40 protein-coding genes are annotated in these 42,730 nt (G+C 72.4%); 13 read left to right on the top strand and 27 right to left on the bottom strand.

Translation table 11 applies throughout. The features are described 5' to 3' along the window. The first annotated feature begins 415 nt into the window (after nt 1–415). Nucleotides 416–3,103: a bifunctional acetate--CoA ligase family protein/GNAT family N-acetyltransferase gene (locus AC1DP1_RS21595; protein WP_477508578.1), complete on the top strand. Its 2,688-nt coding sequence runs from the start codon at nt 416–418 to the stop codon at nt 3,101–3,103. Here AC1DP1_RS21595 and AC1DP1_RS21590 read toward each other — a convergent pair. The 4 genes from AC1DP1_RS21590 to AC1DP1_RS21575 all read right to left on the bottom strand — a co-directional run bounded on the left by AC1DP1_RS21590 (nt 3,100) and on the right by AC1DP1_RS21575 (nt 6,240). Continuing rightward, nucleotides 3,100–3,510 carry an NUDIX domain-containing protein gene (locus AC1DP1_RS21590; protein ID WP_477508577.1) on the bottom strand — a complete coding sequence of 137 codons (411 nt, stop codon included), beginning with the start codon at nt 3,508–3,510 and terminating at the stop codon, nt 3,100–3,102. The genes AC1DP1_RS21595 and AC1DP1_RS21590 overlap by 4 nt on opposite strands. 71 nt (nt 3,511–3,581) lie before the next feature. After that, nucleotides 3,582–4,337 carry a lysostaphin resistance A-like protein gene (locus AC1DP1_RS21585; protein WP_477508576.1) on the bottom strand — a complete coding sequence of 252 codons (756 nt, stop codon included), beginning with the start codon at nt 4,335–4,337 and terminating at the stop codon, nt 3,582–3,584. Then, nucleotides 4,334–5,533, bottom strand: coding sequence for a PrsW family intramembrane metalloprotease (locus tag AC1DP1_RS21580; RefSeq protein ID WP_457191841.1), 1,200 nt, complete (start codon nt 5,531–5,533; stop codon nt 4,334–4,336). The genes AC1DP1_RS21585 and AC1DP1_RS21580 overlap by 4 nt, the downstream gene beginning before the upstream one ends. Then, nucleotides 5,530–6,240 (bottom strand): hypothetical protein, encoded by a 711-nt coding sequence (locus AC1DP1_RS21575; RefSeq protein ID WP_477508575.1) that lies wholly within the window; start codon nt 6,238–6,240, stop codon nt 5,530–5,532. Before AC1DP1_RS21575 ends, AC1DP1_RS21580 begins: the two co-directional genes overlap by 4 nt. Nucleotides 6,241–6,462: 222 nt before the next feature. Here AC1DP1_RS21575 and AC1DP1_RS21570 point away from each other — a divergent pair, with 222 nt between their 5' ends. Then, the gene (locus AC1DP1_RS21570; RefSeq protein ID WP_299931514.1) at nt 6,463–6,738 is read left to right on the top strand and encodes an HU family DNA-binding protein; all 276 of its coding nucleotides are present in this window, start codon (nt 6,463–6,465) and stop codon (nt 6,736–6,738) included. A 138-nt stretch (nt 6,739–6,876) separates the two neighbouring features. On the opposite strand, the gene AC1DP1_RS21565 is transcribed toward AC1DP1_RS21570, so the two are convergent. Further along, complete coding sequence (locus AC1DP1_RS21565; RefSeq protein WP_477508574.1) at nt 6,877–8,076, bottom strand: acetate/propionate family kinase; 1,200 nt, start codon at nt 8,074–8,076, stop codon at nt 6,877–6,879. Next, a complete protein-coding gene (gene pta / locus AC1DP1_RS21560; protein ID WP_477508573.1) occupies nt 8,073–10,148 on the bottom strand; it encodes a phosphate acetyltransferase in 2,076 nt (691 codons plus the stop codon). Before pta ends, AC1DP1_RS21565 begins: the two co-directional genes overlap by 4 nt. Before the next feature lie 192 nt (nt 10,149–10,340). Here pta and AC1DP1_RS21555 point away from each other — a divergent pair, with 192 nt between their 5' ends. From AC1DP1_RS21555 to AC1DP1_RS21535, 5 genes are all read left to right on the top strand, one after another. Beyond that, nucleotides 10,341–11,168, top strand: a complete 828-nt coding sequence (locus AC1DP1_RS21555; RefSeq protein WP_477508572.1) for a sigma-70 family RNA polymerase sigma factor — start codon at nt 10,341–10,343, stop codon at nt 11,166–11,168. A gap of 114 nt (nt 11,169–11,282) precedes the next feature. Then, a complete protein-coding gene (locus AC1DP1_RS21550; protein WP_477508571.1) occupies nt 11,283–11,423 on the top strand; it encodes a hypothetical protein in 141 nt (46 codons plus the stop codon). Nucleotides 11,424–11,661: 238 nt separating this feature from the next. Next, a complete protein-coding gene (locus AC1DP1_RS21545) occupies nt 11,662–12,681 on the top strand; it encodes a zinc-dependent alcohol dehydrogenase family protein (protein ID WP_477508570.1) in 1,020 nt (339 codons plus the stop codon). Nucleotides 12,682–12,788: 107 nt separating this feature from the next. Then, nucleotides 12,789–14,108, top strand: coding sequence for an MFS transporter (locus AC1DP1_RS21540; RefSeq protein WP_477508569.1), 1,320 nt, complete (start codon nt 12,789–12,791; stop codon nt 14,106–14,108). Nucleotides 14,109–14,344: 236 nt separating this feature from the next. Continuing rightward, nucleotides 14,345–15,718 carry an FAD-binding oxidoreductase gene (locus AC1DP1_RS21535; RefSeq protein ID WP_477508568.1) on the top strand — a complete coding sequence of 458 codons (1,374 nt, stop codon included), beginning with the start codon at nt 14,345–14,347 and terminating at the stop codon, nt 15,716–15,718. Nucleotides 15,719–15,734: 16 nt separating this feature from the next. Here AC1DP1_RS21535 and AC1DP1_RS21530 read toward each other — a convergent pair whose 3' ends face one another. The 11 genes from AC1DP1_RS21530 to AC1DP1_RS21480 all read right to left on the bottom strand — a co-directional run bounded on the left by AC1DP1_RS21530 (nt 15,735) and on the right by AC1DP1_RS21480 (nt 30,701). Next, nucleotides 15,735–19,220, bottom strand: coding sequence for an ATP-binding protein (locus tag AC1DP1_RS21530; protein WP_477508567.1), 3,486 nt, complete (start codon nt 19,218–19,220; stop codon nt 15,735–15,737). Between the two features lie 2 nt (nt 19,221–19,222). Continuing rightward, nucleotides 19,223–20,044: a DUF4194 domain-containing protein gene (locus AC1DP1_RS21525; protein ID WP_477508566.1), complete on the bottom strand. Its 822-nt coding sequence runs from the start codon at nt 20,042–20,044 to the stop codon at nt 19,223–19,225. After that, nucleotides 20,041–21,549: a DUF3375 domain-containing protein gene (locus AC1DP1_RS21520; RefSeq protein ID WP_457191818.1), complete on the bottom strand. Its 1,509-nt coding sequence runs from the start codon at nt 21,547–21,549 to the stop codon at nt 20,041–20,043. The genes AC1DP1_RS21525 and AC1DP1_RS21520 overlap by 4 nt, the downstream gene beginning before the upstream one ends. A gap of 87 nt (nt 21,550–21,636) precedes the next feature. After that, a complete protein-coding gene (locus AC1DP1_RS21515) occupies nt 21,637–21,921 on the bottom strand; it encodes a DUF2218 domain-containing protein (protein ID WP_457191816.1) in 285 nt (94 codons plus the stop codon). A gap of 18 nt (nt 21,922–21,939) precedes the next feature. Beyond that, complete coding sequence (locus AC1DP1_RS21510; RefSeq protein WP_477508565.1) at nt 21,940–24,021, bottom strand: elongation factor G-like protein EF-G2; 2,082 nt, start codon at nt 24,019–24,021, stop codon at nt 21,940–21,942. Nucleotides 24,022–24,134: 113 nt separating this feature from the next. After that, entirely contained in the window at nt 24,135–25,910 is a 1,776-nt protein-coding gene (locus AC1DP1_RS21505) for a bifunctional sugar phosphate isomerase/epimerase/4-hydroxyphenylpyruvate dioxygenase family protein (protein WP_477508564.1), read from the bottom strand. After that, entirely contained in the window at nt 25,910–26,899 is a 990-nt protein-coding gene (locus AC1DP1_RS21500; RefSeq protein WP_477508563.1) for a phosphotriesterase family protein, read from the bottom strand. The genes AC1DP1_RS21505 and AC1DP1_RS21500 overlap by 1 nt, the downstream gene beginning before the upstream one ends. A gap of 19 nt (nt 26,900–26,918) precedes the next feature. Further along, complete coding sequence (locus tag AC1DP1_RS21495) at nt 26,919–27,956, bottom strand: DctP family TRAP transporter solute-binding subunit (protein WP_457191808.1); 1,038 nt, start codon at nt 27,954–27,956, stop codon at nt 26,919–26,921. Next, on the bottom strand, nt 27,956–28,867 hold the full coding sequence (locus AC1DP1_RS21490) for a shikimate dehydrogenase (protein ID WP_457191806.1): 912 nt from the start codon (nt 28,865–28,867) through the stop codon (nt 27,956–27,958). Before AC1DP1_RS21490 ends, AC1DP1_RS21495 begins: the two co-directional genes overlap by 1 nt. Next, complete coding sequence (locus tag AC1DP1_RS21485; protein ID WP_477508562.1) at nt 28,864–30,138, bottom strand: TRAP transporter large permease; 1,275 nt, start codon at nt 30,136–30,138, stop codon at nt 28,864–28,866. The genes AC1DP1_RS21490 and AC1DP1_RS21485 overlap by 4 nt, the downstream gene beginning before the upstream one ends. Then, a complete protein-coding gene (locus AC1DP1_RS21480; protein ID WP_477508561.1) occupies nt 30,135–30,701 on the bottom strand; it encodes a TRAP transporter small permease in 567 nt (188 codons plus the stop codon). The genes AC1DP1_RS21485 and AC1DP1_RS21480 overlap by 4 nt, the downstream gene beginning before the upstream one ends. Nucleotides 30,702–30,778: 77 nt before the next feature. On the opposite strand from AC1DP1_RS21480, the gene AC1DP1_RS21475 reads away from it, so the two are divergent. Beyond that, nucleotides 30,779–31,759 carry a LacI family DNA-binding transcriptional regulator gene (locus AC1DP1_RS21475; protein WP_477508560.1) on the top strand — a complete coding sequence of 327 codons (981 nt, stop codon included), beginning with the start codon at nt 30,779–30,781 and terminating at the stop codon, nt 31,757–31,759. A 22-nt stretch (nt 31,760–31,781) separates the two neighbouring features. Here the strand turns inward: AC1DP1_RS21475 and pcaC are convergent, their stop codons facing one another. Genes pcaC through AC1DP1_RS21450 form a run of 5 tightly spaced genes read right to left on the bottom strand, consistent with a single transcriptional unit; the run spans nt 31,782 to nt 35,636 of the window. Continuing rightward, nucleotides 31,782–32,159, bottom strand: coding sequence for a 4-carboxymuconolactone decarboxylase (gene pcaC, locus AC1DP1_RS21470; protein WP_457191798.1), 378 nt, complete (start codon nt 32,157–32,159; stop codon nt 31,782–31,784). 28 nt (nt 32,160–32,187) lie between these two features. Then, nucleotides 32,188–33,150 carry a lyase family protein gene (locus AC1DP1_RS21465; protein ID WP_477508559.1) on the bottom strand — a complete coding sequence of 321 codons (963 nt, stop codon included), beginning with the start codon at nt 33,148–33,150 and terminating at the stop codon, nt 32,188–32,190. Next, entirely contained in the window at nt 33,143–33,670 is a 528-nt protein-coding gene (pcaG, locus tag AC1DP1_RS21460; protein WP_477508558.1) for a protocatechuate 3,4-dioxygenase subunit alpha, read from the bottom strand. Before pcaG ends, AC1DP1_RS21465 begins: the two co-directional genes overlap by 8 nt. Next, nucleotides 33,667–34,452 carry a protocatechuate 3,4-dioxygenase subunit beta gene (gene pcaH, locus AC1DP1_RS21455; protein ID WP_477508557.1) on the bottom strand — a complete coding sequence of 262 codons (786 nt, stop codon included), beginning with the start codon at nt 34,450–34,452 and terminating at the stop codon, nt 33,667–33,669. The genes pcaG and pcaH overlap by 4 nt, the downstream gene beginning before the upstream one ends. Beyond that, the gene (locus AC1DP1_RS21450; RefSeq protein WP_477508556.1) at nt 34,437–35,636 is read right to left on the bottom strand and encodes a 4-hydroxybenzoate 3-monooxygenase; all 1,200 of its coding nucleotides are present in this window, start codon (nt 35,634–35,636) and stop codon (nt 34,437–34,439) included. Before AC1DP1_RS21450 ends, pcaH begins: the two co-directional genes overlap by 16 nt. Before the next feature lie 72 nt (nt 35,637–35,708). On the opposite strand from AC1DP1_RS21450, the gene AC1DP1_RS21445 reads away from it, so the two are divergent. Further along, the gene (locus AC1DP1_RS21445; RefSeq protein ID WP_477508555.1) at nt 35,709–36,455 is read left to right on the top strand and encodes an IclR family transcriptional regulator; all 747 of its coding nucleotides are present in this window, start codon (nt 35,709–35,711) and stop codon (nt 36,453–36,455) included. A 27-nt stretch (nt 36,456–36,482) separates the two neighbouring features. Here the strand turns inward: AC1DP1_RS21445 and AC1DP1_RS21440 are convergent, their stop codons facing one another. The 5 genes from AC1DP1_RS21440 to AC1DP1_RS21420 form a co-directional block, all read right to left on the bottom strand. After that, nucleotides 36,483–37,298 (bottom strand): DNA/RNA non-specific endonuclease, encoded by an 816-nt coding sequence (locus AC1DP1_RS21440; protein WP_477508554.1) that lies wholly within the window; start codon nt 37,296–37,298, stop codon nt 36,483–36,485. A 44-nt stretch (nt 37,299–37,342) separates the two neighbouring features. Next, complete coding sequence (locus AC1DP1_RS21435; RefSeq protein WP_477508553.1) at nt 37,343–37,873, bottom strand: TetR/AcrR family transcriptional regulator; 531 nt, start codon at nt 37,871–37,873, stop codon at nt 37,343–37,345. A gap of 40 nt (nt 37,874–37,913) precedes the next feature. Next, nucleotides 37,914–38,075 (bottom strand): hypothetical protein, encoded by a 162-nt coding sequence (locus AC1DP1_RS21430; protein WP_477508552.1) that lies wholly within the window; start codon nt 38,073–38,075, stop codon nt 37,914–37,916. 15 nt (nt 38,076–38,090) lie between these two features. After that, nucleotides 38,091–38,273, bottom strand: a complete 183-nt coding sequence (locus AC1DP1_RS21425) for a hypothetical protein (RefSeq protein ID WP_457191780.1) — start codon at nt 38,271–38,273, stop codon at nt 38,091–38,093. A gap of 73 nt (nt 38,274–38,346) precedes the next feature. Beyond that, on the bottom strand, nt 38,347–39,231 hold the full coding sequence (locus AC1DP1_RS21420; RefSeq protein WP_457191778.1) for a LysR substrate-binding domain-containing protein: 885 nt from the start codon (nt 39,229–39,231) through the stop codon (nt 38,347–38,349). Between the two features lie 79 nt (nt 39,232–39,310). Between AC1DP1_RS21420 and AC1DP1_RS21415 the strand changes: the two genes are divergently transcribed. From AC1DP1_RS21415 to AC1DP1_RS21400, 4 genes are all read left to right on the top strand, one after another. Next, on the top strand, nt 39,311–40,180 hold the full coding sequence (locus AC1DP1_RS21415; RefSeq protein WP_477508551.1) for an HpcH/HpaI aldolase/citrate lyase family protein: 870 nt from the start codon (nt 39,311–39,313) through the stop codon (nt 40,178–40,180). Then, nucleotides 40,177–41,163 carry a MaoC family dehydratase gene (locus tag AC1DP1_RS21410; protein WP_477508550.1) on the top strand — a complete coding sequence of 329 codons (987 nt, stop codon included), beginning with the start codon at nt 40,177–40,179 and terminating at the stop codon, nt 41,161–41,163. Before AC1DP1_RS21415 ends, AC1DP1_RS21410 begins: the two co-directional genes overlap by 4 nt. Further along, complete coding sequence (locus AC1DP1_RS21405) at nt 41,163–42,398, top strand: CoA transferase (protein ID WP_477508549.1); 1,236 nt, start codon at nt 41,163–41,165, stop codon at nt 42,396–42,398. Before AC1DP1_RS21410 ends, AC1DP1_RS21405 begins: the two co-directional genes overlap by 1 nt. Next, nucleotides 42,398–42,730: acyl-CoA dehydrogenase family protein (locus AC1DP1_RS21400; RefSeq protein WP_477508548.1), on the top strand; the 333-nt coding region annotated here is incomplete at its 3' end. The genes AC1DP1_RS21405 and AC1DP1_RS21400, both read left to right, overlap by 1 nt.

Below are 42,730 nucleotides of genomic sequence, written 5' to 3'. Positions count from 1 at the left end.
GGGAGCGGCTGCCGCGGCGGGGACCGTGGCCATGCCGCCGACGGCGACGGCCGCGGCCGCCACCCCCGCAACGGCTGTCCTGACGTGTGCCGAGGGTGAACGGAACCTGCTCATGCTGTCCTGCCTTCTCGAGACCAAGCGGGGATGGAGCGACCCGTCGACGGAGCGTCGCGCGCCAGGGCGTCGGCCTTCTCCCACGAGCAGGTGGCCGGGGGCCACCGTGATGTTCGTCACAGTAGGTAGCAGGATTCGACGGCGTCAACACACAAGGTGGGGCACTTTTCTCAATGTTTTGACAGAAGAGCGCTGTGCGCGTCGCAGAAGGGCCCGTGCATGCGATCAGCGCGGTCCAGCGCCTGGCCGGACGCCTCCCGGGGCGGTGGCACGGGGCGGCTCGCTCTGGCACGTTGGGGACGTGACCGACCAGGCGGCTCCGACCCTCGCCCCCCGGGACTGGAGCGCGGAGCCCGCGGACGTGCTGCTCGCCGACGGGACGGTCGCGGTGATCCGGTCGTTGCGCGAGGACGACCGCGACGCGGTGCTCGGGCTGCACGAGTCGGTGTCCGTGGACACGCTGCGCCTGCGCTTCTTCTCCCCCAGCCGGGAGGCTGGTCGGCTCTACGTCGACCACCTCTTCGCTCCCGACAACACCGCGTCGGCGGCCCTGGTGGCGCTCGTGCGTGGCCGGGTCGCCGGCCTGGCGACCGCCGAGCTGCTCTCCCCCGGCACCGCCGAGGTCGCGTTCCTGGTCGCCGACGAGGACCGCGGCCGGGGCCTGGGCAGCCTGCTCCTCGAGCACCTCGCCGCGCTCGGCCGGCGGCACGGGGTCAGCCGCTTCGAGGCGGAGGTCCTCGGCGACAACTACGGGATGCTGCGCGTCTTCCGCGCGGCCGGGTTCGGCGCCACCCGCCGGACGATCCAGGGCGAGGTGGAGGTGGAGCTGCGCACCGACGCCTCTCGTGAGGCGGTCGAGGCGGCCGACCAGCGGGAGTGGCGCGCCGCCGCCCGGTCGCTCCGCCCGTTGCTGCACCCGGCGAGCGTCGCCGTGGTCGGCGTACGCCGATCGGCGGGCGGTTTCGGGCACGGCGTGCTCGACGCGATCCGCAGCTCGGCCTACACCGGCGACGTGCACGTCGTGCACCCGGAGGCCGACGTCATCGACGGGCTGCCGACCGTCCGCAGCCTGGCCGACGTCGACGGTCCGGTCGACCTGGTCGTCGTCGCGGTGCCGGCCGACGGGGTCGCGGACGTGCTGCGCGACGCCGCCGCCAACGGAGCCGGGGCGGCGGTCGTCATCTCGTCGGGCTTCTCGGGCAACGGGAGCGACGAGCGTCGCCACGAGCTGCTCACCCTGGCCCGCGCGCACAGCCTCCGGCTGGTCGGCCCCAACTCGCAGGGCGTGCTGGCCAACGGCGCCAGCCTCAACGCGACCCTCCTCCACGACGTGCCCGAGGTGGGCGGCCTGGCCGTCGCGTCCCAGTCGGGAGGGATGGGCTTCGCGCTGCTCGACCTCGCCCGCGACGTCGGGCTCGGGGTGCAGGCCTTCGTCTCCCTCGGCGACAAGGTCGACGTGTCGAGCAACGACCTCCTCGCGGCCTGGATGGACGACGAGTCGGTCGCGGCGGGCGCGCTCTACCTCGAGTCGTTCGGCAACGCGCTCAAGTTCGCCCGCACGGCTCGCCGCTTCGCCGAGCAGAAGCCGCTGCTGGCCGTGGTGGGCGGCCGCTCGCGGGCCCGGCAGGACCCGTCCGCCTCCTCGACCGTCGGCGTCGGCGTCGACGCGCTGCTCGACCAGTCGGGGGTGATCGCCTGCCGCACCGGCGCCGAGCTGACCGAGACCGCGCTGCTCCTCGTGCAGCAGCCGCTGCCGGCCGGGCTCCGGGTGTGCATCGTCTCCAACACCGGCGGCGTGGGCGCCCTCACGACCGACCGGGCCGACGGCCAGGGCATGGTCGTCGCGCCGTCGTCGTACGACCTGAGCGGCGCCCTGCGCGCGGCCGTGCCGGGCGCGGTCGACGTCCGCAACCCGGTGGACCTCGGAGCCGACCTCACGCCCGCCGAGCTCACGGCCGCGCTCCGCGCCGTGCTCGACGCGGGCGAGGCCGACGCCGTCCTGGTGGTGCTGGTGGCCAACCGGCTGGCCGACCGCGAGGCGCTGTTCGACGCCGTCGCCCGGGCACGGCCGGCAGGCGCCGACGTACCTCTGCTGCTGGTCACCCCGGGCGCCGCCTTCGACGCCGCCCGCGGGCTCCCCGGTGTCACCGTCTACCGCACGACCGATGCGGCGATCGGGGCGCTCGGCCGGGCCATGCGCTACGCCGCGTGGCGACGGGTGCCGGCCGACCAGCCGGAGGTCGAGCTCGGCACCCGGGGCGTGCACGCCCGCGCCTGGGCGCGGTCGCGGCTGGCTGCCCGGCGCGGGGAGCCGGAGTGGTTGGCGCCCTCTGCCCAGGCCGAGCTGCTGGCGCCCTACGGCATCCACCTCGTCGGCCGTATCGCTGCCGGGCCGGACGAGGCGGAGGCGGCCGCGGCGGAGATCGGCTACCCGGTGGCCGTCAAGGTGTCCGACCCGACGGTGCTGCACAAGTCCGACCGCGGCCTGGTGCGGATCGACCTGCGCACCAGCAGCGACGTCGCCGACGCCGTACGACGCTTCGCCGAGGAGCTCGGCCACGACCGGGTCGACGTGCTGGTCCAGCCGCTGGTGCTCGGCCACCTCGCGTCCGTCGGCCTGGTCCGCGACCCGCAGCTCGGCCCGCTCGTCCGGGTCGCCGGCGGAGCTGCGGGACCGGTCGGCAGCTGGGCCGACGAGGTGCTGCTGCTGCCGCCCGTCGGGGCCGCCGACGCCGCCCGCGCGGTGCGGGCACTACGGCTGTGGCCCCAGCTGGTCGGCGACCACGGCCTGGAGGAGGTCGACCTCGCCCCGCTCGAGGCGCTGGTGGCATCCGTGGGTCGACTCGCCGCGGACGTGCCCCACGTCTCCGACCTCACCCTCGAGCCCGTGGTCGTCAACGCGCACGGCCTCTTCTGCGTCGACGTGAAGCTCCGCATCGCCGAGCCGCCCGAGCTCGACACCGGCATCCCGCGTCGCCTGCGCTCCTAGTCGTGCGGTGCGGCCGACCGCGCCGCGCGGAGCAGGCTCTCGCGCACGAGGTGGTGCGCGAGGGGAGGCAGCTCCGTCAGGCCGAACCATGCGATGTCGAGGTGTTCGTCGGGTGCGAGGTTGGCCGGCGTCCCCTGCCAGCTGGTCACCAACCACGCGCTCAGCAGCACCGGCTCCCCTGCAGGTCCGGCGACGACCCGGCACAGGTGGCACGTCGACCCGGTCGCGATCCGCACCCCGAGCTCCTCGTGCAGCTCGCGGGTCAGCGCCTCCGTCTCCGACTCGCCGTCCTCGACGACACCACCGGGCAGGTCCCACACGTCCGGATACGCACGCTTGCTCGGGCTCCGGTGCCCGAGCAGCACCCGATCGTCCCGGACCAGCGCGCCGACGACGACTCTGAGCATCTCCGGATCACATCACGGGCGTACGACAGCGGGTGGTCGCGCACCAGGTGGGGCCCAGTGGGTCACGCGGGTCAGGTCGCTGCGAGCAGGGCGAGGGTGAAGGTCACCCAGTCGTTGAGGACGTGCGCGCCGAAGCTGACCCAGAGGTTCTTCGTGCGGATGTAGGCCAGGGTGAGCACGAGGCGCGCGGCGCCGATGACGATGATCGCCTGGCCGACGTTCCAGTCGTACGTCGACAGGTGCGCGGCCCCGAACCAGACGGCCGTGACCACCCAGGCGACGAGGATGGCCGTCCTGCGGGACGTGCCGCGTCGCGTCAGGAACCACAGGATGGCCAGGAAGGGCAGGATCGTGAAGACCTCCTCGCCCATCAGCTGGACGCCGGTGCCGACGTAGAAGGCGGCGATCTGGGCGGCCCCGGCGTCGGCGAGGTCGTCGGTGGCGGTGTTGGCGCTGAGGTGGTCGAAGCTCCCGCCCGAGACGAGCAGGGCGGCGAATGCGCTGACCGCGAGGTTCAGCAGCCAGAAGACGACCATGGCGCCGACGTCGGCTGCCCGAACGGGCTTGAACAGGGCACGCCACTGGCCCTGTGAGGCCCAGACGAACGCGGCTGCCGGGACGGCGAGGAACAGGATCCGGGGCAGCAGCTCGGCGCGCTGGTCCGCGAACCCGATGCTGATCAGGATCGCGAACCCGAGCGCGCAGGCCGCGACCACCACCAGCCACCGTCGCCCGTCGATGGCGACCGGGGTCGAGTCGTAGAACGGGAAGTCGCGTCCGTCGTCCCGCTCGACCAGTCGCCCGAAGCGCTGCGCGTCGGCGCTCATGCGGGCACCGAGCCGCCGCGCAGGCGCGCGATCTCGTCCCGTGACCGCGCGACGTCGTCCTCACCGGAGGGTCCACCGTCGCTGCGGGCGAGGTCGGCGCACAGGTCGACCGCGGCGGCGAGGACGTGCTTGCGGCGACGACGCTCCCGCCGGTCGGGTGCCGCCTTGAGGAACGCGCGCCGCTGACGGTGACCCGTGAGCGCGGTCAGCTCGTCCTGCGACAGGACGCCCTGCACCACCTCGGGGGCGAGGATGTCACGTGCCAGCTCGCGCTCCCGGTGGTCCGTCAGCCGGAACGCGTACCAGAGCAGGCCGAGGCTCACGACCATCGCGAAGACCAGCACGACGAGCGTCGGCACGTCCAGCTCGGCGCTGAGGACCAGCATGGAGTCCCAGAACAGGTGGATGCCCACACCCGCCGCGACGAGCGCGAGTCCTCTCCCGACACGACGTGGCTGGGCCGGCGTCCCGATGAGGTAGACGAGGCCGGCGCACACGAGCGCGGTGAACATCGGGTGCGAGACCACGTCGGAGAACACGCGGGTGGCGATGCCGCCCGTGACGGCGTGGACCTGGTCGGAGCCGAAGCCCTGCGTGGAGGCGCTGACGGCGTACAGGAAGTCCTCGAAGGTCTGGAACCCCAGACCGATGAACGCGCCGAGGAAGATGCCGTCTGCCGGGGTCCGGATGAGCCGTCGCGCCAGGCCGAGGGCGAGGATGAAACCGGCCGCCTTGGAGCTCTCCTCGACGAAGGGTGCGCTCAGGCCGGCATGCCAGTCCGCGCTCCACACGGCCCCGAACAGCTTGCTGTAGAGCGAGCCCAGGGCGGTGTTGCCGGCGATCGAGATCGCGAACGGTGCCGCCAGGCCGCCCCACACGAAGCACAGGGCGACCAGACCGAAGGGCTGGCGCTCGAAGTGGTCGATGTGGTGGAACCACCACCCCCAGGCGAAGGTGCACGCGACGGCGATGGCGCCGGCAGCGGCGAACGCCGGCGCGAAGTAGCCCGCGAGGGGCGTGAACATCTGCACCATCTTCACCAGGCCGGTGACGGACAGCGCGAGGACGACCCAGAAGCAGGCGTTGCGTGGCTGGAAGAGGTGGAACCGCTCCCCCCACCCGGAGACCTCGATGGCCTCCGCCCGTCGCCGCACCAGGTCGTCGTCGGCGGTCGGATCCTGCGTCACGACGCTCATGACTCCCCCTCGGACTCGCTCGACGCGGGCTTCCATGCTCCGATGCTGCGGATCATGTGCTGGACGTCGTGGGCGGCGACGGCGAGCCGGTCCGGGGCGCCCGAGACCTGCACGACGATGCCGGTCCCGTCATCGACGAACGCCACCAGCCTGCCTTCGGCACCGGGCCGGGTGAAGGCCTCGGAGACACCAGTGAGGCCGGACGGGATGTCCACGGTGGAGCGGCCGCTGCTGACGCCGGACGCGTTGCCGCCGGTGGCGGTCGCGACGCGCTCGACCTGGGCGAGGAGCTCGGTGGCCGTCCCGGAGAAGTCGTCTGCCGACACCTGCACCGTCACGGCTCCGTTGCTCACCGCCACCGAGCCCGACGGGCCGCTGGCCGGTTGGTCGGCGGTGGTGAAGCCCGAGAGCAGGCTCCAACCGGTCGGCGGAGTGACGGCGAGGTCCTCGGTCAGTGCCAGCCGGTCGCCCGCGCGCACCTGCTCATCGTGCTCGACCGCAGAGTCGAGGTGCGGCACCACGAACGCCCACAGGACCCAGATGCCGATCGCGACGAGCGCGGGCACGAACGACGCCTTGTCGAGCCCGGCCACGCGTCTGTCGACCGGCACCCGCGGCGGCCCCGCTCGCCCGGACCAGCCGCGGCGGCCCTCGACGAGCAGCCCCTGCCCACCCGCAGTCGTTGTCGGCGCGTGCTCGTCGCTCATGTACGACTCCTCCCGTAAGCGCTCTCGGAGCCTAGGGAGGGAACCGGCCCGCCGGAAGACCTGCGACAAACCTTCACCTCGCCCTCATCCGGCCGACTCGCGCGCGAAACATGCCGCCGGGCGCCCACGACTTCTCACCCCTTGGGGCTGGGGCACCGCGCACCGGGGGCGGCCGGGGATGTTGAATGGCCGCTGTCCGTAACCGACGAGCAGGAGCTCTACGTGAACAAGACTGAACTGCGCGACGCCATTGCCTCGCACGCCGAGCTGAGCAACGCCCAGGCCGACAAGGCCCTCGAGGCCGTCATCGCCTCCATCACCACCGCCGTCGCCGGCGGCGACAAGGTCACCGTCCCGGGCTTCGGGACCTTCGAGTCCCGTGAGCGGTCCGCTCGCACGGGCCGCAACCCGCAGACCGGCGAGACCATGGAGATCGCCGCGAGCAAGGCGCCGGCCTTCAAGCCGGCCGCCGCGTTCAAGAACGCCGTCAACGGCTGACGATCTCGTCATGACGAGCCGCGCGGCTCGCGGCATCCGGATGCCGTGAGCCGCGCGCTCAGCGCTGCTCGGACGTCATCGTCCTGCGAAGCCCGCTGACGTCCACCTTGCTCGTACCTGGTGCGAGTGAACTTCCACCTAGCGCGACGCGCGCACGACCTCGAGCGCCTGGCGGGCGATCTCCCACTCCTCGTCGGTGGGGACGACGAGGACGGCGACCTCGGAGCCGTCGGCGGAGACGGCCCGCGCGTCCTTGCCCGCGGCCTCGTTGCGCTGCGCGTCGAGCACGATGCCGAGCCGGGACAGGCCGCTGAGCGCGGCGGCCCGCAGCTCGGCGCTGTGCTGTCCGACGCCGCCGGTGAAGACGACGGCGTGCAGCTCGCCGAGCGCCGCGTAGTAGGCGCCGACGTACTTGCGGACGCGGTAGGCGTAGACGTCGAAGGCGAGCCTCGCCGCCTCGTCGCCGGCTGCCTTGCGACGGGTCAGCTCGCGGAAGTCGTTGACCCCGGAGAGGCCCCGCAGTCCGGAGTCGCGGTAGAGGGCCCGGTCGATCTGGTCCAGCGACCAGCCGAGCTCGCGGTGCAGGTGGCCGTGGATCGCCGGGTCCAGGTCGCCTGACCGGGTGCCCATCACCAGTCCCTCGAGCGGGGTCAACCCCATCGAGGTGTCGACGGACCGCCCGCCCCGGACCGCGGCGGCGGACGCCCCGTTGCCGAGGTGCAGCACGACGAGGTTGGTGTCCTCAGCCGGACGGCCGAGCAGCTCGGCGGCGCGGCGGGAGACGAAGGCGTACGACGTGCCGTGGAAGCCGTAGCGGCGGATCCGGTGCTCCTCGCGCCAGGCCACCGGCACGGCGTACGTGTAGGCGTGGTCGGGCATCGTCTGGTGGAACGCCGTGTCGAAGACCGCGACGTGAGGCACGTCGGGGAAGAGCCGTCGCGCGACCCGGAGGCCCTCCAGGTTGGCCGGGTTGTGCAGCGGGGCGAGCGGCACGAGGTCCTCGACGGTGGCGAGCAACCGGTCGTCGACCACCGCCGGCTCGGAGAAGAGGTCGCCGCCGTGCACGACGCGGTGGCCCACCGCGGCGAGCCCGCTCGTGCCGATCGCCGGACCGTGCCGGTCGAAGGCGTCGAGCGCCGACCGAAGCGCGTCCTCGAAGTCGGCGATGCGACGCTCCTCCGTGTGCTCCTCGCCGCCCACGGTGTGCGTCAGCGTGCCGCTGTCCTCACCGATCTGCTCCACGGTCCCGGACGCCTCGGCGGCTCCGGTGCTGCCGTCGAGCAAGCGGTACTTCAGCGACGACGACCCCGCATTGAGGACCAGCACCCGCTCCGTCACGAACGCTCCTGCGCCTGGATGGCGGTGATCGCCACGGTGTTGACGATGTCGCGGACCAGCGCGCCACGCGAGAGGTCGTTGACCGGCTTGCGGAGGCCCTGCAGGACCGGACCGACCGCCAGGGCGCCGGCCGAGCGCTGCACGGCCTTGTAGGTGTTGTTGCCCGTGTTGAGGTCGGGGAAGACGAAGACCGTCGCCCGGCCGGCGACGGCGGAGTCGGGCAGCTTGGTCCGCGCGACCGCGACGTCGATCGCGGCGTCGTACTGGATCGGGCCCTCGACGAGCAGGTCCGGCGCGCGCTCGCGGACCATCGCCGTCGCCTGGGTGACCTTCTCGACGTCGGTGCCACTGCCCGAGGTGCCGGTGGAGTACGACAGCATCGCGACCCGCGGCTCGACCCCGAAGGCGGCGGCGGTGCGGGCCGACGCGACCGCGATGTCGGCGAGCTGGGTGGCGGTGGGGTCGGGGTTGACCGCGCAGTCGCCGTAGACCAGCACCTGGTCCTTGAGGCACATGAAGAAGACCGACGACACCACCGACACCTCGGGCACCGTGCGGATGACCTCGAGGGCCGGCCGGWTGGTGTGGGCGGTGGTGTGCACCGCCCCCGACACCATCCCGTCGGCGAGACCGAGCTCGACCATCATCGTGCCGAAGTAGGACACGTCGACCACGATGTCGCGGGCCGCCTCGAGGTCGATGCCCTTGTGCGCGCGCCGCTGGTGGTACTCCTGCGCGAACCGCTCGCGCAGCTCCTCGTCGTACGGGCTGAGCAGGCGCGCGCCCGAGACGTCGATGCCGAGGTGCGCGGCCTTCGCCCGGACGATCATCGGGTCGCCGAGCAGGGTCAGGTCGGCGACGTTGCGGCGCAGCAGGATGTCGGCGGCGCGCAGGATCCGCTCCTCCTCCCCCTCGGGCAGCACGATGTGGCGGCGGTCGGCGATCGCGTCGTCGAGGACCTTGTGCTCGAACATCAGCGGGGTGACGACCGAGGTGCGGGCCACCTCGAGGCCGTTCATCAGCTCCTCGCCGTCGACGTGCTCGGCGAAGAGGGTCAGGGCCGTCGCGATCTTGCGCGGGGAGTCCTTGTCGAGGCGACCCCGGCGGTTGGTCAGCGTCGTCGAGGTGGCGTGGGTGCCGAGGTCGGTGGCGATGATCGGCAGCGCCACCTCGAGCCCGTCGAGGAGCCGGTCGATCTGCTCCGGCAGGGCGAGCCCGCCGTTGAGCACGATGCCGGAGATCTGCGGGAAGCTCGCCGACTGGTGGGCGGTGAGGACGCCGAGGACCACCTCGGGCCGGTCGCCGGGCGTGACGACGAGGGCGCCGTCGAACAGCCGGTCGAGCACGTTGGGCAGTGTCATCGCGGCGACCACCAGTCCGGGGACCTCACGCGCGAGCTGGCTCTCGTCGCCCCGCACGAGACGGCCGTCGCACGCCGCCATCAGGTCGCCGACGGAGGGGGCACTGAGCAGCGGCTGCTCCGGCAGGGCGAACGCGGGTACGCCCTCGCGGCGCAGCGCCGTCGCCGTCCGGCCGGTGGCCTGGGGGTCCACGCGGTTGGCGATGACGGCAAATAGCGTCGCGTGGTTGGCGGCGAGCTCGACCTGCGCCATGGCCGCGGCCGTGCAGAGCTGGTCGACTCCCCTGCCCTGGCCGTTGAGCACCAGCAGGACGGGTGCGCCGAGGTTGGCCGCCACCCGGGCGTTGAAGGCGAACTCCGCCGGGGCGCCGACGTCGGTGTAGTCGCTGCCGACGATGACCACGGCGTCGCTCTGCTCGGCGACCTGGTGGTAGCGCGCCACGATGCGGTCCATCGCGCCGTCCGGGTCGGCGTGCACGTCGTCGTAGCTGACGCCCGCGCACTCGTCGTACGACAACGAGACCGCGTCGTGCGACACCAGCAGGTCGAGGACATAGTCGTGGACGTCGCCGGTGGACGCCTCGGCGCGGACCACCGGACGGAAGACCGCGACCCGTGCCACCCGGCGCGAGAGCTGCTCGAGCACCCCGAGCGCGACCGCGGACTTGCCGGTGAATCCCTCGACGCCGGCCACGTAGACGCTGCGAGCCATGGCCCGACCCTAGCGGCCGGGACCCGGCGCCGTGACCCGCCCCGATGCCGGGCTGGACAACCCTATTGTCCATGGTTTGTCCAATGTTTCGCATTTCGGCTGTCCGCGCGTCGCCCGCCCCGGCGACGATCAGTGCACGCCCACAACCGGGGCGACGACAGCACGGCCCCAATGGCCCGGAAGGAGCAGCTCGTGGCCACCCTCACGACGCCCCCAGTCCCTGCCCACCTCGGCGACCTCCGCAGGGCGAGCCAGCGCGAGGCGCGCGCCGGCCGCACGGCCTCCATCGTCGACGAGATGCGCGCCGGGACCTCCGAGGAGCGGCGCCTCGAGCTGGTGGACGAGCTGATCGAGACCAACGTCGTCGTGGCGCGGTCGATGGCCACCCGCTACCGCAACCGCGGCATCGACGTCGACGACCTCGAGCAGGTCGCGCTCGTCGGCCTGATCAAGGCGGCCCGCCGCTTCGACGCCGCCGCCGGTCACGACTTCCTGTCGTACGCCGTGCCGACCGTGCGCGGTGAGCTGCGCCGCCACTTCCGCGACTCGGGCTGGATGATCCGGGTCCCCCGTCGGGTGCAGCAGCTGCAGGCCCGGATCAAGGCCGCCCAGCACGAGCTCGAGGCGCAGCTGGGGGTCTCGCCCCGCCCGTCCGAGGTCGCCGCGCACCTCGGCGTCGAGGCCGACGAGGTCGTCGAGGCGCTGGCGGCCGACGGCTGCTTCCGCCCGGCCTCGATCGACAGCACGGGCGGCGCGCAGGAGCGCGGCACCATCGCCGACGCGCTCGGCCACGACGACCGCGGCTTCGCGACCCTCGAGGCCAAGCTGGTGCTCGACACCGCGGTCAGCCGCCTGTCCGACCGCGAGCGCCTGATCCTCCGCTGGCGCTTCGAGGACGAGCGCACCCAGCAGGAGATCGCCGACCTCATCGGCCTGACGCAGGCCCAGGTCTCGCGCACCCTCACCCGGATCCTCGGTCGGCTCCGCAGCGACCTCGCCGAGCCCCTGACCGCTGCCTGAGCGTCCCGAGCCGGGCCCGAGGGACGCCGGCCCCACGGCACGCGGGTGAGCCCGCCTGGCGCCACGCGGTGGAATCGCACCAGCACCCTCGTGCTGGACGGAGTGGCGAGCGAGATGACGTACCTCGCCGTCGCCCTCGTCGTCATCCTCGTCGGCCTGGTCATCGAGAACGCCCTGCGCGGGCCCGTGAAGGCCACCAGGGGCGGCGGCGGTCACGCCGACGGCGGAGACGGCGGGGACGGCGGCGGCGCCTAGCCGTGACGCACGCCCGGTCCTGACGGTCCGACAGAGCTGCCTGACGACGAGGCGTCGTCGGCCGTCGAGCCCGCGCCGAGGTCGACCCGGCGCGGACCGCGAAGGGTGCCCTGTCGGTGCACCCCTCGACAGGGACTCCCTCACCCGTTCGCAAGCGGGTTCACTCGATGTCGAGGCGGCACGAGCACGCCGCCACACCCCAGCACGAACCACGAACGACGAAGAGGAGCCCAGCGCCATGCGCCAGGTAGTCATGCACGCACCCGGGGACGTACACGTCGAGGACCGCGAGGACCCCACGATCATCGAGCCCACCGACGCCATCATCCGCCTGTCCGCGACGTGCATCTGTGGCAGCGACCTGTGGCCCTACCGCGGTGCCGAGCCGGTCGAGCACCAGGTGATGGGCCACGAGTACGTCGGCGTGGTCGAGCAGGTCGGTGACGAGGTCCGCACCATCAAGGTCGGCGACTTCGTCGTCGGCTCGTTCTGGGCCTCCGACAACACCTGCGAGATCTGCCAGGCCGGCTACCAGGCCTACTGCACCCACCGCGTCCTCATGGGCACCCTGGGCACCCAGTCCGAGCTGGCCCGCATCCCCCTCGCCGACGGCACCCTCGTCGCCACGCCCGGCATGCCCGACGCCGACCTGATCCCCTCGCTCATGGCGGCCTCCGACGTGCTCGGCACCGGCTGGTTCGCCGCCGTCGCCGCCGAGGCGGGACCCGGCAAGACCGTCGCCGTCGTCGGCGACGGCGCGGTCGGCCTGCTGGGCATCCTCGCCGCCAGCCAGCTCGGCGCCGAGCGCATCATCGCCTTCAGCCGCCACGCCGACCGCCAGGCGCTGGCGCGCGAGTTCGGCGCCACCGACATCGTCGAGGAGCGCGGCGAGGACGGCGTCGCAAAGGTCAAGGAGCTCACCGACGGCCTCGGCGCCCACTCCGTGATCGAGGCCGTGGGCACCCAGGAAGCGATGATGCAGGCCATCCACTCGACGCGTCCCGGTGGCCACGTCGGCTTCGTCGGCGTCTCCCACGACGTCTCCATCGCTGGCGACGAGCTCTTCATGGCCGGCGTCCACATCCACGGTGGCCCCGCACCCGTACGACGCTTCCTCCCCGAGCTCGTCCAGCTCATCTGGGACCGCAAGATCGACCCCGGCAAGGTCTTCGACCTCACCCTCCCGCTCGAGCAGGCCGCCGAGGGCTACCAGGCGATGGACGAGCGCACCGCCACCAAGGTGCTGCTGACCTTCTGAACCTCCACGCCACTCGGCTGCCCAGCGCGCCGTGTCGGAGTACGGCCGCCTGGACATGGCCCCCGCAGCCCACCCGACTCCAACACCACTCCTCCGAGAGGTTCCCGATGCACGACGCAGCAGCCCCGACCACGGACATGACGTCCGCGGCCGTCGGTCCTCGCACGCCCCGCCTGCCACTGGCCGTCTACGTCCTCGCCGTCGGCACCTTCTTGATGCTCACCACCGAGTTCGTGGTCGCCGGCATCCTCCCCGACATCGCCGCCGACGTGCAGGTCAGCGTCGCCCGCACCGGCCTGCTCATCACGGTCTTCGCGATCGGGATGATCGTCGGCGCCCCACTGATGGCGATGCTGACGCTGCGCCTGTCCCAGCGCCTGACGCTGATGTTGGCCCTGGCCGTGTTCGCCGTCGGTCACGTCGTCGTCGCCGTCAGCTCGCAGTTCGGTGTCCTCCTCGCCGCACGGTTCTTCACCGCCCTGGCCACCGGGGCCTTCTGGGCGGTCGCGGCGGTCGTCGCCACCCGCGTCGCGGGACCGGGAGCAGCATCGCGCGCCGTGGGCGTCGTCGGGGCCGGCGGCTCCCTGGCCACCGTGCTCGGGGTGCCGCTGGGCGCCCTCGCCGCACAGGCGATCGGCTGGCGCGGAACGTTCTGGGCGCTCGCTCTCCTCGCGGTCGCAGCTGTGCCACTCATCGCCCGCCACGTCACTGACGACAGCGATGACGTTCCGACGGCGTCGATCCGCACTGAGCTGACCGCCCTGCGCTCGGGCCGACTCTGGCTGGTGCTGGCCGCGTGCGCCACCACCACTGGTGGCGTGCTGGCGGCGTACTCCTTCATCACCCCGCTGCTGACCGACAGGACCGGCATCTCCGCGAACCTGGTGCCGCTCGTGCTGGCCGGGTTCGGTGTCGGGTCGCTGGTGGGGTCCCTCATCGGTGGCCGCCTCGGTGACACCCGCCCCCACACCGCCACCATCGTCGCGCCGGCCGTCACCACGCTCGTGCTGCTGGCCCTCTGCATGGTCTCCCAGGCGGCAGTGCCGACCACGGTCCTCATCGTGCTGATGGGCTTCTTCGGCCTCGGCGCCAACCCCATCCTCATCTCCCTCGCCGTCCGGTACGCCGGCCACGCCCCCACCCTCGGGTCCTCGCTAGCCGTGGCCGCGTTCAACTTCGGCACCGCGGTGGCTTCCTGGGTCGGAGCCCTCGCCCTCGAGTCGAGGCTGGGAGCTGTCGGACCGGTAGTGGTCGGGACCGTCGTGTCCGCCCTCACCCTCGTCCCCGCCACCGCGCTCGCCGTCTCCGTACGACGCCACCAACGCGCCGCCGACCAGCACCGGCTCACGTCGACCGCACCCGTGCGCGCCAGCCCGTCCGACGCGCTGTCCGACGACCAGCTCGCTGTTGCGTGCTCCACCAGCTGACGAACCAGGTCCTACGACGACCCCAGCCCCAAGCCCCCCGACGCCATGGCGTTCGGCGCCCCGGAATCGGGCGCCGGCGCGGTCAGGCTCTGGTCTAGAGGTCCTGCCATGTTGCCGCGGGCGGGTCTAGCGTGAATTCCGATCCCATTGACACACCGCTGCGGATCGCGGCGACACGTGGCGACCTCGGGCCCACTCGTCTGGGACCAGTGAAACGACGAGGCGAGGATTTGTTCATGGACACGAATGCGCTGACGGCCCTGCGCGAGAACGTTCGGGGAACCGTGACCACCGCGGAGGACGCCGAGTACGACGAGGCGCGCCGCGTGTACAACGCCATGATCGACCGCCGTCCTGCGGTGATCGTGCGCCCGGCCAACACCGGTGACGTGATGACTGCCGTGCGGTTCGCGGCCGAGAACGACCTGACGGTCGCGGTACGGGGAGGGTCGCACAGCGTGCCGGGATTCGGCACGGCGGACGACGCGCTGGTCGTCGACCTCTCCAGCATGCGCGGCGTCCGGGTGGACCCGCTGACCCAGACCGCCCGCGTCGAGGGCGGCGCCACTTGGGGCGACATGAACGCCGCGGGATATCCGTTCGGCCTGGCCACCACGGGCGGCATCATCTCGACCACGGGGGTCGGCGGGCTGACGCTGGGCGGCGGCATCGGCTACCTCGCCCGGGGCCTCGGCCTGTCCTGCGACAACCTTCTCGCCGCGGACGTGGTGACCGCCGACGGCAGCTTCCACGTCGCGAGCGACAAGGAGGACGCCGACCTCTTCTGGGCCATCCGCGGCGGCGGCGGCAACTTCGGGGTCGTCACGTCGTTCGAGTTCCGGATGAGCCCGGTCAAGGACATCTACGGCGGGCCGATGTTCTTCGAGCTCGACCAGGCCGGCGACCTGTTGCGGTTCTACCGCGAGTTCATCGCCGACGCACCCGAGGAGCTCGGCTGCTTCCCCGCTTACCAGATCGCTCCTCCCCTGCCGTTCATCCCGGAGGACCGCCACGGCGAGCCGTTCATCGCGATGGTGACCTGCTGGGCCGGTGACCTCGATGCGGGAGAGAAGGCGCTCCAGCCGATCCGCGACCTGGCTCCCAGGGTGGCGGAGTTCGTCGGTGTGATGCCGTACCCGGCGCTCAACAGTGCCTTCGACGCCCTCGTCCCGCCCGGGCTCCAGCACTACTGGAAGGCGAACTTCGTCACCGAGCTGACCGACGACGCGATCGCGGCCCACCTCGAGCACGGCCCGAAGATCCCCGTCGTGAACTCCACCATGCACATCTACCCGATCAACGGCGCCGCCCAGCGGGTCGCGCCCGACTCGACGGCGTTCGCCTACCGCGACGCCACCTTCGCGACGGTGATCGCCGGGATGTGGCCCGACCCGGCGGACAACGACGCGAACACCGCATGGGTGAAGGACTACTACGCCGCCACCGCGCCGCACTCGGAGGAGGGGGGTTACGTCAACTTCATGGCGGAGGACGATCAGTCCCGGATCCGGGCGAACTACCGCGGCAACTACGACCGGCTGGCGGAGATCAAGCGTCGCTACGACCCGGACAACCTGTTCCGGCACAACCAGAACATCCAGCCCGGCTGACTCCGGGTCGCAGGAGTCAGGACGCGCCCACCCGCCCTGCCCGGTCGGCGTCGGTGATCGGCGTGATCCAGGACTGGTGGGTGGTGCTGTTCTTCGTGATGGCGAGCAGCTCGTCCATGTGGGGCTCGAGGCCGGTGACCTTGTCGAGCGGGACCCCGACGATGAGCTGGAACCCGAGGCCGCGCCACGCCTGGACGGCGCGACCGGCGAACTCGGAGTCGGCCTTCACGAAGCCCTCGTCGAGGAAGACCGGGGCGAACCGCGGCCGTGACCGCATCTCGTCACCGAGCCGGAAGCGGAGGGCGGAGCCGACGATGAAGGCGACCAGCTCCTGGCTCTCGCCGCCGCTCTTCTCCCCCAGCGTCCGGTAGGTCGCGCGCAGCTCGCCGGTGGTGTGGTCGTAGCGCTCGGCGCTGATCTCCACGTGACGGCGTACGTCGAGCAGGCGCTCGCGGTCGGTCAGTGACGTCGCCGCGTCGCCGACCTGGCTCGGCCGGCGCAGCTGCTGCATGAAGCGGCTGAGCTCGGCGAAGCGCTTCTCGAGGGCGTCCTCGTCGAGCTCGGTCGTGGAGCCGGACGACAGGGTGCGCAGGTCCAACATGTACGTCTGGACGTGGGCGGGCGACAGCCGCCGCAGGCGGATCCGCAACCGGTCCCCCGATGCCCCGAACTCCAGGCGTCGCAGGATCGCGTTGATCGGCTCGAGCCGGTCCTCGATCTCCTCGACGGACGCGGCCATCGCGCCGACGAGGGGCACCAGGTCCTGGCCGCTCCACTCCGTGAGCCGGCGCCGCCACTCGGCCCGCCGAGCGGCGAGGCCCTCGCCGCGGATGTCGTCGAGGATGCGGGCGTAGTCGGGGTAGGAGTCCGCGGTCGCGCCCAGGTTGGGCGAGTCCCACTGGAACTTGTAGACCCGGAACACCTGGGCGAGGTCGTCGTCGACCCGGCGGACCTCGGCATCGGCGTCACCGACCGCGGTGCGGAGCCGCTCGGCGAGCCGCTGGGACGACTCGGCGAACCGGTCGAGGTCGTCGGGGTCCGCGGGCGACGCGGCGGCGGCGAAGTCCACCGCGAGGGCGGCCTCCTGCTCCGGGCTGAGCACGACCCGGCCGGCGTCCTCCATCGCCTGGAGCCGGTCCTTGACGACGTCCTCGGCGTCGACGAGGTCGCCGTGGGCGGCGTTGAGATCGCGCTGCCGCTGCTCCGCGGCGTAGCGGGCCCGTCGCGTCTCCTCCAGCCGTGCGGTGAGGTCGGCGATCTGCGCGTCCAACGCCTGGAGGCCGTCGTCGGACTCGAGGATCTCGGTCCGACGACGCTCGAGCTCGGCGATGCGCCGGTCGCTGCCGTCGACGTCGAAGTCGTCGAACCGCGCGGCGGCCACGACGTCGTACGACGTCCGCTGCTGCTCCAGCACCCGTGACGTCCGGTCGAGCTGGGCCACCTCGCCGCCCACTCCGTCGAGCCGCTCCTCGAGGTCGGCCAGCTCGGCGTCGACCTCGGCGATCGCGTCGGCGTTGGAGAAGCCGATGATGCTGCGGGTGTCGTTGCGCCCGTGGGCACCGCGCCGGCCGTTGCGCGTCTGACCGGCGAGGGTGACCCGCAGATCTGATCGTGGGGCGGCCCCCGCGAGGCCGTCGGCGGACTCCACGCACAGCGCGTTGCGCGACGCCTCGCCGACGTGGGCCTGCACCCAGCCCGAGAAGGGCGAGTCCTTGAAGACCAGCTTGCCCGCGACCCGCTCCGGGTCGGCCGGGCCGAGGTCGGGCAGGTCGAGCTCGACGCCCTCGAAGGTCAGGCGACCGCGGAGCCGCAGCCCGTCGATCGCCGCGGCGAAGCTCTCCAGCCGGTCGAGGGGCACGAGCATCATCCGGGCGCTCGCACCGAGCACCGTCTCGATCGCCGTGCGCCACCGCGCCTCGTCGGGCGCGACGTCGACCAGCTCGGCCACGAAGGGCAGCTCGTCGACGCTCATCCCGCTCGCCTGTGCGACCTCCGCACGCAGCTCGTCCATCCGGGCAGGCACCCGGCCGGCGCGACTCTCCAGCGACGCCCGCTCGCGGCGCAGCTCGGCCTGGCGCTGGCTGAGCGGGAACTGGTCGCGGAGCACCGCGTCGCGCTCGCGCCGGATCCGCTCCTGCTCCCGCTGGAAGCCGGCCAGCCACTGCTGGGCGTGCATCTGCAGCACGGCGAACGACTCGCTCGACAGCAGCGCGGCCTCGACGTCGGGCGCCTGGGCGTCGGTGGCGTCGATGAGCGGCAGCAGCCGCCCCTGCAGGACCTCCCGGCGCCCGAGCCGGTCCTCGCGGACGACCTGCTCCTGCTCCAGCGACAAGGCGAGGGACTGGAGCGTCGAGCCGCCGGCCGCGCGGTGCGACTCCTTCGCGGCCTCGAGGTCGGCCAGGTAGGTGCGCTCCGCGGAGGTCGTCGTGCCCAGCTCGTCGGCGGCCGCCGCGCGGTCGGCGCGGTTGTCGACCACGGCGGACTCGATGAGGCGCAGGTGGGTGCGCAGCAGCCACATCCGCAGCGGGGTGTCACCGTCGAGCGTCACGCCGTAGGAGTCGAGCTCCGCGAGCCGCCGGGTGGCCACCACCTTGCGGTCGTGGAGGTCGGTGATCGGCGCCAGCAGCTCGAGCTTCTGCTCCTCGGTGCGCATCGCGGAGTGCGCGGTGTCGAGGTCGTCGAAGTGCTCGATCGCGCGGTCAGCGGCGGCGAACGTCGTGGGCCGCTCGAGCACCATGTCCTTGTAGAGCTCGTCGACGCTGCGGACCTGGTTGCCCGCCTGGATCCGGGCGAGCAGGCGCAAGGCCTTCGCACCGTCGCCGTTGGCACCGATGCCGAGCCGCGCGTGCAGGACCGCGGCGAGCTCGGCGTACGTCCGGTGCACCCGGATGCCGGGGTAGAGCTTCTTCAACGTGTTGGCGTGGAAGCGCTCCGGCACGGCGACCTCGAGCGTGTCGAGCGGCAGCGGCCCGTCCTGGGTGGCCAGCTGCATCTGGACGTCGGCCGAGCGGGTGGCGCGCCGCGGCACGTAGTAGGTGCGGAGCACCGTGAACCGGCCGCCCTGGTCGTTGACGAACGTCATCGCGATCGCGCCCCACGTGTCGGCGCCCCTGCCGCGGAGCAGCTTCTCGACCGGCCGACCGGTGCGGGGGTCGTCGACCACGTCGACCGCACCGCGCAGGTAGGACAGCAGGTTGCGCTGGCCGGCGCCCCGGGCACGGCCCGCGACGGCGTCGTTGGACGCGCCGTTGAACTTGGTGTCCGACGGCATCATCAGCGCCGTGTAGGCGTCGAGGATGGTGCTCTTGCCGACACCCGAGGCGCCGGAGATCATCGTCGCGTCGCCGCGCAGGGGTACGACGGTGAGGCCGTCGAAGCCGCCCCAGTTGACCATCTGGAGCAGCGCCGCCCGCCACTGCATCGTGTCGTCGGCCGGGGTGGCCACGTCGCTCCGCTCGAAGAGTCCGTCGGCCGGCGTCTGCTCGATCTCGTCGATCGACATGCTCACAGCTCCTCTGCGTGGTCGCCGGCGACCACGGTGGCGGCGTCGGCGTGGTCGTCGAACAGGTCGGCCGTGTCGTCGGTCCCGGACGGGACCTCGGTGTCGTTGGCGGCCACCAGCGCCGCGAGCAGCTCCTGCAGGAGCTCCAGCGGGATCAGCGGCTCCACGGCCTCGCTGATCTCGAAGCGCTCCTCGGAGCCGGTGCCGATCAGGAGGCCGGCCTTGACGATGCCCGTGATCGCGTTGCGCGCCCGCTTCTCGTCGCCTGCGACGTCGGTCGCGTGCGAGGGCCGGAAGCTCGAGACGTAGCGGACGACGTCCTCCCGGTCGACGAAGACGCGTGCGTCGCCGCTCGCGGCCCCGGCACGCAGCCGGTCGCGGAGGTGGACCAGCACGAGCGTCTCCTCGCGCGACCACGCGGCGTCGTAGAGCATCGTGGGGAACCGGCTCCCCGTCTCGGAGGTCGCCTGGCGCTTCCACGCGACCTCGCGGGCGCGGTCGACCTGCAGGTCGAGGAAGAGGTCGTTGAGCCGCGACCGGAGCAGGCGCTCGTGCTCGACGAGCACACGCCAGTCGCGCGGGTGCGTGCGGGCGCTGATGAAGCGCTGCTTCAGCAACGTCACCAAGGCCCGGCGCTGGGCGTACTCCAGGCCGCCCTCGTCGCCCTCGAACAGCGAGACGGAGTGCTCGTCGAGGAGCTCGTCGTCGCCGAGGTCGACGTCGCGGACCTCGGAGTCCATATCCGAGTCGAGCGCGGGGTCGAGGTCGGAGCCGTGGTCGGAGTCGATCTCTGCGTCGGTCTCGGGGTGGGTCTCGACGCTCATGCGCGGGTCTCCGTCGGCTGGGTCTGCTGRGTCTCGGGCAGGTCGGGGTCGGGCAGCGGCGTACGAGGTACGGCGAAGGTCCGCCTGCTCCCGTCGGGGCGGACCGCCTCGAACGCCTCCATGGACTCCTCGGCCCGCCACTCCCGGTCGGCAGCGAGGTGCAGCAGCCCGAAGATCTCCACCGGCCGGCGCAGCGACGGCTCGAGCCCGTCGAAGAGGGCGCCGAGGGAGGCGACCGGGAGCAGGGAGGTCATCACCGCGTCGAGGCGCTCGCGGAGCGTCGCCAGCTTGGGCCCGCCCTGGGCGACGAGCTCGGCGAGCGAGACCGGGGGCGCGAGGTCGGGGTCGGGCGTGCTGATCCGGTCGGGCAGCACGTCGTCGGCGGGGTCGTGGAAGCGCTCGCGCAGGTGGTCGATGCCCGTCCGCGCGGGCAGGAGTGGGACGTCGTGGGCCGCGCGTGGCCCGGTGGTGGCCATCCACGTCATCAGCTCGGCCTCCACCTGGCGCAGCGTCTGCTCGAGCTCACGGTCGCGGGCCGCGTCGTGGGAGACGATGTACTCCTTCAGGGTCGCCGTCACCCGCGACCGCTGGGCGAGCACCCGGTCGAGGCCGTCGCGCACCAGCCGCACCGTGCCGCGCAGCTCGGCCCGGTCGGCGTCGCTGAGGAGCCGGTCGGAGAGCGGGTGCTCGAGCAGGTCGGTCAGGTCCTCGCGCAGCTGGGTCACCAGGGCGTCGTCGCGCAGCAGCGCGAACGCGCCCTCGAACGCGCGTCCCTCGTGCGTCGCCGTCATCAGGGCGTCGGCGCGGGACAGGTAGTCGTCGATCACCTCACCGGCAGGACGGTCCTCCGCCCGGAACGCGGCGAGGATCTCGGTCCGGATGGTCGCGAAGCGCTCCTCGACCCGGGCGAAGTCGCTCGGCAGCGCGGAGATCAGCGACAGCAGCTCGGTGAACCCCTCGAGCATGTAGTCCTCGGTCGCGCCCTCCAGCTCCCCGCCGTCGACGAGGCGGTCGCGCTCGACCCGCAGCCGGGCGATCTCCTCGTTGAGGATCGTCACGCGGGCCGTCCGGTCGGGGTTGGCCTCGGAGTTGAAGCGGCGGACGGTGCCGAGGATCGTGGCGACCCGGTGCTCGCTGAGCGTGGCCCGGTCGCGGGCGAGGTTCTTCACCAGCTCCAGCGCCTGCTGCGCGTGCGAGGTCAGCGCATAGACCTCGTGGCCCGCCTCGTCGAGCGACCGCACCAGCCACTGCCCGCGCATCCAGCGCTGGCAGACCTCCCGGCCCGTGCCGGTGGGGACGTCCTGCTCCCCCGCCAGCCGCATCTGGGCCAGGTGCTCCTCGACCTGCGCGTGCAGCCGGGCCGTCGGGATCGGGTTGTTGTTGCGCCCGAACGCCGTGCGGAAGATCGTGATCACCACGGGCGCCTGCCGCTGGTGGAGCAGGGTCAGCGTGGGCTGCGCGAACGCGCTCTTCACGCGCGCGAGCTCGCCTGCGATCTCGCTCACCACCCGGCCTCCCCCTACCTCGTCCCACCTGTGTCGGTGCGCAAGCATGACAAAGGGCGCCGACGGCTCGTGGGGCGGGCCCGGTGGTCAGGCCCAGACGACCTCGAGCTCGTCACGCTGGCCGAACCGCTGCAGGTGGTCGGCGACCACCTGGGCCCAGCGGTCCACGTCCAGGTCACCGTCGGCGGGCACGCTCGCCTCGATCTCGAGGGCACCCTCGACGGGCCGGAGGACCACGGTCTGGCCGCCGGCCATGACGAGCGTGCGCGTGTCCCCGTCCTCGGTGACGGTCGCCTTCGCGGACCAGTGCCCGGCCAGCTGCTTCGCGTAGCGCTCGGGGCGGTCGGTGGTCATGGTTCCGTGCTTGCTCATGCGCCCAGCCAAGCACGATCAATGAAGCGTGGCGGAGACCTGGTCGGGGACCCGCTCGTAGCGGGCGAACGCCCGGGTGAACGACGCCGAGCCGTGGGCGAGCGAGCGCAGCTCGGCGGCGTACCGGCGGAGCTCCAGCTGGGGGACGTGGGCCCTGATCACGACCATGCCCGGCTCGCGGGCCGGCTCGCTGCCGAGGACCTTGCCCCGTCGCGCGGACAGGTCCCCCATGATCGTGCCGACCAGGGCGTCCGCGACGAGCACCTCCACCTCGTCGACCGGCTCCAGGAGGCACGTCCCTCCCTGCGTCGCCGCGTCGCGCAGGGCCAGCCCACCGGCGGTCTGGAACGCCATGTCGGAGGAGTCGACGCTGTGGGCCTTGCCGTCGGTCAGGGTCACCCTGAGGTCGACCGTCGGGCAGCCGTTCGCCACCCCGTCCCGCATCTGCGACCGGACCCCCTTCTCGACCGAGGGGATGAACTGCCGGGGCACCGAACCTCCGACCACGCGGTCGACGAACTCGAACCCACCGCCCTGTGGGAGCGGCTCGACCTCGATGTCACACACGGCGTACTGCCCGTGCCCACCGCTCTGCTTGACGTGCCGACCGTGGCCGGTGGCCGCGCGGACGAATGTCTCCCGCATCGGCACCCGGACCTCGACCTCGTCGACGTCCACGCCGTAGCGGCCGGCGAGCCGGTCCAGCAGCACGTCGGCGTGAGCCTCCCCCATCGTCCACAGCACGACCTGGTGGGTCTCCTCGTTGTGCTCGACGCGCAGGGTGGGGTCCTCGGCGGCGAGCCTCTGGAGTCCCGGGCCGAGCTTGTCCTCGGCGCTCTTCGTCCGGACCTCGATCGCCACCGGCAGCTGGGGGTCGGGCACCTGCCAGGGTTCGAGCACGAGCGGCGTCTCGACGTCGGCAAGGGTGTCGCTGGTCTCGGCCCGGCTCAGCCGCCCGATGGCACACAGGTCGCCGGCGACCACGGCCGGGGCGGTGCGGTGCGACTTGCCCAGGGGGACGGAGAGCGACCCGATCCGCTCGTCCTCGTCGTGGTCGGGGTGGCTCGAGTCCGGGTCGGCCCCACCCGCCCACACCGAGCGGTGCCCGGACACGTGGACCGTGGCGTCCGGCAGCACGGTCCCCGAGAAGACGCGGACCAGGCTGACGCGTCCGAGGTACGGGTCGGTGGTCGTCTTGATCACCTCTGCCACCAGCGGACCGGACGGGTCGCACGCGATCTCCGGGCCAGGTCGACCCGCCGGCGTCCAGACCTTCGGCATCCGGCGCTCGAGCGGTGAGGGGAACGCGGACGCCATGAGGTCGAGAAGCTCGCCCGCTCCCACGCCGCTGGTCGAGTCGACCGGGACGACGGGGTGCAGCGAGCCCCGGGCGACCGCGACCTCCAGGTCCCTGAGGAGCAGCCCGGCGTCGATCTCCTCGCCGCCGACGTAGCGCTCCATCAGCGTCTCGTCCTCGGACTCCTCGATGATGCCTTCGACGAGCGCTGCACGCTGCGCGTCGTGGCCGTGGTCCCCCGTGATCAGGCCGACCAGACGCCCGCCCTCCTGGAGGTAGACGGGCAGGACCCGCTCGCCGAAGGCTCCGCGCGCCTGCGCCACGACGCCGTCGACGTCGGCCCGGGCGTGGTCGACCTTGGTGACGACGACCACCCGCGGCATCGCCACGTCGGCGCACTCACGCCAGAGCGTCCGGGTCTGCTCGTCGACCCCCTCGTTCGCGGCGACGACGAACAGCGCGCAGTCCGCAGCGCGGAGGCCTGCTCGCACCTCCCCCACGAAGTCGACGTACCCTGGGGCGTCCAGCAGGTTGACCTTCACGCCGTCGTGCACCAACGGAGCGACGGCCAGCCCGACGGAGCGTCGTTGCCGGTGCTCGACCTCCTCGAAGTCGCACACGGTCGTGCCGTCCTCGGTGCTGCCGGCCCTGTTCAGCACCCCGGCCGTCACCAGCAGCCGTTCGACGAGGGTGGTCTTCCCCGCACCCGCCGGGCCCACGACCAGGACGTTGCGGATCGCCTCCGGCGCGATCGCGACCGGAGCGCCCGCCTGGCCGGCAGCACCGCCGGAATCTCTGCTCACCGTGGCGGCTCCTGCTCGCTGTTCCGACGGTCCGAGAACGGTCAGCCCACTGTCGCCCGATTGGTCCCGCGAGGCAAGGGCGAGCCTGGTGCTTGTCCAGTCCGGGCGCGCAGTCAGCGATCCGGGGCCTGGGCCGCAAGGCGTACGCCGGCGTTGGGAGCGCCGTAGCCGTCGTAGCCGTCCACGCGCTGCACCACCTCGAAGAACACCTCACCGACCGTGGCGGTGTAGAAGTGCGTGAAGGTGCCCGCCCCGTCCCGGTCGTGCAGGAGGCCGAGCTCGGCCATCTCCCGGACCTCGGCCTCGGAGAGGTCGAACCGGGCGACGAGGTCGTCGTAGTAGTTCTGCGGGATCGCCAGCGGCACCAGGCCGCGCTCGACCGCCCGCCTGGCGACGGCGGCGACGTCGTCGGTCGAGAACGCCACGTGCTGCGGGAAGCCCGAGGACGCGTCCCACGTCAGCGGCGCGACGTTGAGGGCGAGCCGGCAGGCGCCGGAGGCCGACCGCACGACCTGGCTGCGCACCAGCCCGTGGGGTGAGGGCACCTCCTGGCTGACGTCCACGCGCAGCCCCAGGACGCTGCTGTAGAAGAGGACCGCCTCGTCGAAGCACTGCCACGGCTCGGCCAGGTTGACGTGGTCGATCCCGGTCAGGAGAGCGGTGTCCGGCGTCCGGCCGCCCTCGCACTCCGGCGTCCACGTGGCCTCGCTCCCGGAGTCCGAGCCGAGGAAGACCTCCGTGCCGTCGGGTGCCCGGAAGGCCGGGAGCTCCTGCTCGGTGGCGAGCGTCCTGCGGTAGACGGTCGGCGCCTGGAGGGCCCGGGCGCGGGCGGCCGACACCGCGGGGTCAGCCACCTGGAACCCGACGGCGGCGAGCGAGGGCGCGCGGTCCCGGGCGTGCTGCTCGTTGCAGACGATCCGCGCCGGCCCGTCCGCCCACAGCCGTGCGTCCTTGCTCCGGTGCCGGCCGCGGAAGGTGAGGCCGAGCTGTCCGAGGAGGACGTCGACCTCGCCGGTGTCCTCCGCCCGCACCTCGACGAAGTCGAAGCCGGTCGGCTCGGCGACCGGCGGCAGGGGCCGGCTACCGACCAGGTCCTCCAGCCAGGTGAGGGACCGGCGCGCCTGGCGCGCGGTCCTCCCGACCTCGGTCTGCCGGAAGACGTCGTTGAACACCTCCAGGGACAGCGGTCCGTCGTACCCCGTCCGCAGGACGCGCGTGAGGAACGACCCGAGGTCGAAGGCTCCCTCCCCCGGGAACAGGCGGTGGTGGCGCGACCAGGACAGCACGTCCATGCTCAGCGCCGGAGCGTCCGCGAGCTGCAGGAAGAACACCTTGCGGCCCGGGATCTCCTCGATCGCGGCCGGGTCGTGGCCACGGGACAGGATGTGGAAGCTGTCGAGGCAGACCCCGACCGCGTCGTGGTCGGCGAGCTCGACGATGCGCCAGGCCCGCCGGTAGTCGTCGACGTAGCGCCCCCAGGCCAACGCCTCGAAGGCGATCCGCACGCCGTGCTCGGCGGCCGCCTCCCCCAGGCGTCGCAGCTGGCCGGCCGACACCGCGTCGTCGTCGATCGTCGCGGTGCCGACGTTGCTGCACACGAGCATGGTCTCGATGCCCAGTCGCTGCATTAGGACGAACTTCGCCCGGGCCCGCCGCAGCACGCGCTCGAACTCGTCCTCGGTGACACCCTCTGCGTCCCGGAACGGCTGGTACAGGTCGAGCGAGACCCCCAGCCGGTCCGCCAGCGCCACGATCTCCTCCGGGCTCGCCGGTGAGGCGACCAGGTCGGGCTCGAAGATCTCGACCCCGTCGAAGCCGGCCTCGGCAGCGGCACGGAGCTTGTCGGTCAGGGTGCCGCTGAGACAGACCGTCGCGATCGACGTGCGCATCACGTCTCCGCGGGCTTCGAGGGAGTGAGCAGCCGCGCCGGGTTGAGCACCATCAGCTGGTGGACGTGCTCGTCGGTCGCGCCTCCGTCACGCAGCAGGGGAAGGATCCGACGGGAGATGTTCTCGAGGTTCCAGTGCGGCACGTTCGCCGCACGCCACGACGGCGGCGTGACGCGGCTGAAGTAGGCCGCGTCGTGGGAGAGGACCATCCGGTCTGCGTACCCCTCCCGCAGCAGGGTGAGCACGGTCGCCACGCGTACGTCGTCAGGCAGCACGTGCTCCATCCCGAAGCGGTCCATCCCGATGCTCGCCCCGGCGTCCATCAGCTCGCGCAGGTAGTCCAGGTCCTCGCTGTCGCCGCAGTGCCCGATGACCAGCCGCTCGGGTGCGACGCCGTGCTCCCGGAAGAAGGCGAGCTGCTCGAGCCCGTTGCGCGACGGCGCATGGGTGTGGGTCGTGATCGGGACGCCGGTGCGCCGCTGCGCGGTCGCTGCCGCCTCCATCACCCGGCGTACGTCGGGGGTGATGCCCGAGCGGTCGGTGACGACCTTGAGCATGCCGGCCCGCACACCGGTGCCCGCGACTCCCACCTCGATGTCGCGCAGGAACAGCTCGAGCAGCGGGTCCGGTCCCCCGACCAGGCGGCCCGGGCCGTGCGTCGAGAAGTACGCCGGCAGGACGTCGGCCGCGTAGTAGCCGGTCGAGGCGACCAGGTGCACGCGGACCCGCTCGGCCACCTTCGCGACGCGGGCGACGTCGCGACCGATGCCCAGGACGGTGAGGTCGACGACGGTGCGGACCCCGAGGTCCCACAACCGCTCCAGCCCCTGGACCGCCGTCTCGATCGCGACGTCCTCGTCCCACTCGGGGTGGGGGAGGTCCACGTCCAGCTCGGGGTGGCCGACGAACACGTGCTCGTGGATGAGCGTCGTGCCGAGGTCGTCGGTCGACACCGGCCCCCGGAAGGTCTCCACCGTCCGCTCGGTCACCGTCCTGTCACGCCCCTCGTCACTCGGCCTCGCCGCGGACGCCTTCGTAGACCGCCAGCTGGTCCTCGTCGAAGTTGTCGCGGAGGTAGGCGTCGGCCTGGCTGCGGAAGGCCTCGACGTCGACGTCGTCGACGACCTTCATGTCGCCGCTCTCCTCCCACTCCGCGAGCGTGGCCTCCTCGTCCTCGGCCACGCACTCCGGGACCTGCTCCTCCGCCGCCTCGACCGCGGACGTCAGGGCGTCCTGCTGCTCGGAGCTGAGGCCCGACCACGAGTCGCCCCCGATGATCACCAGGTTGGAGTTCGCCTGGTGGTCCGACATCGAGATGTAGTCCTGGACGTCCTGGAGGCTGCTGGCCGCGATGTTGGTGATCGGGTTCTCCTGCCCGTCGACCGTGCCCTGCTGGAGGGCGAGGAACAGCTCCTCGTAGGCCACCTCGGTCGCGTCGGCGCCCAGCGCCTTGGCGTTCATGAGGAACTGCGGGGAGTTGGGGAAACGCATCCGCAGGCCGTCGAGGTCACCCGGCTCGCGGATCGGCTCGTTGGCGGTGAACTCACGCATGCCGGCAGACCACGCGCCCAGGGTGTGCACGCCGGTCTCCTCCTCGAACCCCTGCAGCAGCTCATCGGCGGCGTCGCTGTCGAAGTAGCGAGCGAGGTGGTCGCTGTCGTCGAAGGCGTACGCCGCATCGAGCACGGACACCTGCTCGTAGATGGCGCCCAGCGCGGATGCGCCCTGGATGTCCATGTCGATGTCGCCGGAGACCACCGAGGCGATCCGGTCGGCGTCCGCTCCGAGCTGGCTCGAGGAGAAGATCTCGATCGACATCCCGACGTCGGCCTTCTCGACCTCGTCGGCGATGACCTGCGCCCCGCAGCGGTGCTGCGGCTGGTCCTCGGTGTAGCTGTGGGCCAGCTGCAGGGTGGCGTCCCCGCCGGACTCCCCGGACCCGCCGCCTTCGTCTTCGTCGTCGCCACCACAGGCGGCGAGGAACATCGTTAGCGCGACGACGCAGGCTGCGAGGGCCGCGCTCCTTCCCTTCGTGCGAGGTGCCATCATCGATTCCTTTTCTCAGTGGTGGTCCGAGAGCGGCTCGTCTCGGTCGCGACGAGCTCGTCGAAGTCGCGCAGCATCGCGGCGCGGTCGGCGGGCCGGCCGGTGATCAGCTCGAAGGCGTCGGCGGCCTGGTGCACGGCCATCCCGGCGCCCGTCAGGACGGTGCACCCGGCCGCCGCGGCGGCGTCCAGGAGAGGTGTGTGGAGCGGCCGGTAGACGATGTCAGCCACCCACAGCGAAGGCCGGAGCACCTCGTCCGGGACCGGCGACCCGGGGTGGGCGGCCATGCCCATGGGGCTGGCGTTGACCAGACCCGTGGCCATGCCCACGGCCGCCCGCAGCCATCCCTCGGTCGGCTGCACGATCTCGATGTCGGTCGGGCGGTCGTCCAGCGAGGCCGCGAGCCGGGCAGCACGTTCGTGGTCGAGGTCCACGACGAGGAGTCGGCGTACGCCCAGGTCGACGAGCGCGTGTGCCACCGCAGTCCCGGCCCCGCCCGCGCCGAGCAGCACCACGCGGTCGCGGTCGACGTCCGGCAGCCCGTCGGTGAAGGACCGCTTGAACCCGGTGACGTCGGTGTTGTGCCCGGTCGTCCGTCCGTCGCGGATGATGATCGTGTTGAGCGCGCCGATCGCCTGGACCGCGGGGGCCGTCTCGTCGACGAGCGGCACCATCGCCTGCTTCACCGGGTGGGTGATGTTGAGGCCGTCGTAGCCCAGCTCGATCGCGGCGCCGAGGAGGTGCTCGAGGTGAGCGGCGTCCACCACTCCGCCGGCCTGCTCGATGACCTTGTAGACGTAGCGCAGACCCTGGCGCTCGGCCTCCCGCTCGTGCATCTCGGGCGTCAGCGACGGTCCGACGCCCTGCCCGATGAGGCCGGCGAGCCACGAACGCCGGTCCGGCGCGCTCACAGGCCCAGCCTCTCGGGCAGGTAGAGGATCACGTCCGGCCAGAAGATGATCCCGAAGCAGAGGAGCGTCAGCGGCACGAGGAAGGGCAGCGAGCCCCAGAAGACCTCCGCCATCCTGGCCTTGGTGATGGCCTGCAGGACGAAGATGACCGTGCCCACCGGCGGCGTCAGCAGCCCGATCATCTGCGACAGGATCATCAGCACGCCGAGCGCGATCGGGTCCACGTCGTACTGCGCCGCGATCGGCAGCAGGATGGGGACGGTCAGCGTGAGCACGGCGATCGCGTCGAGTGCCGTGCCCAGCACCATCGACAACGCGAAGACCAGGAGGAGGAACACGGTGGCGTCGCTCGTCAGGCCGAGCATCCACTGGGAGATCTCCTGGGGGACCCGTTCGCGGGCGAGGACGTAGCCCAGCAGGTTGGCCGACGCGACGATCAGCATGATGCTGCCGGTGGTGAGCGCGGCCTCGATGAACACCTTCGGCAGGTCACGCAGGTGCAGGGTGCGGAGGGCGAACCCGAGGAGGAGCATGTAGAGGGCACCGACGGCCGCCGCCTCGGTGGGCGTGACGAATCCGCCGAGGATCCCGCCGAGGATGATCACGGGCGCACCGAGCGGCGCGATCACGCGACGGCCGGTGGTCGCCACCCGGCTCCAGCTGAACTCGGTCCTCGGCAGGTCGGGCATCCGCCGCACCCACAGGAACACCACGATGCACAGGCCGATGGCCATCAGGAGGGCCGGCACCACCGAGGCTGCGAAGAGCGCCCCGGTCGAGATGCCGGCCAGACCGGCGTAGATGACTGCCGGGATGCTCGGCGGCATCACCGGGGCGATCAGGGAGGACGAGCCCACGACCCCGAGCGCGAACGGACGCGAGTAGCCGGCGCGCAGCATGGCCGGGATCTCGACCTTGCCGAGCGCGGCCGCGTCCGCCACCGCGGAGCCGCTCATCCACGAGAAGCCGAGGCTGACACCGACGCTGACGTAGCCGAGGCTGCCGCGCACCCGGCCGAGCAGCGCGAGTGCGAAGTCGAAGAGCCGGTCGGCGATGCCCGCCTTGTTGGCGATCGAGCCGAGAAGGATGAAGAGCGGCACCGCGAGCAGCGGGAAGCTCGCCGTCGAGTTGGACACCAGCCTCAGGGCCAGGCCCACGGACTGGTCGCTCGTCATCATGTAGAGGAAGCAGGGGCCGAAGAACGCGAACGCGACCGGGACGCGGATCACCAGCAGCGCGGCGATCAGGAGGCAGAGGACGAGGACGCTCATGCCGTGGGCATCTCGTGGGTCGCCAGGGCGTCGTACGTCGGTTCGGGCACGCCGTGCACGGCGTAGTCCACGGCGGCGATCAGCGAGCGGACCACCACGCTGACGAAGCCGATCATCGAGATGCCGTAGAGCCAGGACATCGGCATCCGCATCGCCGGCGACTTGAGCATGTCCTGGGTCTGCACGAGCTCCCACGCCTCCGCGCACAGGGCGACACCGATCAGCGCGACGACGAGGCAGGAGACGACGCGGACGACCCGCCGCACGAGGTCGCCCGGGACGAGGTCGATCATCTCGATGGAGATGTGGGAGTCGTTGGTGACCAGGACGCCGGCGAGGACGAAGGTGAGCCAGACCAGGCAGAACCTGGCGAGCTCCCCGCTCCACGGCCATCCGTCGATCGGGAGGTAGCGCTGCGCCGCCTGGACCAGCACCAGGCCGAAGATCAGCACCAGCGCGGCGACACCGATCGTCAGCTCCACGGCGGTCAGCACCCGTGCCACTCGCCTCAGCCACGCCGGCATGTGCCGGTCGCCTCGGCCGTCCTTGGTGATGGTCGTCACAGCGGCGAAGTTACGGAGTGCGGCAAACATGCGGCAAGGGGTTGCCATCGAGTTGCCACGTACGTTGTCCTGTCCTCGTGGCCCGACCCACCATCTACGACGTCGCGACCGCTGCGGGCGTCGCCACCTCGACCGTCTCGCGCGCCTTCACCAACCCCGGGAGGGTCTCGACCGAGACCCGTGAACGGGTGCTGGCCAGCGCGGCCGAGCTCGGCTACCGGCCCAACCCTCATGCACGGGCGCTGCTGTCAGGCCGCCACCACACCGTGGCCATGGTGGTCTCTGACATCACCAACCCGCACTACTTCGAGCTGATCCGGGGCGCCGAGATGCGGGCCCGCATGTCGGAGTACACGCTGCTGCTCGTGAACGCGGAGGAGTCGCCGCGGATGGAGTGGGAGCAGATCCAGCGACTCGCGCCGGCCGTCGACGGATTCCTCCTTGCAGCGAGCCGGCTGCCGGACGAGAACCTGAGGCAGATCGCGGACCAGCGTCCAGTGGTCCTCATGAGCCGGGAGGTGCCCGGGCTCGCCAGCGTCGTGCTGGACCACGTCGAGGGGTGCCGGCAGATCGTCGCCCACCTCTCCTCGCTGGGCCACCGCGAGCTCGTCTACCTCGCCGGACCACGCAACTCCTGGATGGCTGCCACCCGCTGGGCTGCCCTGAAGGAGGCGGCTGAGGGAGCCGGAACCACCGCTCGCCGGATCGGACCGTTCACCCCGAAGGTCAGCCAGGGCGGGGCAGCCGCGGACGGCGCCCTGAACGACGGCGCCTCGGCGATCGTCGCCCACAACGACCTGCTCGCGATCGGCGTCATCCAGCGCCTCACGCAGCGGGGCCTACGAGTGCCCGCCGACGTCAGCGTCGTGGGGTTCGACAACATCTTCGCCGCCGACGTGTGCACCCCCGGGCTCACCACGCTCGGCGGCGCTCACGTGGACCTCGGGCGGGTCGCCGTCGAGCTGCTGCTCACCGCCGACGCCCGGGCGAACGACGACCAACCGTCCGTCGTCCTGCCCACCGAGCTCGTGCTGCGCGGGTCCACCGGGGCCGCGTAGGAGGTGCCCGTCGTCGCCGGGCTCAGTCGTCGTCGCGCCCGCCTGCGAACACCTCGCGGGCGATCCGGAACGCGGTGTTCGCGTCCGGTACGCCGCAATAGATCGCGCTCTGCAGCAGGGTCTCGCCGATCTCCTCCACCGTCACCCCGTTGCGGCGTGCGGCGCGCAGGTGCATCGCCAGCTCCTCGTGGTGACCCCTGGCGACGAGCGCGGTGATCGTGATCAGCGAGCGGGTGCGCCGGTCGAGGCCGGGACGCGTCCACACCGTGCCCCAGGCGTACTCCGTGATCATGGTCTGGAAGTCGCGGTCCAGGTCGGTGATCCGGTCGGTCGCGCGGTCGACGTGCTCGTCGCCGAGCACTTCGCGGCGCACGGCCATGCCGTCGTCGTACTTCGTCATGCCACCTCCAGGTGGGATCGTGCGTGGGTCAGCGGGCCGCTTCGGCAGCAGCGAGGTTGTCGGCCATCCGGTCCGGGTGCACCTGCAGCCCGGCGATCAGGTCGGCGGTCTGGCTCGTGGCGACGGCGGTACGCCGGACCAGCAGGCGCAGCGTGTCCCACTCGGCGTGCCACGCACCGTCGGCGCGTTCGTCGACCTGGTCGGCGGCACACAGGTGGAGCGTGGCGAGCAGCTGGGGCGCGGTGAGGGCGGCCCGCCGGACGAGCACGGACAGGACCGGGTTGGCCTTGTGCGGCATCGACGACGAACCTCCACCGGACGACTCGGAGACCTCGCCGATCTCGGGGCGCGAGAGCTCGAGCACGTCGCGCGCGATCCGCCCGCACGCTCCGGTCGTCGCCGTCAGGGCGTCGGCGATCCGGGTGATCGGCCGGCGGTCGGTGTGCCAGGCCGGTACGTCGTCCAGGCCGAGCCGGGAGGCCAGGCGGTCGTCCCGCACGGTGCCGACCGGTCCCCCGCACTGTGCGGGAAAGGCCAGCGCGGTCAGGTCGTCGGAGGCGCCGGACAGGCCGGAGCGCCACACCGAGACCTTGTGCCCGAACGTGATCGGCAGCGCCCACTGCGTGAGCGTCCGGCCGATCATCGGCGCCTCGCCGTGCGCGGCCGCGAGCCGGTCGAGCGCCGATGTGGCGGAGGACAGGTGCGCGCGCACCGCACCCACGGCGTCGCGCAGCATCAGCACCAGCGCCGTGTCGAGCACGTCCTGCGACGTGAGCCCGGTGTGCACGTCGACCCCGGGGTGGGCGTCACGCAGGGCCGCGACGAGCGGGATGACCGCGTTGCCGCCGGCCTCCGCATCGAACGGACCGTCCGGGACCCCGAGGGAGGTGCCCGCCCAGGCCGACTCGACCGCCACCATCGCCGCCACGAACGCCTCGTCGGTGAACACGTCGCCCGCCAGGCGGTCGCCGGGCCAGAACAGGTCACTCATCGCCGAAGTCGAGGAAGACGGTCTCGTCCTCGCCCTGGAGGCGTACGTCGAAGCGGAAGCCGGACCCGTCGGCGGTGGCCACGAGGGTCGACCGACGGTCCGCGGCGAGTTCATCGAGGAACGCGTCGGACGTGCCCGGCAGGTAGGCACGCGTGAAGAGCCGGTGGAGCAGCCCGCGTGCGAAGACCGTGACCGCGAAGAACGGTGCCGACTCCCCTGGCACCAGGGTGGTGAAGGAGTAGCGCCCCTCCGCATCGGTCGCGCTCCGGCCGAAGCCGGTGAAGGTCCAGCCGTCGCGGTGCAGCGACCCGGCCTGCTGCACGACCTCACCGGCCGCGTCGGCCTGCCAGAGCTCGAGGATGGCGTCGGGCACCGGCTCGCCCGCGCCGTCGCGGACCGTGCCGTGCAGGCGAACCGCGCCTGCGGCGCCCCGCGGCACCAGCTCGCTGTCGCCGTCGTAGGGCAGCGCGTAGTGGAAGAACGGTCCCACCGTCTGGCCGGGAGTCGGGATGGGGGTCACGCGTGGTCCTCCTCGGCAGCGTCCTGTTCGAGCGGGGTGCGGTGCGACCCCGTCAGCACAATGTCCCACCGATAGCCGGTGGCCCACTCGTGCTGCGTCACGTCGTGGTCGTAGGTCGCGACCAGCCGTTCGCGGGCGCGCGGGTCGACGATGGACTGGAAGATCGGGTCGAGGCCGAAGAGCGGGTCGCCCGGGAAGTACATCTGGGTCACCAGGCGCTGGGTGAAGTCGGTGCCGAAGAGGGAGAAGTGGATGTGCGCCGGCCGCCAGGCGTTGTGGTGGTTCTTCCACGGGTAGGGGCCGGGCTTGATGGTGGTGAACCGGTAGGTGCCGTCGGCGTCGGTGAGGCAGCGCCCCATCCCGGTGAAGTGCGGATCGAGTGCCGCCGGGTGCTGGTCGCGCTGGTGGATGTAGCGCCCGCCGGCGTTGGCTTGCCAGACCTCCACGAGCTGGTGGCGTACCGGCCGCCCCTCGCCGTCGAGGACGCGGCCCGTGACGACCATCCGCTCCCCCACCGGCTCGCCGCCCTTCTGGATCGTCAGGTCCGACTCGAGCTCGCCGACGTCGCGTGCGCCGAACACCGGCGCCCAGAGCTCGATCCCCTCGGGGTCGGCCTGCTGGAGATCCTTCGTCGGGTGGCGCAGCCGGGAGGAGCGGTACGGCGCGTAGTCTCGCCGCGGCTGTGCCTCGACCCCGTCCCCGGCGGCGTACGACTCCGAGATGACCTGCATCTCCTTGTCGATGGCGTCCTGGGGCTGCAGCCCGGTCATGCTGTCGGCCATCCGGTGTATCCCTCCGCGAGGTAGGTGGCACCGGCCTCGGACGAGACCAGGCTGGTGAGCTCGCCGAGCTGGCGGAGCTCATCGAAGTCCCGGTGCTCCTGCTGGCCCGGCGCCCGGTGGAGCATCGTGGTCATCCAGTAGGAGAAGTGCTGCGCCCTCCACACCCGTTGCAGGGCGCGATCGGTGTAGGCGTCCAGCGCGTCGAGGTCGCCCGTGCCGATGGCGCGCTCGACGACCTCGGCCAGCACGCGGGTGTCGGCCAGGGCGAGGTTCAGCCCTTTGGCGCCGGTGGGCGGCACGGTGTGCGCGGCGTCGCCGGCGAGCAGCAGCCGGCCGCTGCGCATCGGGGTCTGGACGAAGGAGCGGAACGGCAGCACGGTCCGCTCGATCACCGGGCCCTCCTCGAGCTCGAATCCGTCGGGCCCGGCCAGCCGCGCCTGCAGCTCGCTCCAGATCCGGTCGTCGGACCAGGCGTTCGCGTCCTCGCCCGGGTCGCACTGGAAGTACATCCGCTGCACGGTGTCGGTGCGCTGGCTGATCAGCGCGAAGCCCCCGTCCGAGCGCGTGTAGATCAGCTCGGGGGCCGAGCGGGGCGCCTCGCACAGGATCCCGAACCAGGCGAACGGGTACTCCCGGCCGTAGCGGCTCCGCCCCTCCACGTGGTCGCGGCAGATCGAGCGGGAGCCGTCGGCGCCCACGACGAGGTCGGCGCTCACCTCGTGCGCCCGCCCGTCGCCATCGACGTACGTCACCCGCGGCCGGCCGGAGTCGAGGTCGTGCACGGCCGTGTCGGTGATCCCGAAGCGCAGGTCGCCGCCGTCACGGGTGCGGGCGGCGTGGAGGTCGACGAAGACGTCGGTCTGCGGGTAGAGCCACACCGAGGCGCCGACCAGCTCCTCGAAGTCGATGTGGTGGCTCTCGCCGCCGAAGCGCAGGTAGATGCCGCCGTGCCGGTCGCCGTGGGTGATCACCCGCTCGTGGCCGCTCGCGTAGACGCCCGTCTCGGCGAGCAGCCGCACGCTGTCGCGCTCGAGGATGCCGGCGCGGTGGGTCGTGCGGATCTCCTCGACCGTGCGGTTGTCGACCACGACGCACTCGATGCCCGCGCGGTGCAGCAGGTGCGACAGCATCAGCCCCGCGGGGCCGCCGCCGACGATCGCGACCTGCGTGCGGGTCATGGTCATGGGTCGGACGCTAGGGAGGTGGCTGTGGTCGCGTCACCACCCGGATGTCACTCAGTGGAATAGGCTGCGCACGTGGCAGGTGGCTCCGCTCCCGGTGCGTCGCTGGTCGACCGCACCCTCGACGTGCTCGGCGCCTTCGACGAGCGCCACCGGCGGCTGACGCTGACCCGGCTGGCCGCGCGCAGCGGCCTGACCCCGCCCACGACGCTGCGGATCGTCCGACGCCTGCTGGCCGCCGGGGCGCTGGAGCGCACCGACGACGGCTCGTACGTCATCGGCCGGCGCCTGTGGGACATCGGCCTGCTCGCGCCGGTGCAGACCGGGCTGCGCGAGGTCGCCGCACCGTTTCTCCAGGACCTCCAGGCGGCCACCCGCGCGACGGTGCACCTCGCAGAGCGCGACGGCCACCGGGTCCTCTACCTCGACCGGCTCTCCGGCGTCACCTCGGTGCCGGTGGTGAGCAGGGTCGGTTCGCGGCTGCCGATGCACGCGACCGGAGTCGGCAAGGTGCTGCTCGCGCACGCCCCGGTGGAGGTGCAGCAGTGGGTGCTGGCCGACCTGCGGCGGCTGACGCCGTACACGATCGTCACGCCGGGCACCCTGGCCCGCCAGCTCGAGCGGGTCCGACGCGACGGCTTCGCGACCACCCGGGAGGAGCTGACGCTGGGCGCCTGCTCCGTCGCCGTGCCGGTGCGCGACGGCGACGGCGACGTCGTGGCCTCGCTCGGCATCGTGGTGCCGTCGCTGCGCCGCGACCGGGAGCGGCTCGTGGCGGCGCTCTCGGTCGCGGCGGCGGGGATCACGCGCCTCGCACGGTGAGCTCAGACGATCGACCGGCGCTGCTGCCTACCAGGCGACCTGCTGGGCATCCGTGACGAGGACCGGACCGGCGGGCCGGAGCTCGTCGGGCTCGACGGCCTCCCGCAGGCTCGGGAACGTCAGGCCGGTGCGCTCCTCGAGCAGGTCGAGCGGGACGAGCCAGGTGTCGAAGTCGTCGAGGAAGTCGGGCACGGCGCCCTCGATGCCGTCGAGGTCCTGCGTCAGCACGAACGCCTTCGCGCGCAGCTGTCCGCCGAGCCGGTAGACGACGACCTTCCAGTGCTCGACCGGCAGCTGGACGCCCCGGTAGGGCGGGTCCTCCGCGGCGAGCACGGGCCCGCCGAACAGGGTCAGGCGCCGGTCCTCGAGGCCCTCGAGCTCCAGCACGGCGTTCTCGAGCAGGCCCCAGACCCCACCGCGACCGGACTGGTTGAAGTCCTGGTGCTGCGGCGTGATGTTGGTGAAGTGGAAGGAGTCGGAGTTGGCCCGCTTCGCCTCGTCGAGGGTGCCCCACAACAGGTCGGAGCGGCGCGCGATGTGGCCGCGGTCGAGGTCGTTGTCGGCGTAGACCTCCTCCCCGGTCTGTGCGTCGGCCGGGATGCGGGGGTCGAGCCGGAAGCGCTGGCCCGAGCGGCTGATGCTGTCGCCGGGGAACAGGCGCAGGCCGTCGATGTTCCACGCGACCCACCACGCCAAGCGGCGCTCGGGGTGCATCCGGACGGTGAAGTGCACGTAGTCGAGCGGCGTCGCGAGGGCGGGGTCCTCGTCCGGCCCGGGCGCGGGTGCCTGCGGCGGTGCGAGGTCGGTGTCGAGGAAGCGGGGGTCGTACCCGAGGTCAGCCACGTCCGCAGTCTTGCGCACACCTGCGACAGGCGTCAGCGCTGCGCTCAGGCGGGTGCCATGAGCACCCACAGGAGCTCGAGCGCCCGGTCCATCCACTCCGGCGACACCTCGCCGTGGCGGACGAGCTCGCCGAGGTAGGCACCGACCAGCAGGCTCACCACGCCCTCGGCGTCGAGACCTTCCCGCAGGAGGCCGGCGTCGACGTCCTCCTGGATCCGCCGGACGAGGTTGTCGACGTAGGGCTGCAGCGCAGCGCGGAACAGCCCCGTGAACTCCGGGTCACTGTCGCCCACGATCGCGGCGAGACCACCCGGTCCCAGGACCACGCCCATCTGGTGCCACGCCTGCTCGAGCGCGTAGCGGATCTTGTCGCGGACGTCGCCCTCGTCGGGCACGTCCGGCAGGCCGATCGCCGCCGACAGGACGGCCGTCAGCAGCTCGCCGCGGTTGGGGTGGCGGCGGTAGATGGTGGTCTTGGCGACGCCCGACGTGGCTGCCACGCGGTCCATGGTGACGGAGCCCGGGCCGCCCTCGCGGAGGAGCGCGAGGACGGCGGCCTGGAGGCGCTGGTCCACCGACGCTGCACGCGGTCGCCCGGGTCGGGGACCCGTCCCGTCAGGGTCGGGCATGCTCACCTCGCGCGGCTGGGTCCGAGGCGGGCTCGCCGTCGATCTCCGGCGCCGGGTCGGGCTTGGGGATCGACAGCGCCGTGAGCAGCCCGAGGACGAGGACGTACGTCAGCACGGCGGCGAGGGTGAACGCGAGCAGGACGAGCACTGGGTGCATCCCCGCTCACGCAGCCTCGTCGAGCCGGCGGTCGCCGGGCTGCGAAAAGACGGAGGGCGCCGGCGGCGTCGACGACTGCTCCGGGTCCGCCCGCCACTTGTCGAGGAAGTAGATCCACGTGACGGCGCCCATCGACAGCCCGCCCGCGATCGACGCCGCAACGATGAACACGACCACTTCGACACCCATGTGCCACCTCTTCCCGGGCCGTTGCCGGCCCTCAGATTTTCGATACGTCTATCGTAGCGTATCTGTCCAAGGGTCAGGCCTCCGCCAGCTCCTTCAACCGGGCCAGGGCTCGCGCGAGCACCGGGTTCGCGTCGCCCTCGCGGGTGGCCACCACGAGGTCGACGCCGGGCGTGCCGACGAGCGGGACGTAGACCACTCCCGGCACGTTGAGGTCCGACGTCGGCTCCGGCACGACCGCGATGCCGAGCCCTGCTGCGACGAAGGTGACGAGCGTCGAGGTCTCCGCGACCTGGTGCACGACCTGGAGCTCCAGGTCGGCGGCGGCGAACAGGTCGTGGACCAGCGTGTGCATCGCCGAGCGACCGTTGCCCGCATGGATGATCAGCCCCTCGTCGGCCAGCTCGGCGACCCGCAGCCGCTTGCGGTCGGCGTACCTGTGCTCCTGCGGCAGCGCCACGATCAGGCGCTCGTGGCGTACGTCGGTCACCGTGAGCCCGGCGGTGTCGGGCAGCCGGCGGAGCAGCGCCAGGTCGAGCGACCCGTCGTGCAGGGCGGCCACCTGGTCGGGCGAGAGCATCTCCCCGCGGAAGCCGAAGTCGACGTCGGGCAGCTCGGCGCGCATCCGCTTGGCCAGCGCCGGGAGCAGCGAGTACGTCGCCGAGCCGACGCAGCCGACCATCAGCCGGCCGGTGCGGCCGGCGGCGATACGGGCGGCGACGGCGCCGGCCTCGTCGACCGCGGCGAGGATCTCGCGGGCGTGGTCGAGGTAGGCCGCTCCCGCCGGGGTCAGGTCCACGCGCCGCGTCGTGCGGGTCAGGAGGGTGACACCGAGCTCGGCCTCGAGCTGGCGGATCTGCTGCGACAGCGGCGGCTGCGCCATGTGGAGGCGTTCGGCGGCCCGTCCGAAGTGCCGCTGCTCGGCGACGGCGACGAAGTAGCGGAGGTGGCGCAGTTCCATCCACTCATACTTGCAGGGTTCTAGTCGCTTGGAAATGGATACTTCCGCGTATCACTGGGTCACGCCTAGGTTCGACCGCATGTCCCATCCCCCGATCCCCCGCTGCGCGCTCGTCGTCCCCGCCTCGCACCCGCGGATGGTCGCGAAGGCGCTGGCCTCCGGGGCGGACGAGGTGGTGCTCGACCTCGAGGACGCCGTGGCGCCCGAGGCCAAGGACGCCGCCCGTGCGGCGGTGGTCGAGGTCCTCGAGGGCGACGCAGCCCCGTCGCTCGCCGTCCGGATCAACCAGGTCGGCACCCCCTGGTGCCACCGCGACGTCCTCGCCGTCGCCGACGCACGTGCCCGCGACGGCCGGGCGGTCACGCTCGTGGTGCCCAAGGTGGAGTCGGCAGCCGACGTCGGCTTCGTGGAGCGACTGCTCCGGGGTGCCGCCCCCGGTGCGCGCGTCCAGGTCGACGTGCTGGTCGAGTCCGCCCCCGCGCTCCGGGACCTCGATGCCATCGTGTCCGCCAGCTCGCTGGTGCGGGCGGTCGTCGTGGGCTACGCCGACCTCGCCGCCGACCTCGGCCGCGACCCGGGCGCGGACCCGACGCTGTGGGACGTCGTACGCCACCAGGTGGTCGTCGCCGCGCGGGCGGCCGGCCGTGCGGTGATCGACGGACCGTGGCTCGGCACCGCCGCCGACGATGCGTTCACCCGTGACCGGGAGCGGGCCCGGGCGCTGGGGTTCGACGGCACCTGGGTGATCCACCCCGCGCAGGTCGAGGCGGCGACCCTGACCTACAACCCGTCGGCCGAGCAGCTGGACTGGGCGGAGCGGATCGTGTCCGCGCTGGAGCACTCGGTGGCCGGCGGCGCCGGGGCCGTGGCCCTCGACGGGCAGATGCTCGACGAGGCCGTGGCGGTCCGGGCACGCGCGGTGCTGGCGCGGGCGGAGGCCCTGCGATGAGCGCCCCCACGACCCAGGCGCGCGGCCCCTGGTTCGACGAGCTCCGCAGCGGTCAGGTCTTCGACTCCGCCCCGGCGGTCACGCTGACCTCCGGCGGCGCCGCCCTGCACCAGGCGATCGTCGGTGACCGGCTCCCGCTCGCGACCGACCACGAGCTCGGCCGACGCCTCGGCGGGCGAGGCCCGCTCGCCCACCCGGCGTACGTCTGGGACACCTGCATCGGGCAGTCGACGCAGGCCACCCACTTCGTGCGAGCGAACCTCTTCTACCGCGGGCTGGTCTTCCGGCGGCTGCCGGCGCTGGGCGACACGTTGTCCACGACCACCACCGTCGTCGGCCTCAAGCAGAACACCCCGCGCGAGGGGAAGCCGCTGACCGGTCTGGCCGCCCTCCGCATCACGACCGTCGACCAGGACGGCGCACCCGTCCTCGACTTCCACCGGTGCGCGATGCTCCCCCTCTCCCCCGGCGCCCCGCCCACCGACCACGCCGACGACCTCTCGTCGATCGGCTCGGGGACCGACGTCCCCCTCGCCATGCTCGAAGGGCTAGATGTCAGCGCCCTCCCGGAGCGCCCCGCCCCGCCTGCGGTCGGGACCACGATCGAGGTGGTCGGCGGCGACGTGGTGAGCAGCGCTCCCGAGCTGGCGCGCCTGACCCTCAACGTCGCGCAGGTGCACCACGACGCGCGTGCCGGCGGCGGACAGCGGCTGGTCTACGGGGGCCACACCATCGGCATCGCCGCCGCCCAGGCGAGCCGCGCGCTCCCGGGCCTCGTCACGATCCTCGGGTGGCGCTCCTGCGACCACACCGGTCCGGTGCACGAGGGCGACACCCTGCGCAGCACCGTCACCGTCGAGGACGTACGTCCCGGGCCGGGAGTCACGCGCGTCGTCGACCTCCGCTCCGTCGTCACCGCAGACGCGACGGATGGTGGCGACCCGCGACCCGTTCTCGACTGGCGCTTCTCGGGGTGGTGCTGATGAGTGCGCCGCTCGCCGGCCTCCGGGTGGTCGAGACGACCAGCTTCGTCGCCGGTCCCCTGGCCGGGATGACCCTCGCCCAGCTCGGCGCCGAGGTGATCCGCCTCGACCCGGCGTCCGGTCCCGCCGACGCAGGTCGCTGGCCGCTCGACCGCAAGGGCCACAGCCTGTTCTGGTCCGGGCTCAACAAGGGCGTGCGGTCGGTCGCGCTGGACTTCCGGAGCCCCGAGGGGCAGGAGCTGGCGAGCGCGCTGATCACGGCGCCCGGTGAGGACGCCGGGCTGTTCGTCGACAACACGATCGGCCGGGACTTCCTCTCGTACGAGGCGCTGAGCGCTCGGCGAGCGGACCTGGTGCACGTGCACATCCAGGGCCACCCGGACGGACGCCCGGCCATGGACTACGCGGTCAACCCCCTCTACGGCGTGCCGATGCTCACCCGGCACGTCGACAGCGAGCGCCCGGTCAACCACGTGCTGCCCGCGTGGGACATCGCCACCGGCCTCCTCGCCGTCTCGGGGCTGCTGGCCGGTCTGCACCGCCGGCGCCAGGACGGGGTCGGGTCCCGGATCGACCTGGCCCTGGCCGACGTCGCCGCCGCGCACGTCGCCCACCTCGGCTGGCTGGCCGAGACGGCCGAGCGCGGCCACGACCGGCCCCGGCTGGGCAACCACATGTTCGGCGCCTTCGGCGTGGACTTCGCGTGCGCCGACGGCCGCCGTGTCATCGCGGTCGCCATCACCCGCCAGCAGTGGGGCGACCTCGTGCGGCTCACCGGGACCGGCGCCGTCTTCGACGCCCTCGCCGCCAGCACCGGCGCGGACCTGTCCGTCGAGGGACAGCGGTTCGAGCACCGCGCGATCATCGAGGCCGTGCTCGCACCGTGGTTCGCGGCCCGCACCGCTGCCGAGGTCACCGCCGCCGCTGCGGACAGCCGGGTGATGGTCGGCGAGTTCCGTTCGCCCAAGGAGGTCGTCGACGCGTACCGGCGCGGCGACGAGTCCGCCGTCCTCGTGGAGGTCGAGCAGGGCGGCAGCCCCATGCTCACCGGCACGTCGCCGCTGCGCTGGGACCGGGCGTACGCCGTCCCACGTCCCGCACCGACCTTCGGCTCCGACACCGAGTGGGCGCTGGCCGACGTGCTCGGACTGAGCGACCTCGAGATCGGCCGGCTCGCCGACGCCGGCGTCGTACGCCCCACCTCCCCCACCCCTGCGATGAACGGAGCACGCTGATGCCTCGCCTCTGCCTGACCGATGGCCTCTCCGAGGACCAGTCCGAGATCTTGAAGGCTGTCCGGCAGTTCGTGGACGAGCAGATCATCCCGGTGGCCCAGGAGCTCGAGCACGCCGACGAGTACCCGACCGAGATCATCGAGGGGTTGAAGGAGCTCGGCGTGTTCGGGCTGACGATCCCGGAGGAGTTCGGCGGGCTCGGCGAGAGCCTGCTGACGTATGCGCTGGTGGTCGAGGAGATCGCGCGGGGGTGGATGAGCGTGTCGGGGGTGATCAACACCCACTTCATCGTGGCCTACATGCTGCTGCGGCACGGCACGCCGGAGCAGAAG

The sequence above is a fragment of the Nocardioides sp. P4_G10 genome (genome assembly GCF_056401175.1).
This window is presented reverse-complemented; position numbering and strand designations above follow the sequence as displayed.

What these genes read in the sequence shown, in the direction of transcription:
- AC1DP1_RS21515 (WP_457191816.1), bottom strand. Translation starts at nt 21,921, where the DNA reads ATGAGCAAGCACGGAACCATGACCACCGACCGCCCCGAGCGCTACGCG.
- AC1DP1_RS21465 (WP_477508559.1), bottom strand. Translation starts at nt 33,150, where the DNA reads ATGAGTGACCTGTTCTGGCCCGGCGACCGCCTGGCGGGCGACGTGTTC.
- AC1DP1_RS21405 (WP_477508549.1), top strand. Translation starts at nt 41,163, where the DNA reads ATGAGTGCGCCGCTCGCCGGCCTCCGGGTGGTCGAGACGACCAGCTTC.
- AC1DP1_RS21420 (WP_457191778.1), bottom strand. Translation starts at nt 39,231, where the DNA reads ATGGAACTGCGCCACCTCCGCTACTTCGTCGCCGTCGCCGAGCAGCGG.
- pcaH (WP_477508557.1), bottom strand. Translation starts at nt 34,452, where the DNA reads ATGGCCGACAGCATGACCGGGCTGCAGCCCCAGGACGCCATCGACAAG.
- AC1DP1_RS21425 (WP_457191780.1), bottom strand. Translation starts at nt 38,273, where the DNA reads ATGGGTGTCGAAGTGGTCGTGTTCATCGTTGCGGCGTCGATCGCGGGC.
- AC1DP1_RS21580 (WP_457191841.1), bottom strand. Translation starts at nt 5,533, where the DNA reads ATGAGCGTCGTGACGCAGGATCCGACCGCCGACGACGACCTGGTGCGG.
- pcaC (WP_457191798.1), bottom strand. Translation starts at nt 32,159, where the DNA reads ATGACGAAGTACGACGACGGCATGGCCGTGCGCCGCGAAGTGCTCGGC.
- AC1DP1_RS21485 (WP_477508562.1), bottom strand. Translation starts at nt 30,138, where the DNA reads ATGAGCGTCCTCGTCCTCTGCCTCCTGATCGCCGCGCTGCTGGTGATC.
- AC1DP1_RS21450 (WP_477508556.1), bottom strand. Translation starts at nt 35,636, where the DNA reads ATGACCATGACCCGCACGCAGGTCGCGATCGTCGGCGGCGGCCCCGCG.
- AC1DP1_RS21410 (WP_477508550.1), top strand. Translation starts at nt 40,177, where the DNA reads ATGAGCGCCCCCACGACCCAGGCGCGCGGCCCCTGGTTCGACGAGCTC.
- AC1DP1_RS21575 (WP_477508575.1), bottom strand. Translation starts at nt 6,240, where the DNA reads ATGAGCGACGAGCACGCGCCGACAACGACTGCGGGTGGGCAGGGGCTG.
- AC1DP1_RS21540 (WP_477508569.1), top strand. Translation starts at nt 12,789, where the DNA reads ATGCACGACGCAGCAGCCCCGACCACGGACATGACGTCCGCGGCCGTC.
- AC1DP1_RS21525 (WP_477508566.1), bottom strand. Translation starts at nt 20,044, where the DNA reads ATGAGCGTCGAGACCCACCCCGAGACCGACGCAGAGATCGACTCCGAC.
- AC1DP1_RS21505 (WP_477508564.1), bottom strand. Translation starts at nt 25,910, where the DNA reads ATGCGCACGTCGATCGCGACGGTCTGTCTCAGCGGCACCCTGACCGAC.
- AC1DP1_RS21545 (WP_477508570.1), top strand. Translation starts at nt 11,662, where the DNA reads ATGCGCCAGGTAGTCATGCACGCACCCGGGGACGTACACGTCGAGGAC.
- AC1DP1_RS21415 (WP_477508551.1), top strand. Translation starts at nt 39,311, where the DNA reads ATGTCCCATCCCCCGATCCCCCGCTGCGCGCTCGTCGTCCCCGCCTCG.
- AC1DP1_RS21530 (WP_477508567.1), bottom strand. Translation starts at nt 19,220, where the DNA reads ATGTCGATCGACGAGATCGAGCAGACGCCGGCCGACGGACTCTTCGAG.
- AC1DP1_RS21550 (WP_477508571.1), top strand. Translation starts at nt 11,283, where the DNA reads ATGACGTACCTCGCCGTCGCCCTCGTCGTCATCCTCGTCGGCCTGGTC.
- AC1DP1_RS21590 (WP_477508577.1), bottom strand. Translation starts at nt 3,510, where the DNA reads ATGCTCAGAGTCGTCGTCGGCGCGCTGGTCCGGGACGATCGGGTGCTG.
- AC1DP1_RS21495 (WP_457191808.1), bottom strand. Translation starts at nt 27,956, where the DNA reads ATGGCACCTCGCACGAAGGGAAGGAGCGCGGCCCTCGCAGCCTGCGTC.
- AC1DP1_RS21535 (WP_477508568.1), top strand. Translation starts at nt 14,345, where the DNA reads ATGGACACGAATGCGCTGACGGCCCTGCGCGAGAACGTTCGGGGAACC.
- AC1DP1_RS21585 (WP_477508576.1), bottom strand. Translation starts at nt 4,337, where the DNA reads ATGAGCGCCGACGCGCAGCGCTTCGGGCGACTGGTCGAGCGGGACGAC.